General features: G+C 44.3%; 43 protein-coding genes and 3 pseudogenes (1 of these 46 running past the window's edge). 16 read left to right on the top strand and 30 right to left on the bottom strand.

Annotated features, from left to right (window positions below):
- Positions 1-809: the 3' portion of a type II toxin-antitoxin system HipA family toxin gene (locus BFN00_RS05420; protein ID WP_071850691.1), read on the top strand. 496 nt of this gene lie to the left of the window's left edge; 809 of the gene's 1,305 nt are visible here — the last part of the coding sequence; its start codon lies beyond the left edge, outside the window; the stop codon is at positions 807-809.
- Positions 802-1,083 carry a helix-turn-helix domain-containing protein gene (locus tag BFN00_RS05415; RefSeq protein WP_004280265.1) on the top strand — a complete coding sequence of 94 codons (282 nt, stop codon included), beginning with the start codon at positions 802-804 and terminating at the stop codon, positions 1,081-1,083. The genes BFN00_RS05420 and BFN00_RS05415 overlap by 8 nt, the downstream gene beginning before the upstream one ends.
- A gap of 203 nt (positions 1,084-1,286) precedes the next feature.
- Here the strand turns inward: BFN00_RS05415 and BFN00_RS05410 are convergent, their stop codons facing one another.
- The 3 genes from BFN00_RS05410 to BFN00_RS05400 all read right to left on the bottom strand — a co-directional run bounded on the left by BFN00_RS05410 (position 1,287) and on the right by BFN00_RS05400 (position 5,633).
- A complete protein-coding gene (locus tag BFN00_RS05410) occupies positions 1,287-2,735 on the bottom strand; it encodes an NAD-dependent succinate-semialdehyde dehydrogenase (RefSeq protein ID WP_071850716.1) in 1,449 nt (482 codons plus the stop codon).
- Positions 2,736-2,751: 16 nt separating this feature from the next.
- On the bottom strand, positions 2,752-4,014 hold the full coding sequence (gabT, locus tag BFN00_RS05405; protein ID WP_071850690.1) for a 4-aminobutyrate--2-oxoglutarate transaminase: 1,263 nt from the start codon (positions 4,012-4,014) through the stop codon (positions 2,752-2,754).
- Positions 4,015-4,361: 347 nt separating this feature from the next.
- Positions 4,362-5,633: a Glu/Leu/Phe/Val family dehydrogenase gene (locus BFN00_RS05400; protein WP_071850715.1), complete on the bottom strand. Its 1,272-nt coding sequence runs from the start codon at positions 5,631-5,633 to the stop codon at positions 4,362-4,364.
- Positions 5,634-5,961: 328 nt separating this feature from the next.
- On the opposite strand from BFN00_RS05400, the gene pdxR reads away from it, so the two are divergent.
- From pdxR to BFN00_RS15920, 4 genes are all read left to right on the top strand, one after another.
- On the top strand, positions 5,962-7,464 hold the full coding sequence (gene pdxR, locus BFN00_RS05395; protein WP_071850689.1) for a MocR-like pyridoxine biosynthesis transcription factor PdxR: 1,503 nt from the start codon (positions 5,962-5,964) through the stop codon (positions 7,462-7,464).
- Positions 7,465-7,881: 417 nt separating this feature from the next.
- Positions 7,882-9,336 carry an amino acid permease gene (locus BFN00_RS05390; protein WP_071850688.1) on the top strand — a complete coding sequence of 485 codons (1,455 nt, stop codon included), beginning with the start codon at positions 7,882-7,884 and terminating at the stop codon, positions 9,334-9,336.
- A gap of 371 nt (positions 9,337-9,707) precedes the next feature.
- Positions 9,708-10,577 (top strand): SDR family oxidoreductase, encoded by an 870-nt coding sequence (locus BFN00_RS05385; protein ID WP_005246373.1) that lies wholly within the window; start codon positions 9,708-9,710, stop codon positions 10,575-10,577.
- Positions 10,578-10,749: 172 nt separating this feature from the next.
- Positions 10,750-10,920 (top strand): hypothetical protein, encoded by a 171-nt coding sequence (locus tag BFN00_RS15920; protein WP_004280276.1) that lies wholly within the window; start codon positions 10,750-10,752, stop codon positions 10,918-10,920.
- Between the two features lie 82 nt (positions 10,921-11,002).
- On the opposite strand, the gene BFN00_RS05380 is transcribed toward BFN00_RS15920, so the two are convergent.
- The 6 genes from BFN00_RS05380 to BFN00_RS05355 form a co-directional block, all read right to left on the bottom strand.
- Positions 11,003-12,064, bottom strand: a complete 1,062-nt coding sequence (locus tag BFN00_RS05380; protein ID WP_071850687.1) for an enoyl-CoA hydratase/isomerase family protein — start codon at positions 12,062-12,064, stop codon at positions 11,003-11,005.
- A gap of 25 nt (positions 12,065-12,089) precedes the next feature.
- Positions 12,090-12,863 carry an enoyl-CoA hydratase gene (locus BFN00_RS05375; RefSeq protein WP_071850686.1) on the bottom strand — a complete coding sequence of 258 codons (774 nt, stop codon included), beginning with the start codon at positions 12,861-12,863 and terminating at the stop codon, positions 12,090-12,092.
- Positions 12,864-12,882: 19 nt separating this feature from the next.
- Entirely contained in the window at positions 12,883-14,010 is a 1,128-nt protein-coding gene (locus BFN00_RS05370; protein WP_071850685.1) for an acyl-CoA dehydrogenase family protein, read from the bottom strand.
- A gap of 59 nt (positions 14,011-14,069) precedes the next feature.
- Complete coding sequence (locus BFN00_RS05365; RefSeq protein ID WP_071850684.1) at positions 14,070-15,719, bottom strand: AMP-binding protein; 1,650 nt, start codon at positions 15,717-15,719, stop codon at positions 14,070-14,072.
- An 86-nt stretch (positions 15,720-15,805) separates the two neighbouring features.
- Positions 15,806-16,696 (bottom strand): 3-hydroxyisobutyrate dehydrogenase, encoded by an 891-nt coding sequence (mmsB, locus tag BFN00_RS05360; RefSeq protein WP_071850683.1) that lies wholly within the window; start codon positions 16,694-16,696, stop codon positions 15,806-15,808.
- 11 nt (positions 16,697-16,707) lie between these two features.
- Positions 16,708-18,237 carry a CoA-acylating methylmalonate-semialdehyde dehydrogenase gene (locus tag BFN00_RS05355; RefSeq protein WP_071850682.1) on the bottom strand — a complete coding sequence of 510 codons (1,530 nt, stop codon included), beginning with the start codon at positions 18,235-18,237 and terminating at the stop codon, positions 16,708-16,710.
- Between the two features lie 177 nt (positions 18,238-18,414).
- Between BFN00_RS05355 and BFN00_RS05350 the strand changes: the two genes are divergently transcribed.
- Positions 18,415-19,299: a LysR family transcriptional regulator gene (locus tag BFN00_RS05350; protein WP_004280289.1), complete on the top strand. Its 885-nt coding sequence runs from the start codon at positions 18,415-18,417 to the stop codon at positions 19,297-19,299.
- Positions 19,300-19,467: 168 nt separating this feature from the next.
- Positions 19,468-20,145: a type 1 glutamine amidotransferase domain-containing protein gene (locus tag BFN00_RS05345; RefSeq protein ID WP_071850681.1), complete on the top strand. Its 678-nt coding sequence runs from the start codon at positions 19,468-19,470 to the stop codon at positions 20,143-20,145.
- Between the two features lie 110 nt (positions 20,146-20,255).
- Here the strand turns inward: BFN00_RS05345 and BFN00_RS05340 are convergent.
- Positions 20,256-21,107 (bottom strand): annotated as a pseudogene (locus BFN00_RS05340) (AMP-binding protein); the annotation flags it as partial.
- A gap of 2 nt (positions 21,108-21,109) precedes the next feature.
- Here BFN00_RS05340 and BFN00_RS15795 point away from each other — a divergent pair.
- Positions 21,110-21,271, top strand: a pseudogene (locus BFN00_RS15795) (MarR family transcriptional regulator); the annotation flags it as partial.
- Positions 21,272-21,345: 74 nt separating this feature from the next.
- Here the strand turns inward: BFN00_RS15795 and BFN00_RS05330 are convergent.
- Positions 21,346-22,621, bottom strand: a pseudogene (locus BFN00_RS05330) (MFS transporter).
- A gap of 358 nt (positions 22,622-22,979) precedes the next feature.
- Here BFN00_RS05330 and BFN00_RS05325 point away from each other — a divergent pair.
- Positions 22,980-24,203: a CaiB/BaiF CoA transferase family protein gene (locus BFN00_RS05325; protein ID WP_071850680.1), complete on the top strand. Its 1,224-nt coding sequence runs from the start codon at positions 22,980-22,982 to the stop codon at positions 24,201-24,203.
- A 70-nt stretch (positions 24,204-24,273) separates the two neighbouring features.
- Here BFN00_RS05325 and BFN00_RS05320 read toward each other — a convergent pair whose 3' ends face one another.
- From BFN00_RS05320 to BFN00_RS05285, 8 genes are all read right to left on the bottom strand, one after another.
- Complete coding sequence (locus BFN00_RS05320) at positions 24,274-25,956, bottom strand: AMP-binding protein (protein WP_071850679.1); 1,683 nt, start codon at positions 25,954-25,956, stop codon at positions 24,274-24,276.
- A 76-nt stretch (positions 25,957-26,032) separates the two neighbouring features.
- Positions 26,033-27,529, bottom strand: a complete 1,497-nt coding sequence (locus BFN00_RS05315) for a flavin-containing monooxygenase (RefSeq protein WP_071850678.1) — start codon at positions 27,527-27,529, stop codon at positions 26,033-26,035.
- A 12-nt stretch (positions 27,530-27,541) separates the two neighbouring features.
- On the bottom strand, positions 27,542-28,381 hold the full coding sequence (locus tag BFN00_RS05310; protein WP_071850677.1) for an alpha/beta fold hydrolase: 840 nt from the start codon (positions 28,379-28,381) through the stop codon (positions 27,542-27,544).
- A gap of 129 nt (positions 28,382-28,510) precedes the next feature.
- A complete protein-coding gene (locus BFN00_RS05305) occupies positions 28,511-30,313 on the bottom strand; it encodes an acyl-CoA dehydrogenase C-terminal domain-containing protein (RefSeq protein WP_071850676.1) in 1,803 nt (600 codons plus the stop codon).
- A gap of 210 nt (positions 30,314-30,523) precedes the next feature.
- Positions 30,524-31,504 carry an NAD(P)H-dependent flavin oxidoreductase gene (locus BFN00_RS05300; RefSeq protein WP_071850675.1) on the bottom strand — a complete coding sequence of 327 codons (981 nt, stop codon included), beginning with the start codon at positions 31,502-31,504 and terminating at the stop codon, positions 30,524-30,526.
- Between the two features lie 11 nt (positions 31,505-31,515).
- Positions 31,516-32,304: an enoyl-CoA hydratase-related protein gene (locus BFN00_RS05295; protein WP_082180553.1), complete on the bottom strand. Its 789-nt coding sequence runs from the start codon at positions 32,302-32,304 to the stop codon at positions 31,516-31,518.
- Positions 32,305-32,341: 37 nt separating this feature from the next.
- Positions 32,342-33,265 carry a 2-hydroxyacid dehydrogenase gene (locus BFN00_RS05290; protein ID WP_071850673.1) on the bottom strand — a complete coding sequence of 308 codons (924 nt, stop codon included), beginning with the start codon at positions 33,263-33,265 and terminating at the stop codon, positions 32,342-32,344.
- On the bottom strand, positions 33,262-34,017 hold the full coding sequence (locus tag BFN00_RS05285; protein ID WP_071850672.1) for a class II aldolase/adducin family protein: 756 nt from the start codon (positions 34,015-34,017) through the stop codon (positions 33,262-33,264). Before BFN00_RS05285 ends, BFN00_RS05290 begins: the two co-directional genes overlap by 4 nt.
- 110 nt (positions 34,018-34,127) lie before the next feature.
- Here BFN00_RS05285 and BFN00_RS05280 point away from each other — a divergent pair, with 110 nt between their 5' ends.
- Entirely contained in the window at positions 34,128-34,565 is a 438-nt protein-coding gene (locus BFN00_RS05280; RefSeq protein ID WP_071850671.1) for a PaaI family thioesterase, read from the top strand.
- Positions 34,566-34,684: 119 nt separating this feature from the next.
- Here the strand turns inward: BFN00_RS05280 and BFN00_RS05275 are convergent, their stop codons facing one another.
- Genes BFN00_RS05275 through BFN00_RS05265 form a run of 3 tightly spaced genes read right to left on the bottom strand, consistent with a single transcriptional unit; the run spans position 34,685 to position 38,218 of the window.
- The gene (locus BFN00_RS05275) at positions 34,685-35,896 is read right to left on the bottom strand and encodes a 3-oxoadipyl-CoA thiolase (RefSeq protein ID WP_071850670.1); all 1,212 of its coding nucleotides are present in this window, start codon (positions 35,894-35,896) and stop codon (positions 34,685-34,687) included.
- A 25-nt stretch (positions 35,897-35,921) separates the two neighbouring features.
- A complete protein-coding gene (locus BFN00_RS05270) occupies positions 35,922-37,442 on the bottom strand; it encodes a 3-hydroxyacyl-CoA dehydrogenase (protein ID WP_071850669.1) in 1,521 nt (506 codons plus the stop codon).
- Positions 37,443-37,444: 2 nt separating this feature from the next.
- Entirely contained in the window at positions 37,445-38,218 is a 774-nt protein-coding gene (locus BFN00_RS05265) for an enoyl-CoA hydratase (RefSeq protein WP_005266393.1), read from the bottom strand.
- Positions 38,219-38,672: 454 nt separating this feature from the next.
- On the opposite strand from BFN00_RS05265, the gene BFN00_RS05260 reads away from it, so the two are divergent.
- The 3 genes from BFN00_RS05260 to BFN00_RS05250 all read left to right on the top strand — a co-directional run bounded on the left by BFN00_RS05260 (position 38,673) and on the right by BFN00_RS05250 (position 42,571).
- Positions 38,673-39,971, top strand: a complete 1,299-nt coding sequence (locus BFN00_RS05260) for an MFS transporter (protein WP_004280309.1) — start codon at positions 38,673-38,675, stop codon at positions 39,969-39,971.
- A 117-nt stretch (positions 39,972-40,088) separates the two neighbouring features.
- A complete protein-coding gene (locus tag BFN00_RS05255) occupies positions 40,089-41,354 on the top strand; it encodes a DcaP family trimeric outer membrane transporter (protein WP_004646966.1) in 1,266 nt (421 codons plus the stop codon).
- Between the two features lie 17 nt (positions 41,355-41,371).
- Positions 41,372-42,571, top strand: coding sequence for an MFS transporter (locus BFN00_RS05250; protein WP_004646967.1), 1,200 nt, complete (start codon positions 41,372-41,374; stop codon positions 42,569-42,571).
- Between the two features lie 173 nt (positions 42,572-42,744).
- Here BFN00_RS05250 and BFN00_RS05245 read toward each other — a convergent pair whose 3' ends face one another.
- The 6 genes from BFN00_RS05245 to BFN00_RS05220 form a co-directional block, all read right to left on the bottom strand.
- On the bottom strand, positions 42,745-45,324 hold the full coding sequence (locus tag BFN00_RS05245) for a bifunctional diguanylate cyclase/phosphodiesterase (protein WP_071850668.1): 2,580 nt from the start codon (positions 45,322-45,324) through the stop codon (positions 42,745-42,747).
- A gap of 206 nt (positions 45,325-45,530) precedes the next feature.
- Positions 45,531-46,190: a 3-oxoacid CoA-transferase subunit B gene (locus BFN00_RS05240; protein ID WP_071850667.1), complete on the bottom strand. Its 660-nt coding sequence runs from the start codon at positions 46,188-46,190 to the stop codon at positions 45,531-45,533.
- Entirely contained in the window at positions 46,190-46,861 is a 672-nt protein-coding gene (locus BFN00_RS05235) for a 3-oxoacid CoA-transferase subunit A (protein ID WP_071850666.1), read from the bottom strand. Before BFN00_RS05235 ends, BFN00_RS05240 begins: the two co-directional genes overlap by 1 nt.
- Before the next feature lie 40 nt (positions 46,862-46,901).
- Positions 46,902-48,182 (bottom strand): MFS transporter, encoded by a 1,281-nt coding sequence (locus tag BFN00_RS05230; RefSeq protein WP_071850665.1) that lies wholly within the window; start codon positions 48,180-48,182, stop codon positions 46,902-46,904.
- A 254-nt stretch (positions 48,183-48,436) separates the two neighbouring features.
- A complete protein-coding gene (locus BFN00_RS05225) occupies positions 48,437-49,636 on the bottom strand; it encodes an acyl-CoA dehydrogenase (RefSeq protein WP_005096909.1) in 1,200 nt (399 codons plus the stop codon).
- Positions 49,637-49,667: 31 nt separating this feature from the next.
- Positions 49,668-50,822, bottom strand: coding sequence for an acyl-CoA dehydrogenase family protein (locus BFN00_RS05220; RefSeq protein WP_071850714.1), 1,155 nt, complete (start codon positions 50,820-50,822; stop codon positions 49,668-49,670).
- 502 nt (positions 50,823-51,324) lie between these two features.
- Between BFN00_RS05220 and BFN00_RS05215 the strand changes: the two genes are divergently transcribed.
- On the top strand, positions 51,325-52,161 hold the full coding sequence (locus tag BFN00_RS05215; protein WP_004280319.1) for an IclR family transcriptional regulator: 837 nt from the start codon (positions 51,325-51,327) through the stop codon (positions 52,159-52,161).
- 223 nt (positions 52,162-52,384) lie between these two features.
- On the top strand, positions 52,385-54,097 hold the full coding sequence (locus tag BFN00_RS05210) for an electron transfer flavoprotein-ubiquinone oxidoreductase (protein ID WP_071850664.1): 1,713 nt from the start codon (positions 52,385-52,387) through the stop codon (positions 54,095-54,097).
- Positions 54,098-54,355: 258 nt separating this feature from the next.
- Here the strand turns inward: BFN00_RS05210 and BFN00_RS05205 are convergent, their stop codons facing one another.
- Complete coding sequence (locus BFN00_RS05205) at positions 54,356-56,557, bottom strand: OsmC domain/YcaO domain-containing protein (RefSeq protein WP_071850663.1); 2,202 nt, start codon at positions 56,555-56,557, stop codon at positions 54,356-54,358.
- Positions 56,558-56,891: 334 nt separating this feature from the next.
- Positions 56,892-57,641 (bottom strand): TorF family putative porin, encoded by a 750-nt coding sequence (locus BFN00_RS05200; RefSeq protein WP_071850662.1) that lies wholly within the window; start codon positions 57,639-57,641, stop codon positions 56,892-56,894.
- Between the last annotated feature and the right edge of the window lie 30 nt (positions 57,642-57,671).

Here is a 57,671-nt window from a genome sequence, read left to right as displayed (position 1 = left end):
CTTCTGGAATTCAGGGCGAGTGGCCAAAATTACTGCTGACTCAAGGTCACGATGACCTGTTCTATCTGGATCACACGCTGACAGATCATCAGGTCAAACAGCATTGGCTGGTGAAATTCAGCCGTGGCAACGATCAGAATTTAGATAAAATTTTGATGCACGAAGCCTTATATATGAAAATTGCCCAGTATCTGGGACTTCATGTTCATCAGGAACTGGAGCTGCATGGCAAGACTTTATTCATTCCCCGATTCGACCGTAAGGTCATCGATGGGAAGGTCGAAAGAATTGCTCAGGAAAGTATTGCCTCTCTGGGGGGAAAAGCCGGTTTTGGGGTAAGAATGACCCATAACCAGATCTGTAGCCTGCTGATGCAATGCTGTACTGAACCAAAACAGGAAATCTTTGAATATTTGAAGCGTGATCTTGCCAATGTCGCTTTAGGCAATAAGGACAATCATACCCGTAATACAGCGCTTCAACGTTTCAATAACGGAATCATTCAACTAACTCCATTATTTGATTTTGCACCGATGTGGCTCCATCCAGATGGTATTGCCCGAACTACGCGTTGGGAGCGAGATGATCATGGTGGTATGCCAATTTGGCATTCAGTCATTGAACAGATCGCCGAAAGTACGCTCATTGATTCAGAAGAAATCAGAGCGGTGCTAATCGAGCAATTACCACTTTATCAGGGATTACTCGAGCACATGCAGTATCTGCAATTGGCACCTGAAATTCTGGAAAATAGTCAGTATCGAATTGATAATATTTGCCAACAATTGGAGGAGCTGAATCATGGATAAACGTTTTAAGCCTCTGACCCCGATTCAACAGATGCAAAAGAGATTGTCTGTACTTGAAACAGTCAGTAACAATCCTGACTGGCCTTTTCATCAGGTTGCTCGCTTCATTCGTACCGAGTTGCACCTCACACTCAACGACATGGCTAAAATTACCAAGATTGCTCCCCAGACTCTACAGAAAATGGAACAACCTGAAGGCAATCCAACACTCAAGTCTATGCAGAAATTACTGGATGCTTTTGGTTTAAAGCTAGAAATTAGAGTTAAATCCTGATGATAATCCGATGCTTTAATTGATATTCAGGGGGATTTTAGAGAACAAGAATGGCTTAACAACTGAAAATATGCCCTCCTTCAATCTATTTATTAAGTCCTTGCTCCATTGCAGGAATCCCGGTTTAAATTAAACACGGGATTCACTGGAGGCTGACATTGTCTCATGAGTTTTTAATGAATACGTTTACTTGCGAAACGTCATTATGAAGAAATATCAACACAGAGATATTTCATTTCAAGGTATTCATCCATACCGAATTTAGACCCTTCACGGCCTAACCCTGATTGCTTGACTCCACCAAATGGCGCAACCTCATTAGAAATAGCTCCGGTATTAATTCCCACCATACCGTATTCTAAGGCTTCACCTACACGCCACTGACGTGCTGTACTTTGGGTAAATACATAGGTGGCCAGACCGAATTCCGTATCGTTCGCCATCTGAATCGCTTGTTCTTCTGTCTTGAAGCGGAATAACGGTGCCAATGGTCCAAAAGTTTCTTCTTTTGCCACACGCATCTGCTGAGTAACTTCAGTCAGAAGCGTTGGTTCGAAGAATGTACCGCCCAGATTTGAACGCTGTCCACCGATTTTCACTTGTGCACCTTTGCTCACTGCATCTGTAATATGTGACTGCACTTTTTCAATCGCAGCCTCATCAATTAATGGACCTTGGGTAGAGGCTTCATCCCGGCCATCCCCGACTTTCAGCTTGGCAACGGCAGCCACCAGTTTTTCTACCAGCGCATCATAAATGCCATCTTGTAAATAAATCCGGTTCGCACAAACACAAGTCTGTCCACTATTACGGAATTTACTGGCCATGATGCCCTGTACCGCCTGTTCAAGATTGGCGTCATCAAAGACCAGAACTGGTGCATTGCCACCAAGTTCTAAGGACAGTTTTTTGATGGTCGGCGCACACTGCTGCATCAGGATACGGCCGACTTGAGTTGAGCCGGTAAAGCTTAACTTTTTCACGGTTTCGCTTTCACATAAGACCTGACCCACTTCAACTGCATCACCACTGACATGCAGCAATACATCTTGTGGCAAACCTGCGCGCAAGGCCAAAATTTCAAGCGCATAGGCGGTTAAAGGCGTTTGTTCAGCCGGTTTAACCAGCATGGAACAGCCAGCAGCCAGAGCTGGCGCGGCTTTACGGGTAATCATCGCCGCCGGAAAATTCCATGGTGTGATGGCCGCTGTTACCCCAATTGCCTGTTTGATAACCAATAAACGTTGATGGGCAAGCGTTGGCGTCAACACGTCCCCATCAATCCGGCGCGCTTGCTCGGCAAACCAGCGGATAAAGGAAGCGGCATAACCAATTTCACCACGCGCCTCAGCCAGTGGCTTGCCCTGTTCAGCAGTTAGGATCTGAGCCAAAGATTCTTTATGTTCCTGCATCAGATTGAACCAGGCCCAAAGCACATCCGCACGTTCAAGTGCTGTCTTGGCTTTCCATGTTTTCTGTGCTTGCTGAGAACGAGCAATTAGCTGTTCTACAGATGTCCGGTCATGGGATTTCACCCAGGCCAAAGTGGCTTGGGTTGCTGCATCGTTGACTTCAATATATTCACCCGTGGCAGGCTGATCGAAGCTGATATCAGGATGCTGTAATAAATCTCTATATTGCGCTTGAAGCATGATCATTACTCTTTTATTAGGCTGCGACAGACAGTGCAAACCCTTGTTTCAAGATAGCCAATCCCGCACGGAACTGTTCTGCCGGAATCGTGAGCGGGTATAGGAAACGGATTACATTACCATAACGACCGCAGGTCAGGATTAACAGACCATTTTGCATGGCATGGTTTTGTACAGCTTTTGCCTGTTCCGCGGTTTCAAGCTCAACTGCCACCATTGAGCCCAGTGCACGAATATCTTTGACCATGCTAGATGACATTTTCAGTTCATGTAAAACATCAACCAGTTCTGCTCCTAAGTCATTGGCACGCTCACAAAGACCTTCTTCTTCAATGATATCCAGTACCGCATGGGCAGCCGCAACAGCAACCGGGTTACCTGCATAAGTACCGCCCAGTCCACCTGGATTTGGTGCATCCATGACTTCAGCACGACCCACAACGCCTGAGATCGGGAAACCGCCGCCCAGACTCTTGGCCATCGTAATCAGGTCTGGCTTGGTATCATAATAATCCATCGCAAACAGTTTACCTGTACGCGCAAAACCAGACTGTACTTCATCAGCAATCAGTAAAATGCCGTTTTGATCGCATATTACACGCAAGCGTTTCAGGAAATCTGCTGGCACCACATTAAATCCGCCTTCGCCTTGTACAGGCTCAAGCACAATCGCTGCTACGTCATGCGCAGCAATATCTTCTGCGAAAATATCTTCAATGCTTTGAATTGCATCATCAACGCTAATGCCTTTGGATTCCACCGGGTAACGGGCATGGAAAACGCCACCAGGCATCACACCAAAGTCGCGTTTATAAGGTGCAGTTTTACCGGTCATGGCCATCGTCATGAATGAACGGCCGTGAAAACCATTACCAAAAGTCACAATGCCATGACGGCCAGTATGGGCACGGGCAATTTTAACTGCATTTTCGACAGCTTCAGCACCAGTCGAAAAGAATGAGGTTTTTGCAGCACCTTGGATGGGAGCGCGTGCATTGATACGTTCTGCCAGAGCAACGTAGCTCTCGTATGGTACAACCTGATAAGCCGTATGGGTAAATTTGGTTAATTGTTCAGTGACCGCAGCAATAATTTTAGGGTGGCGATGACCAGTATTCAGTACGGCGATCCCGCCCGCAAAGTCGATATATTGATTGCCTTCTGCATCCCAGATGGTCGAGTTTTCTGCTTTCTCTGCGTACCATTGACACATGACCCCAACACCACGTGGTGTTGCCTGCTGTTTACGTGCATTCAGTGCTGAGTGTTTACTGTCCATTTTGTATCCTCATTCTTGATTCATACGTTGTAAATTTTGCTATCCGGATCTTGGGATAGAAATTTGCCAAAGACTGGCTGATATGGTTCATTTTGCGCTTTTATACGTATGAGACGAGAGCCACTTTGCAGCAGATCGAAGGAGCCAATTGGTCTAGTTGAAATTAGTAAAAGAGTCAAAATATAAAATTATTTTATTTATAAACAAGTATTTATGTTTTTAATAAAAATTGGCTCCTTTTTAAATAAAGAAGCCAATTTAAAAATCCATTGCAAAAATTTAGGATAGGTCATCATGGATTAAATCCATTCATTTTTATGGATTAATCCATCTTGCAAAAACTTCGCTTAACCCGGATAGATGCCGCGTTCCTGACGCGCCATTAAAATCCGCTCACAGGCCAGAATATAAGCGGCTGTACGCAAGGAACATCCGGCCTGGACTGATTTTTGCCATACATCCTGTACCGCATTTTTCATGCTGGCATCCATACGCTGATTAATCTCTTCCTCGGTCCAGAAATAACTGGCCAAATCCTGAACCCATTCAAAATAGCTGACCGTCACGCCACCCGCATTGCAGATTACGTCTGGCACCACGGTAATATGACGTTCACTCAGAATTTCATCGGCCTCAGTCAATGTTGGACCATTGGCACCTTCTAGAATCATTTTGGTCTGAATATTTTGCGCGACCTGAGTATTAATCACACCTTCCAGCGCTGCCGGAATAAAGACTTCGGCAGGAATGGTCCAGAAAGCTGATGCAGAAATTTCATCGCTGGCAGAAAATCCCTGAATTTTATGGTGGGTATTTGAGTATTCAAGCAGCTTTCTAATATCAATCCCCTGTTCCTGATACAGGGTGGCAGAATGGTCCTGAACACAGATCACTTTGCTGCCATTTTCCTGGAAAAGCAGCGCAGCTTCACTGCCGACATTACCGAAACCCTGTACACAGACCCGGGCATCTTTTAAATCCATACCAATTTGCTGGGCAACTTCACGACCGCTAATAAACACACCACGGCCTGTGGCTTTACTGCGGCCTAAAGACCCCCCTAAATGAACCGGCTTTCCGGTCACTACACCAGTAATCGTAGAACCCGCATTCATGGAAAACGTATCCATCATCCAGGCCATGATTTGCGGATTGGTTCCAACATCCGGCGCCGGAATATCTTTTTGCGGTCCAATAATTAAATTGATTTCTGCCGTATAACGTCGGGTCAAGCGTTCCAGTTCGCGCTTGGAAAGCTGGCTCGGATCAACTCGCACACCGCCTTTGGCACCGCCAAAAGGTAAATTTAGAGCAGCACATTTGATCGTCATCCAGGCCGACAGAGCCATCACCTCATCTAAATTGACATCTGGATGAAAACGCACGCCGCCTTTGCCTGGACCGCGAGTTAAATTGTGCTGAACACGATAGCCTTCAAAATGCTGAACCGTACCATCATCCATGATGACCGGAACATCGACAATCAAACTGCGCTTTGGGCGTCGCAGCATGTCCAGTCGTTCACTCAGCTCACCCAGATAAGGCGCTACTTTATCCAGTTGCTTAAGATAATTGTTCCAGGCCGTTGTACCTTGCTCGGTATAGGTCAATCCTTTCATCATCATGTTCATTCTATGATCCTTTTGTTATATGCAGTCGTATGTCCTGGCGGCTGCAACACATCTCTATTCGGCTGTTATGGCAATCATTGCTTGATTCAGGTCTTAGTTCAGCGAGCTCCAAACAAAATCAGTGTCTAGATTTTCCGCTTTAGTTTTAATCGGTATCTGTGTATATTGCCTGCCCGCCTGTATGCTCGCATTCAAGCCGCAGATAGATGATCAAAACGCATACAAGACACTTTACAATGACTGCCTGATCAGACTATTTTGCACCTAGCAATACCGCTCTCACGAGAGCCATTTCAAATTTGTAGGAGAGAGCCAATTGCGTAGCTTGCTTGGAGATTATTTACTGCAGCGATTGCAGCAAGATGTCACAGGAACATTACAGATGCGCCTGTTCCGCTGCTTGCGTAACGCGATTATTGATAGCGTACTGGCTCCCAAAACCCGCTTGCCTGCATCGCGTGATCTGGCCAAAGAAATTCAGGTATCGCGTAATACGGTTTTAAATGCCTATGAACAATTACAGGCACAGGGCTATGTGGATGCCCGTACCGGTCAAGGCACCTGGGTAGTAGAGAAATTACCCGAATCCTTTTTAGTGAAGGCAGAACAGAATTCTCCTACTATTCCGGAAAAAAAAGCGCAGCAAAATTACAATCTGTCGCAACGCGGTTCCTACTTGCTCGGTTATTCCGCAGCTTCGCCTTATCAATGGGGAGCCTTTGTACCGGGTGCACCCGATGTAACCGAATTTCCGCATCATATTTTCAGCAAAATCCAAACGCGTTTGAGCCGTGAACCTCAAGTCAACAACCTGATTTACAGCAATGCCGGTGGCTCCCTGGAACTGCGTCAGGAGCTAGCGGAATATCTGAAAATTGCCCGTTCAGTGCAGTGCGATGCTGATCAGATCATTATTACCGAAGGCACCCATCAGGCAATTGACTTAGTCTCGCGTACTTTAAGCGACATAGGCGATGAAGTCTGGATCGAAGATCCGGCCTATTGGGGCGCGCGTAATATTTTACGAATTAATGGCGTCAATCTACGTTCCTTACCGGTGGATCAGGAAGGGATTATTCCCGATCTGCATCCCAAGAAACCACCTAAACTGATTTTTGTGACGCCGTCGCATCAGTATCCTTTGGGCTCACATTTAAGTTTAGAACGGCGCAAACAGTTAATTGCACTGGCACGCCAGCACAATAGCTGGATTGTTGAAGATGATTATGACAGCGAGTTCAGGTTCTCGGGCCAGCCCTATCCTTCTTTACAAGGTTTAGAGCCGGATTCTCCGGTGATTTATATGGGGACGTTCAGTAAGACGATTTATCCGGCCCTGCGTATTGGCTATTTAGTGGTACCAAAACAGCTCTTTTCTTCATTGCGAATTGTGGCCTCGGAACTTTATCGTGGTGGTCACTTAATCGATCAGCAAACACTGGCTGAATTTATCCGTGAAGGACATTATGAAGCGCATATCCGACGGATGCGTTTATTGTATGGCAAACGCCACGCTTTTTTAATTGACCTGATTCGCCGACATTTAGGTGAAGATTTTCTGCATGAATACAATACCGCCGCCGGTTTGCATCTGATTTTAAAATTGCCCAGCAGCAGTGATGATGTCTTGATTGCATCCAAAGCGCTTGAACTGGGAATCAAGGTCAGAGCCTTATCGCAATACTATACCAAACATTATTCCACCCGGCAGAAAGGATTATTACTGGGCTTTGCCTGTGTGAGTGAACAGGAAATTCTGGTGGCTTTCGGGATATTGTTAAAGTGCTTGCGCGAGCATGGGATCCGCACTTTAACTTAGTAAAAACTCAGGGATCAATACAATTATATTTTTAAAATCAAAAAGCTTTTAATTTATTTTTAAAGGGAACGTAAACCTGCTTTTAGCCTGATATTTTAGGTAGGCTTTATTTTTCTGTAAATATTGCCTGCTTATATTTTTTATCTCTTAAGCCAATTGGCTCCTTTGAATTGCTCAAAAATGGCTCTCGTCACTTTACAACAAAAAAGAGAAATTAACCGCATACATGAACAGCATGTAACCGTACTTTAATCAAAGTGTGATCCTGTCTATAGGGCTACAAGGATTCATTTTATTAAGATTAACTTAATATTGGTCAAGCACTGATGAATTCGGTTACAGTTTCAAAGGATAAGATAGCGTAAGCCAAATAAGGAATTTTATTGCCGCTATGCTATTGATATTAAGGGAAATTATATGGCAAAACATCAACATTTCTCCAATTCCGAATCATCAAACGGCTTAAAAAACGGACTTAAATCACGCCATCTCACCATGATTTCAATTGCCGGTGTCATTGGTGGAGCACTCTTTGTCGGCTCCGGTAATGTCATCTATTCTGCAGGACCGGCTGCACTCATTGCCTATACTCTAGGTGGAATATTAGTTTTACTCATCATGCGTATGCTGGGAGAAATGGCGGTACTGAATCCCGACAGTGGTTCATTTTCAACCTATGCAGATCGTGGAATCGGGCGCTGGGCTGGATTTTCTATCGGCTGGTTATACTGGTCTTTCTGGACGTTGCTCATGGGCTGGGAAGCCTTTGTTGCCGGGAAAATCCTAAATAGCTGGTTTCCATTTATCCCGATCTGGGGCTATATGCTTCTGGTCACTGTAGCACTGGTCTGGATTAATCTCCGTGACGTAAAAAACTTTGGTGAATTCGAGTTCTGGTTTGCCCTGATCAAAGTTATTGCCATTGTACTGTTTCTGGTGTTTGGTAGTTTGGCCGTGATGCACCTGTGGCCTTGGGGCGATGCCTCTATGCTCGGTGGTACAACTCATCTAACCGCTCAAGGCTTTATGCCTAATGGGTTTTCATCGGTGATCACGGCCTTATTGGGTGTAATGTTTGCTTATATGGGAGCAGAGATTGTCACCGTAGCAGCAGCTGAAACCAAAGATCCAGCCAAGGAAATTCGTAAGGCCGCTAATTCAATTGTATGGCGTATCATTTTATTCTATGTCGGTTCAATGTTGATTACGGTTTGCCTGATTCCACACAATAATCCTTTATTGAAAGATCCGACCTGGGGTACGTATAGCGTAGCGCTTACTGCACTCGGTATTCCCGAAGCACGCCATATTGTTAATTTTGTCGTGCTCACCTCGGTATGTAGCTGCTTTAACTCCGCACTTTATACCTGTTCACGCATGGTCTATTCCCTCTCGAAACGTGGAGATGCACCAAAGAGTTTCGGTTTAACCAACCGCAATAACAGCCCATGGGTAGGTGTCATCTTTTCAAGCCTGTTTTCTTTCGTGGCGATTTATCTGACTGCCACCGAAAGTATGAATATTTATGATGTCTTGATGTTAGCGACTGGTACCGTATCTTTATATGTCTATCTTGCTATTGCCATTTCTCAGCTTAAGTTACGTAAAAAACTGGAAGCTGAAGGACAAAATATTCCATTCAAGATGTGGTTATTCCCATGGCTCACTTATCTGGTCATTATCTTTATTGTCGGCGCTTTAATTACCATGATTATTGAAGGAACCTATTTTAAAGAAGTGGTTTATACCAGTGTGCTTGCATTATTTATTGTGGGCTTAGGCATCTGTGCACAAAAGTTTAACTGGGGTAAAGCCTCAGCCAAAAAGGAAAAGGCAGCACAGGCCAGAATTAATTTAAGTGATAATCTTTAATTTATTTCTATAGAAATTTTTTAAACACATCAGAATGAATAAATAAATGGAGAGTTAAAAAACTCTCCATTTATTTTATATACAAGCCCAGTAAAAAAGGCCTATGTATGTCTAGATTTTAAATCTCCGTTGATACCTCACCTTTCCTAATCAAATTTCACCTTTCAAGACCACCTCAGCTATCAAAGTGTAGCCAGAAGCTGTTTCATCAGCTTTTTCTGTTCTGGTTGCTCAACCTAATCCGTTTCAACGAATAATTGATAAATCTCGAATACATTCTGTTATGAAATGTTGAGTCCAGCCTCATTTTGCCTAAAAGCTTCTAATATATTTTTTCTTATATGGCCACAATCATTGGAATTGGAAAAGATATGAATCATTATCCTGAAACCCCAGCTTCAACTGAAACACAAGACCATCAACCGGGTGTGCAAACCAAAATGGACCCTGCACCGGAAATTATTAAACCGCATTATAAAGGCAGTGAAAAATTAAAAGGCAAAGTTGCCTTGATTACTGGTGGTGATAGCGGAATTGGCCGTTCTGTATCGGTCTTATTTGCTCGCGAAGGTGCCGATATTGCCATTTGCTATCTGGATGAAGATCAGGATGCACGGGACACCAAAAAAATGGTGGAAGATGAAGGCCGCCGTTGTCTGCTGATTCAATGTGATTTACAAGATCAAGATGAAATCAAGAAAATGGTGGAGCAGACCCTTCAGGAATTTAAAACGATTAATATTCTGGTCAATAATGCCGGGGTTCAATACCCGAAAGAAAGTATTACCGATATCTCGCCCGAGCAATTACTTAAAACATTTAATGTTAATATTCTGTCGATGTTCCACCTGACTCAGGCGGTGATTCCGCATATGCAAGCAGGTGACAGCATTATCAATACCACCAGTATTACCAGTTATCACGGACATGATCAGCTGATTGACTATGCCAGCACGAAAGGTGCCATCACTACATTTACCCGAAGCCTTTCCACCAATTTATTGAAAAATAAAACCGGCATTCGTGTCAATGGTGTCGCGCCAGGGCCAATCTGGACACCATTAATTCCGAGCAGTTTTGATGAAGAACAGCTTAAAGATTTTGGTAAAAGTACCCCAATGGGCCGCATGGGCCAGCCAAGTGAAGTAGCACCGGCGTATTTATTTCTGGCCAGTGAAGAAGCCAGCTATATTTCAGGTCAGGTGATTCATGTGAATGGCGGCAGTATTATTAACGGCTAATCTGGCACAGAAGATAGCGGTTCTAGCTGACCGTTATCTTCATCTATTTAATCTTTAGATTTTCATATTTTAAAAAATTAGGTTTTTATAAAATGATTCCAACAAATACTTACCCTTGTAAAAATAAGCTCTTGTTATAGTAATTTCAGCCAAACCTGATGAGGATATTAAGATGCCTAGAGGTGACAAATCAGCCTATACCGATAAGCAGAAACGGCAGGCCGAACATATTGAAGAAAGCGAAAAAGAACGTGGTCATTCTGAAGAAGAAGCCGAACGTATTGCCTGGTCAACGGTCAATAAACAAGATGGGGGCGGCAAGAAAAAGAAAACGTCTCATTAAGCAAAATTCATATTCATGACGCTATAGGACACCTATAAAGACCCTTTATAATTTACTTATAGAGGGTCTTTTACCATCAAGTTTAAGTGATATTTTCGATACGCTGCTGAGTCCAAACTGGCCAGATCTTTTGCAAGGTCTTTTCAAATTTTGCATTCTCAGTTCGCCATTTTGGATTTTTGTCCTTATCAATAATCAGCGCACGAACGCCTTCAATAAAGTCGCCCTGCTCTAACCAGACATCTTGCAAGTCGCGTTCTAACTGCATGCATTTTTCTAGCGACAAATTCTGTCCAGCTTGCTGTAACTTCAAGCTGGTTTGCTTGGCCATGACCGGACGTTGCTGCAAAATTGCCAGCATTTTATTGGCCCAGTCCTGATCAGTTGAATTACTTGTATGAGCAAGGCTCTGTTCAATCTCCTCGAGGTTTGGATAGCCGAAATGCTGATTAATCAGATCTGCACGTTTTTGCAGCTCGCTTTCTACCGGATGCGTAATATAGGAACTAATGATCTTTTGAATCTCAAGCGAGTTTAATACCGGCGCTGCAATCAATGCCGCTTCCAGTTCAGCAAAACGCTCACTCGGCACATGATAATCCACCAGATCCAGATATAGCGCATCACTGCTGCTGATCTGTTCCCCGGTCAAAGCCATATAGACACCGACTTCATCTAGTCGGGACAAAAAATGTGTTGCACCGACATCGGGGAAAAAACCAATCGCAGTTTCTGGCATGGCAAAACGTGATTTTTCACTCGTAACTTTGATATGACAGGCTTGAGCCAATCCAAAGCCTCCGCCCAGTACATAGCCATCCATCATCACGATCACGGCCTTTGGAAAATTACGCAAGGTGCTCAGCATCTTATATTCAGTGGCAAAAAAATCCTGATATTGGGTATTGCCGGCCTGATAGCTGTCATACAGATAGCGGATATCTCCTCCGGCACAGAACGCCTTGGGACTGTTGGAATTGATCAGAACCGCTTGTACCTGTGGTTCATGCAGCCACTGATCGAGTTGCGCCTGAATGCCCTGAATCATCGCCAGGGTTAAGGCATTTAAATGACTGGTGCGGTCCAGGCTGATAATGCCCAGCCCCCCTGCGACCCGAATCGCTAAATTATTTTCATCACTCATTCTTTTTGTTCCTATTATGAATTTCTTATTGATGGGTAAATTTGGCTGGGCGTTTTTCCACAAAGGCCTGCATGCCTTCCTTTTGATCGGAACCTGCAAAAATGGAATGGAATACCCGGCGTTCAAAGCGCAGGCCTTCAGCCAGGCTCACTTCAAAGGCCCGATTAATTGATTCTTTAATCATCATCACGGCAGTAAGCGATTTTTCAGCAATTTTCTCGGCAGCTTGCAGGGTTTGTTCCAGCAATTCTTCCTTGGCAAAAACCCGAGCGACCAAACCACTTTGTTCCGCTTCCTGCGCCCCCATCTGCCGTGCAGTCAGGCACATTTCCATGGCTTTGGCCTTACCAAGCGCCAAGGTTAAACGCTGGGTCCCGCCAATGCCGGGCAACACGCCTAAGGTAACTTCAGGCAAACCAAATTTTGCATTATCAGCGCAGTAAATAAAGTCGCACATCAATGCCAGCTCGCAACCACCACCCAAGGCATAGCCGCTCACTGCGGCAATTAAAGGTTTACGGCGCTGCGCAATCCGGTCGGCCAGACTAAAAAAATCGTCCAGATAAATTTGCGGAAAATTCAGATCTGCCATTTCTTTAATATCGGCACCAGCGGCAAAGGCTTTTTCCGAACCGGCAATCATAATACAGCCAATTGCCGGATCTTTTTCTAGTTGATCCAGTGCCTGATTCATTTCAATAATCAGCTGGTTATTCAGTGCATTTAATGCTTGCGGACGGTTTAAAGTAATCAGCCCCACGCCGTTACGTTGTTCTAATAAAATTGTTTGCCACTGCATGAAATAAGTCCTTTTAAAATTAGAGGCTGCGTGCAATCACCAGGCGCTGAATATCGCTGGTGCCTTCATAAATCTGACAAATCCGCGCATCGCGATAAATCCGCTCAATCGGAAAATCTTTAAGATAACCGTAGCCGCCAAAAATCTGCAGCGCTTTGGAACAGACCCGTTCTGCCATTTCTGAAGCAAATAGCTTGGCCATGGAGGCTTCGGTTAAACAGGCTTCACCGGCTTCTTTTTTGCGTGCTGCAAAATGCACCAGTTGCCGTGCCGCTTCAATTTCAGTCGCCATACTGGCCAGCCTGAACGAAATCGCCTGCTGTTCAAAAATCGGTTTGCCAAAAGCCACGCGGTCGTGCGCGTAAGCAGTGGCTTCTTCTAAAGCGGCACGCGCCAAACCAACCGCCTGTGCCGCAATACCGATCCGTCCGCCTTCCAGATTGGCCAAGGCGATTTTTAAACCTTCGCCTTCTGCACCGAGTCTTAAACTTTCATGAATGCGGACATCAGTTAGGGCAATCTGACAAGTATCCGAAGCATGCAGGCCGAGTTTTTCTTCGACCCGTATGACTTCATAGCCAGGTGTGTCTCGCGGCACTAAAAATGCACTCATGCCTTTTTTGCCCGCGTCTGGATCAGTCACGGCAAAGACAATAATCATCCCGGCATTGTGGCCTGAGGTAATGAACTGTTTGGCGCCATTTAGAATGTAATGATCGCCGTCCTTGACCGCTCGGGTTTTAATCGCAGCCGCATCCGATCCGGTATGCGGTTCGGTTAAGGCAAAGGCGCCTATCATTTGACCTTGAGCCAAAGGGATTAAAAATTGCTGTTTTTGCTGTTCAGTGCCGAACTTGAAAATCGGCACACACCCTACAGAGTTATGTACGCTCATAATCGCAGATGTTGCACCATCGGCCGCAGCGACTTCTTCTAAGGCCAGAACATAAGCCAGCGTACCTGTGCCCGAGCCGCCCCATTCTTCCGGAATCAGCATGCCTAAAAAACCCAGCTCTCCCATTTGGGCTAAGGCCTGTTTAGGAAAGATGCCTTTTTGATCCCACTCGCCGGCAAAGGGTTTAATCTGTTCCTGGGCGAAGCTTTTTGCCATATCCTGAATCAGGTGTTGTTCTTCCGTTAATTGCATCGATGCTTCCTTCAATCTCTTTATTTAATCTTCTTATTCAATCTGTTGGCTTTATGAGCTTATGCAGTTTTAGATTGCTGCTTGTTGATTTCCTGATTGCGCAGTAAAAAGCGTTGAATTTTACCGCTTGGGGTTTTCGGCAATTCGGTCACAAATTCAATCAGACGCGGATAGGCATGCGCAGATAAACGCTTTTTCACAAATTGACCCAGCTCTTCCTGCAGCTCGGCAGTTGCAGGAGAATGACCAGCCAGAATCACAAAGGCTTTAATGATTTCGGTCCGCTCGGGATCCGGTACGCCAATCACCGCCGCTTCAATCACGGCATCGTGTTCCAGCAAGGCACTTTCCACATCAAACGGCCCCACCCGATAGCCCGAGGTAGTAATGACATCATCACTACGTCCCACAAAACTCATACTGCCATCGGCATGAATTTCCGCGGTATCTCCGGTTAAATAGTAATGGCCGACAAAAGGCGATTTGCGGCTTTCTTCATAGCCCGAAAACCACATCATTGGGGATTGGCTGATATCCACCGCCAGAATGCCCGGAACGTCCGCAGGGAGCTCATGACCCTGTTCATCGACAACGGCAATCCGGTAACCCGGGCTGGCAAAACCTGCTGAACCTGAACGCACCGGATGCTCCAGCGCATGATGGTTACACACCACCATACCGACTTCGGTCTGGCCATAATGGTCATAAATCGGCACATCTAGCACCTCTTTAAACCAGCGGATCACTTCCGGATTTAACGGTTCTCCCGCACTGCTGACAACACGTAACTTACCGCGTAGTTTTGCCATTTGAGCAGGATCGGCCGCCATCATCATGCGATAAGCAGTCGGTGCACCGGCCAGATTGGTAATGCCATATTCCTTAACAATTTCGCAGACACTTTCTGCATTAAAACCGCCTTCATAAAATAAGGTCGAGTGTCCAAGCATTAAAGGACCAGTAATCGCGTAATACAAACCGTAGGCCCAGCCGGGATCAGCAATATTCCAGAAAGCATCTTCAGGAGTTAGACCAATGGCATTTTGCATATAGCTTGCAAAAGCAATCAGCGCTTTTAAAGGGACTTTAAGAGGTTTCGCTGGTCCAGTAGTACCGGAGGTAAACATCAATAAAAATGGATCATCAACATTCAGGATCTCCAGCTCACAAGCTTCAGCCTGACGGTTTAATACCGTCCAGAAGCTAAGATCGTACGGATAACGTTCCGCTTCGCTTTCGGCATGTACGGTGACGATCGTGGGACAATCGGCAAGATCGGATAATTTCTCTCGATTCGCCAGGTCTGTGATCACCAGCTTGCTTTGCGCCAGCTGAATACGATGCTCGATGGCTTTGGGACCAAAGGCAGTAAATAACGGTTGATAGACCGCACCAATCCGCCAAGTTGCCAAAATGGTAATGATCAGCTCCGGGGTACGCGGTAATAATCCGGAAACGCGGTCGCCTTTGCCAATGCCTTGAGACTTAAGAAAATTGGCAAACTGGCTGGAATATTTTTTGAGCTCGGCAAAGCTATATTGTTCTTTTCTGCCATCTTTACCATGCCAGTATAGGGCAATGGCATCGGAATCGGCATGACGGTCACAGCATTCATAACAGGCATTTACTGCCTGCATTGAACCGGAGAGATACTGACTTGTAACCGTATTTAAATCAAAGTTTTGAACCGTTGTTTGATAATCTAACATGTTAAACCTCAGCCTGAATTTATCGTTATTACTGACAAGGTGTAATTATTGAAGCGAATCCTTGCTCCATCTGAATCTTTTAAGTTTTAAGCAGGTGGCGTAGTGTATTGATGCATGATGCTGGAAAAGTCCAGATGGGCATCGCCTTCCTGACACAGTTGTTGATAGAGTTTTTGTACCATGCTGCCCAGAACCACCGGCTGATCCACCTGTTGCGCAGCATCCACGGCCAAGCCCAAATCTTTGAGCATCAGTTGTGCGGCAAAACCGTCGGTATAACCCCGCGATGACGGCGCATTGACACAAATATCGGGCCACGGATTATAAATTTCCGAACTCCAGCAGCGTCCGGTGGAACTGTTAATCACGCCAGCCAAGGCCTGTGGATCAATGCCCAGTTTAGCCCCGAGTGCCATCCCTTCTGCAACCGCAGTCATGGAAATCCCCAGAATCAGGTTATTACAGATTTTTGCAACCTGTCCTGTTCCCACCGCACCACAATGCACCAGATTTTTACCCATACAGCCAAGAACCGGTTTGACGGCCTCAAAGGTGGCATCATCTGCACCGACCATGAAGGTTAAAGTGCCATCTTTTGCACCTAAAGTACCACCGGATACTGGTGCATCACAGACGCGAATCTGCTTGGCTTGCGCTGCTGCAGCAACCTCCTGAATGGTTTGTGGATCAATGGTGCTGCTGTCGATACATAAGCTGCCTGCTTGAAGCACCTCCAGAATACCGTGTTCACCTAAATAGACTTCACGCACATGCTTGGCGGCGGGCAACATGCTGACCACGATCTCCGCCTGCTTCGCGGCAGCTTGTGGACTGTCGCAGACGATACCGCCCACTTCTGCAAAATGCTGTAAAGCCACTGCACTTAAGTCATAACCAAAAACTTGATGACCCGACTTGAGCAGGTTTTGCGCCATGGAACCGCCCATGTTGCCTAAACCAATAAATGCAATCTTCATGCTGATGCTCCTTAACGCAGACTGATTGTGGTATTGACACCAGTGGTTTCCTGGTCATCTTCAAACCAGCGGCTGGTAATGGTTTTGGTCTGGGTATAGAACTGCACCGCCTGTTTGCCATAAGGACCGAGATCACCCAGTTTTGAACCGCGTGAACCGGTAAAACTGAAGAAAGGCACAGGTACAGGAATTGGAATGTTAATGCCGACCTGACCGATATCAATCTGGTTCTGGAAGGTACGTGCCGTATTGCCATTCTGGGTAAACAGTCCCACACCATTGCCAAATGGATTGGCATTAATCAGCTCAATGGCTTGCTCTAAAGTATCGACATGCATGATCGCCAGTACCGGGCCAAACACTTCTTCTTTATAAATACGCATATCGGTCGTGACCTGATTAAAAATCGTGGGACCGACAAAATTACCTTGTTTATAACCTGGAACCTGTACATCACGCCCATCCAGCAGCATTTCAGCGCCTTGTTCAACGCCACTGTTAATTAAATCGATCACACGCGCTTTGGCACGGGTTGAAATTACCGGTCCCACATCGGTATTCGGTTCATGTCCGGCATTCACCTTTAAGGTTTTGGTTTTATTGACCAGTTCATCGACCCAGTGCTTGGTCTCACCGACCATTATGGCCACGGAAAGTGCCATACAACGCTGACCCGCTGCGCCAAAAGCTGCACCGACCAACGCATTTAAAGTCTGTTCTTTATTTGCATCTGGCATCACCACCACATGGTTTTTGGCGCCCATCATCGACTGCACACGTTTGCCGTGCTTGCCTGCCAGATTGTAGACATGCGTACCGACTGCGGTTGAACCGACAAAAGAGATGGCTTTGATGTCACGATGGGTACACAGCAGATCGACTACCTCTTTACCACCATGCACGACATTCAGCACGCCTGCCGGTACACCGGCTTGAATCGCTAACTCAACCAGCATCATGGTCGACAATGGATCCTGTTCCGAAGGCTTCAGGACAAAGGTATTCCCACAAACAATCGCCATCGGGAACATCCACAGTGGAATCATCGCCGGGAAGTTAAACGGTGTAATCCCGGCACAAACACCCAGTGGTTGCTGCAAGGTATAGGTATCGACACCACGTGCCACACCTTCAATATACTCGCCCATTTGTAGGGAACCGATCGAACAGGCATGCTCCACCACTTCTAAACCACGCTGGATATCACCTTCGGCATCGGCCAGGGTTTTGCCCTGTTCCGCCGTTAAGACTCGGGCGATACTTTTTAGGTTTGTACGAATCAGATCCTGCAGTTTCAGCATGATTCGCATACGTGCCTGGATCGGGGTCTGGCGCCAGTTGGAAAAGGCATTTTGTGCAGCAGCAATGGCGGCATTAACTTCTTCTGCGGTAGCAAAAGGCACTTGGCCCAAAACTTCCTGAGTGGCAGGATTAACAATATCTTGCCAATGGCTGGTTTTTGATTCGACAAATTCACCATTAATGAGAAGTTTTGCGGTGGTGAATCCGGTACTTTGCTGTGGATGAGAAATGGCGTTCATGGTCGCTCCGTGCTGGTTTGTTATTGTCGTTGTATCTGCCTTTACTGGCTTTTATTTAACGTATAATTTTTACGCTGTTTCAGCAGACTAACAAAGAACACTTTGACCACCAATAGAAAATGATGCACGATGATTGTGCAAATTTGCACAGGGATTTAACAGGATGTTAAATAGAAGATGAAAGTGGATTGGGATCATTTACGTTTCTTTTTAGTTTTGGCACGTGCTAAAACGCTTACCAATGCAGCACGCTTGATTGGGGTTGAACACAGTACCGTGGCACGGCGGATTCAGGCCCTGGAAAATACCCTCGGTACTCAACTGTTTAAGCGCGAAGCCACCGGTTATGAACTGACCTCGGAAGGTCTGGCACTGGTACCGCGTGTGGAACAGATGGAGCAGTCCTTTATCCAGATTGACAAGCGCCACGACCCTTTGCAAGGTCGGGTCCGGATTGGTGCGCCAGAAGGTTTTGGTACGGCATTTTTAGCCCGTCTTTTGGCAGAATTTTCCCAGCATTATCCTTTGCTGACCATTGACCTGATTCCGGTACCGAAAGCGATCAAACTTTCACATCGAGAAGCCGATATTGTGATCGCGATTGACCGGCCCAAATCTGGCCCCTATATCATTACTCGTTTGTCTAACTACTGCCTGAAACTGTATGGCAGCCAGCATTATTTACAGCAAAATCCGGAAATTAAAAAACTGGAAGACCTCCAGCAGCACCGTTTTGTCGATTATATTGATGATCTCGTCTATAGCACTGCACTGTATTCGCTGGAGCGTCTTCCCTTGCAGGTCAGTGCCTGTTTTCGCAGTAATAGTATTCTGGCGCAGGAAATTGCGGTTCGTGCAGGTGCTGGACTGGCCATTTTGCCGAAATTTCTGGTCAATGATAAAAGTGAACTGAAAGAGGTGCTGGGTCAGCAGCTCAGTTTTACCCACACTTTCTGGATGCTGACGCTGGTCGATCTGCAACATGAACCAAAAATAAAACTGGTCTGGGATTTCTTGCGTAAACAAGCTGATCTTCAGCAAGACCTGTTAATGGGCAGATGAGTATTGAACATACTGTTCACTTTGCAAGGCTACATAGTTTAGTTAAATCAACTGAAACAACAACGTATCGATACAGCAAATGAACGTATCACAACACTCCTGACCTCTGTGACTTGTTAAATTAACAGTCGATTATTCAGGATGTTTAACGAGATACAGGAAAATAATATGAAAATCTTGATGGTGCTGACTTCACATGACCAGCTGGGTGATACTGGCAAAAAAACCGGCTTCTGGCTGGAAGAACTGGCTGCACCCTATTACACTTTTGTCGATGCAGGCGCAGAGGTAGTTTTGGCTTCTCCTGCTGGTGGTCAGCCACCACTAGATCCAAAAAGTAATGAGCCGGATGCGCAAACCGAAACTACCAAGCGCTTTGAAGCAGATGCATCGGCCATGCGGACACTTGCCAACACACATAAACTGAGTGAAGTCTTAAATCAGGATTTTGATGCCGTGTTCTATCCGGGCGGTCACGGACCATTATGGGATCTGGCCAAAGACCAGAATTCCATTTCTTTAATTGAGCAAACCTTGCAGGCAGATAAACCTGTTGCGCTGGTCTGTCATGCACCGGGTGTACTTCGTGAAGTCAAAGATGCCGAAGGTCATTCGATTGTAGAAGGCAAGACAGTCACCGGTTTTACTAATACCGAAGAAGACGGCGTAGGCCTAACCGATGTTGTCCCATTTCTAGTGGAAGACATGCTGAAAGAAAAAGGTGGGAAATATTCCAAAACTGAGGACTGGCAGGTATACGTGCAACAAGATGGTCTGCTCATTACTGGACAAAACCCCGCCTCTTCTGCTGCAACGGCTGAAGCTTTATTAAAATTATTAAAGTAGAAGTTAATCTAAAATTCGTATTAACCTTTTAGATCGCTTCTTTTTGAATAAGAAAAACCCTGAATAAAGCAATATTATTCAGGGTTTAATTTATCTATTTATTCCCAGATTTAGTTCGCTTCAACTGCCGTTGAGGCAATATGCTGAGCCAGTAATTCTCTGAGTTTAAATTTCTGGATTTTCCCGGATGGCGTCATCGGAATTTCAGCCCAGATCTCCAAACGTTCTGGAAGATATTGCATAGTCAGATTATGGGTTTTCAGGAACTCTACCAGTTCATTGAAGCTCAAAGGTTGAGCCGGATCTTTCAGCTTGATGATTGCACAGGCACGCTCGCCCATTCGCTCATCTGCATAAGCCACTAAAGCCACTGTTGCAATATTCGGATGTTTATACAGCAATGATTCAATTTCTGCGACCGGAATATTTTCCCCGCCCCGAATAATCACATCTTTCTTACGTCCACAAATCCGGATATAGCCCTGCTCGTCCTGATAGGCAATATCGCCAGTATCGAACCAACCTTCGGCATCTGTATCATTTAAATGGGGGCGTTTTAGATATCCGCCAAAATTTGAACAGGTACGGATCATCAAACGACCGGATTCATTCAGGGCTTTGCTCTGACCTTTTTTATCCACGATCTTGATTTCTACACCTGGTAAAGCGATGCCATCAGTATTGAAAGAGCGCTCATCTTCATCTTCAGGTCGGGTCAGCGTCACTGCACCACATTCGGTCATACCCCAAGCGGATATGACTTTAACGCCCAGAATTTCCCGGGCTTTTTGTACCAATGGCCCCGGAATGGGTGCACCAGCACACAGGAAAATTTTTAGTGAATCAACCTTGTCATGCTGTTCCGCCACGGTATTGGACAGGTCATTCAGGAATGGGGTCGAGGCCATGGTGAAATTCACCTGATGCTGATGAATTAGATCCACTGCTTTGGCTACATCCCAGCTTGGAAACATGGGACAACTTGCAAGCTGATTTCTTTGATTTTTATGGTCAGGCCTTAAATAAGCTGGCTTTTGATGATGTGGTTACCCTAATTCATCTGCTCAATAAAGTAAATGATGGTTTAAAAAGTATTCATCTGCATAAAGAAACGGATCAGGAATAAACAAATAGAAATATAGCTTTAATTGAAGAATATAAAAAAGAGCCTGAATTCAGGCTCTTTTTTATAAATTGAAATTATGCCTTTTGTGGATCGTATTGACGGTCTTTAATGAATATCCCGGACACTGCGCCACACAAGAAATAGGCACCCCCCATAATCAGGAAGCCTAAGCCAATTGAACCACCGCTGGCTGCCGCGCCAATAATTGCAGGGGCAAACATGGCGCCGATACGACCTGCATTATAAGCACCGCCTACCGCAGTACCACGAATCGAGGTGGCGAAGCTTTCTGTCATATAAGTGGCATTAATCGCATATGGAATGCCGTATAGGAATCCAAAGAATATCAGCAGATAGGCAATGTTATCTGGCGTATTGAATAGCACAATCACGGGCAGGAAAATCGCCGTTCCAATTGCTCCAAACGAAAAGACAGCGCGTCTACCCAGACGATCTGCGGCAAAGCCCGCCAGAATTTTTCCGAAAATTATCGCCACATAAGTACCAATCATATAGCCGGCCATAGATTTAAAATTCATGTGCAATTCAGATTCCAGATATGCCGGCATCCAGTTGTTTACGCCATAGTAGCCAAATTGCAGAAAACCGGCCGTAAAGATCCACAAAATAAACATTCTGCGATTCGCAGGATCCGCAAAAATCTCTTTGACTGTGCTTTTTTTGGCGGGTTGCTGTACTGTGATTTCAGCTGGGGCATATAAATAAACGCTGCAAACGTGCACGCTGCCAGGATTCTGGCTCAGGAACCAGTTTCTGGATAAAAATCGCCATAACCGAGGGAATAATGGCAATAAAAAACAGGGTTCGCCAGCCATATTCCGGAATGATCCAGCCTGCCAGTACAGTGGCCACAATATAACCAACGGTCCATCCTGCCTGTAAGGTACCTAAAACCGTGGTGCGATATTCAGTTGGAACATATTCAGCCATGAGCGTATTGGCTGCAATATATAAAGAGCCAATACCAAAGGCAGAAAGAAAGCGTAAAACAGCAAATTGTTCAAAGTTTTGTGCAAAGCCTAAGGCTGCGGTCAATATAGAAAATACCAGAATCGAAATGACCACGGTACGTACACGACCTAGACGGTCACAGGCCCAGCCACCTATAAAGCCACCAATCGCCATACCTGCTAAGGTAAAACTGCCTAGTGTACCAGCCTGCAGATTACTGAGACCAAACTCTGCTTTCAGGCTATTTAAACTGAATGACAGCAGCAACATGTCCGCGCCATCTACCAGTAAAGCCAGAAAGGCGAAAATAAAAGCAATTTGCTGGGTTCGTTTGGTCGTCGGTTTAATCTTTTCTAATTCTCTCGCTAAATCCGTCATATTTAAATCTCTGTTTTCCTATCCTTAGGTTTTCATGATCTTTTTATATTTAAAGCTATTCCGCTAATGAATATGCTTTAAGGCTAATCCGTTTTTAATTCACCTGATTAACTCCTTTTTTAATCCTGTCCGGGAGATCGTTTTTTCCTTTTTATCAGTTAGCTCTTGTTCCTCATTCATGCTTATATTTGCATCAGGCTAAAGAAAATAAGATGAATATTCAATCATTTTGGATATTTTATTTTGTTATGCGAAATTTATTATCATAAAGTTGATTGTTCTTTCATTTTCATATAGCTTTAAAAAGAGGGATTAGAACGATATGTCATTTGAATAGGATCGAACAGGGAGCGTAATAATGGGTGCCTTAACAGGATTTCGTGTACTGGATTTAAGCCGGATTTTGGCTGGGCCCTGGTGTAGCCAGATTCTGGCTGATCTGGGTGCAGAAGTGATCAAGATTGAAAAACCGGATCGTGGGGATGATACCCGTATCTGGGGACCACCTTGGCTTAAAAACAATCAGCAGCAAGATACCCATGAATCGGCTTATTACCTGTCAGCCAACCGTGGCAAGCACTCGGTTGCAATCGATTTATCTACACCTGAAGGTCAACGTATTATCAAAAAACTTGCTGAACAGAGTGATGTAGTCATTGAAAACTATAAAGCCGGTTCGTTGAAACGATATGGGCTGGATTATGAAAGTCTAAGTCAACTAAATCCGCGACTGGTATATTGTTCTATTACCGGTTTTGGCCAGAACGGTCCGCGTGCTCAAGAGCCGGGTTATGATTTTATCGTTCAGGGAATGGGCGGCATGATGAGTGTCACGGGTGAACGTGATGATCTGCCCGGTGGTGGCCCGCAAAAAGCAGGTCTGGCCTTTGCCGATTTGACCACCGGCTTATATGCCGCAATTGCCATTCAGGCGGCTTTGTTGTCCCGTGAGAAAACCGGTGAAGGTCAGTATATTGATATGGCGCTGCTAGATACCCAGGTTGCTTCCCTATCCGTTCTGGCCATGAATTATCTCACCTCAGGCAAAGTCCCCGGTCGCTTTGGAAATGCACATGCCAATATTGTGCCCTATCAGGTGTTCAAAGCCCAGGAAGGTGAATTTATTATTGCCTGTGGTAATGATCTGCAATTTCAAGCTTTGTGTCAGGCCGTTGGTTTGGCTAATGTGGCAGAAGATCCTCGCTTCTTGAAAAATTCTGGACGTGTTACACATCGTGAAGAACTGACCACAGTTCTACAGGCTCATTTCTATACTCGACCGGCAAAAACCTGGGTGGATTTAATCCATGCGGTTAAAGTGCCGGTAGGAATGATCAATGACCTGAAACAGACTTTGCAAGAAGAACAGGTATTAGCGCGTGATATGGTGATTAAAATGCCGCATACCTTACGTGAAGATTACACCTCAATCGGTTCACCGATTAAACTCTCCAAGACACCGGTAGAATATAAAAAGGCCCCACCTTGTCTGGGTGAAGATACTGATGCCATTTTGAGTCAATATTTAAGTTCTGCTGAAATGGAAGAACTGAAAAGCAAAAAAGTTATCCAGCAGCGATAAGCCTGCAAGCAGTAAAAAAGGAATCTTGCGATTCCTTTTTTATTTTAAAGATAATGGATTAGATCATTCCTTAACAGGCCTTAGCGCTGGGCTGAACAGTACGAGGCAGTTCACGACGCAGAATTTTGCCTACTGCAGACTTTGGTAGTTCGGACACAAATTCAATGTATTTCGGCAATTTATAACTGGTCAGTTGCTGCTTCAGATAAGTCATGATTTCATCTTGGGTTAGAGTTTCATCCTGTTTCACAATAAATGCCTTGGGTACCTGTCCAGATTTTTCATCATCAATACCAATCACTGCACATTCCAGTATCTTAGGGTGTTTGGACAGTACGCCTTCCAGCTCATTGGGATAAACATTAAATCCGGACACCAGAATCATGTCTTTTTTTCGGTCCAGAATGGTGATATAGCCCTGCTCGTCCATACAACCGATATCACCTGTCAGGAAGAATCCATCTTTGGTAAATACCTGTGCTGTTGCTTCGGCTTGCTGCCAGTATCCTTTCATCACCTGTGGACCACGTATGGCTATTTCTCCAGCCTGATTAAGCTCTACAGGTTTTCCTTCATCATTCAGAATCAGAATTTCAGTCCCTGCCAATGGCAAGCCAATCGTGCCACTAAATCGCCGGCTTAAAGGCGGGTTAAAAGTTGCAGTTGGTGAGGTTTCAGAAAGTCCGTAGCCTTCATAAATCTGGCAGCCTGTGACCTCATACCATAAATTTGCCGTATTTTTTAAAATCGATGCTCCCCCGCCAGTTGTAGTTTTCAGGTTTGAATGATCCAGTTCACGAAAACGTGGATGATGTCCCAGTGCATTAAACATGGTATTCACCCCAGGGAAAACAGTGGGTGGATGTTTCTGGTATTGATCCGCCAAAGCATCCAGATCTCTCGGATTTGGAATCAGAACATTGGCGAAACCACGGCTTAAACCATAACTGAACAGGCAGATGGTAAATCCATAAATGTGATACAGCGGCAAGGCACAGAATACATATTCATTTTCAGTGGCATAGCGGTCACCAAAATGGCTGATAAATACGGTACTGTTCTGGGCGATATTAAATAAAATATTGCGATGGCTCAGTTCTGCACCTTTAGAAACACCTGTGGTACCTCCCGTGTATTGCAGAATGACCGTATCTTCCTGATGCTGTACAGGTGTTTTGAAATCAATAATTTCTACCTGATTTATTGCCTGCCTAAAGTCAAAGAACTGTTTATCCGGATATTGTGTTGCCTGACTATAAATAGCACTTTGCTGCTCTTGAATAAAATCCGGCGAATGCGTCGAAATAACATATTTGAGTTGAGGACATTCCTCTAATGCTGTTAATTGCTCCAAAGTCTGTCCAAGGATAATCAAGGCTTCTGCACCTGAATCCTGTAGCTGATGATAGAGCTCGCGCTGGGTGTACATGGGGTTGACATTGACCAGCACATAACCGGCCCGAATAATGGCAAAGGTAGCGATTGGATATTGAATAATATTCGGTAACATCACCGCAATACGGCTGCCAGCAGTCAGCCCAAGACTCTGTAAATAGCTAGCCAGTTTCTGGCTATACACATCGATATCGTGATAGCTGAATTTGCGATCTAGATAGATAAATGCGGTTTTATCCTGAAATTTTACCAAATTTTCAGCAATTATCGTGCTCAGGGTTTTCTCAGGATCTGGCCAGGTAAACTCCGGATTGATATTCCACTTTTTATATTCTTCCATCCATGGCTGAATGCTCATGACTATACTCCTGTCCTGGATTTACATTTATTTTGTATTATTTAAACTATAAGATTTTGATTTTAATTACATATTTTTAAACCACTTTCTGCTGTCTCGATTCAACATACTGATAGTGATAACCGCTACGAATAAAATGCTGATTTTTATCCCTAAATGAATGAGCATAATCCGGCCAGACCAGAGTCAGCTTGCGACTGACCGGGTCCAGATACCAGCTTTTACAGCTTTCCGATAACCAGACACTACCTTGGGAAAGTTGCTGTAGCTCCTGCATATAGCTATTTTCAGCGCTCTGATCCGCTTCGAAAACCTGAATCTGTTCCTGCTCAAAAAACTGTAAGGCATCTAGGATTAGATCAAATTGGGTTTCCAGGAAATAAAGTGCTGAATTATGCCCACTTCCGGTGTTGGGACCATTCAGGATAAACAAGTTTGGAAAGTTGTGTACGGTCGTTGACTGATAACCCTGCATACCGCTGGACCATTGCTGTTCTAGGCTTAAGCCATGTTTACCAACGACCTTTGCGGCATAAGGTGGACGTGCCGCTTCAAATCCGGTGGCAAATACGATGATATCTGCTGAAAATTCATGTCCTGCCTGACTCATCACGCCATCTTTGGTTACTTGTGCTAATGCTGAGTCTTCAAGCATGACATGTGGCTTTAAAAAAGTCGGATAATAATCGTTGGACAGCAATAAACGCTTACAGCCCGGCTCATAATTCGGTGTCAATTTACGCTGTAATTCAGGTTCTGCAATCTGATGTTTTAAAAATTGTAGACAGTTTTTCTTGACCCGTTCAATCTGACTTTTCAGATTACGACGTTGGGCAAAATTGTATTCATTGCCCCAGAACAACGAGTGTCTGAGTGCTGACATACTGTCCGGATCTTTACGGAAAAGCTGCTTTTCTGTTTCGCTATAAGGTCGATCTGGTCGCGGCAAAATATAAGGCGCACTGCGTTGCAATACGGTCAGGCTTTTTGCTGTTTTGGCAATTTCCGGTACAAGCTGGATGGCAGAAGCACCAGAACCGACCACAACGATATGCTGATTTTCCAGATTCAGCTCGTGGTTCCAGCGCGCAGAATGCATCACTTGGCCTTCAAATTCTTCCAGCCCCGGAATTTGCGGGAGATGCTCATCTGCCAGATGCCCGGTTGCTGTAATTAGAAATTCCGCTTCATAAAGATCTTTAGAGGTCTGAATTTCCCAAATACGTTCTTCGGCATTCCAACTGGCTTTTTCCAGTTGCGTATGAAAATCAATATGGGGCCGGATATTTTCCTGATCACAGCATTGAATTAAATAGCGCTGAATTTCTGCCCCTTGCGGAAAGACCCGAGACCAGTCCGGATTTTTAATAAAAGAGAAAGAATATAAATGGGACGGTACATCACAGGCGACCCCGGGATAGGTATTGTCACGCCATGTTCCACCCACTTCTGCTGCCCGTTCTATGATTTTAAAATCGTGAATACCCTGCTGTTTAAGGCGGATTGCCATGCCCAAACCGCCAAAACCGCTGCCTACAATTAGAATCTTGCTGCGCTGTCCTTGAGCTTGCATTATTTATCTCCTTTAAGGCATATAAGGCTGGATTTTTTGATTCACCGGATATTGTTCTGGATGCTGGCTAAACTGGTTTACCAGTTGCAGCACTTCTGCAGGCGCTTCGATATACAGTGCGTGTCCCGACGCAATTTCGATATAACGACTGTCCTGTATTGAGGCAAACAGCAGCTTTGCTTGAGCCAGAGGTATCATGCGGTCTTCATGGCAAGCGACGATTAAGGTCTCCGCACAAATGTCCGGCAAGATCGAGGTAATATCAATGTGATAATTCAGTTCACGTTGTTTGGCTGCATCTTGGGAAGGTTTAACAAAGCGTGCCAGATCAAGCACCTGTTGTTCGCTACGGGCACATAGATAATCATCGCTATACAGGCAATAATTGACAAAATGCGGCAAGGCAGCGGATTGTTCATTAAATAACTGTTGCCAGATGCTTGTCCGCAGTTGCTGCACCGAGCTGGTCTTTGCCCAACCGGCTAACAGAATCAAGCGCGCTACGCGCTGTTTGAGACTCGCGGCGACTTGTGCAGCAATCACGGCACCGAGTGAATAGCCTACCACTGTAATGGTTTCATCTTCTGCAACTGCATGCTGAATTAGTGCTTCAACCTGTTGGCTAAAATCGGTCACCGCCAGATCGGCTTTATCTGGGGTATGTAAATCAATGGATAAAACCCGTTGATGAATACCCAGCATCGGAAAAATATAGCTGAAATGCTTGTCGGTATTTCCACCGGTGCCATGAATCAGAATAATGGTGGGAAATGCAGAACGCTGTCCGACTTCATGAAAAGTAAGCTGCAGATCAGCATAAGGACACTGTTGAGTAATCATGTCTAAATCCATATAGACTCCTGATCTTGTTATTTTATGGTTTATTCAATACCGAAGAATAACTCTCAATATTTGAATGAGGTTAGGATGCAAAAATTATTAAAAAAAGACCCACGACACGAGTATCGTGGGTCAAAAGGTTTAATCGAATTTGAACTCTTCAGGTTCAAGTAAAAACAGGCTTTCACCACCTGCCTGAATATTGGCAAAGTGGGTTGAAGTTCTTGGCAAAATACGTGCAAAGAAGAATTGTGCAGTTTTGATCTTGGCTGCATAGAACGGATCAGTATTACCTTCTTCAATTTTCTGCTGCGCAGTAATTGCCATTTTCAGCCACAGATAAGCGGACACGACATAACCAGAGAAATATAGGTAGTCAACTGATGCTGCCCCAATTTCATTGGCAGACTGTTGAGCCTGTTCCTGAATGGTTCTGGTTAATTCCAGCCATTGTTCAGTCAACTGGCTGACTTGTGCAACTTGCTGGCTAAACTGGGCATGTTGTTGATGTTCTTTTACAAAGCCTTGAATTTCCTCGGTTAATGCGGTCAACAGACCCAATTTTGAACCTAGAACTTTACGCGCCAGCAAGTCAATGGACTGAATTTCAGTGGTTCCTTCATAGAGGCTGGCAATACGTGCATCACGGGCAATCTGTTCCATGCCATGTTCAGCAATATAACCGTGACCACCGAAAACCTGCATACCATGTTTAGCCGCTTCTATGCCAGTTTCAGTCATTAATGCTTTGGCAATTGGGGTTAATAATGCCAGACGGTCTTCAGCTGCTTTCTTTTCTTCCGGGCTGTCAGTGGCTTCAGCGATATCGGCATAGGTCGCCAGATAATATGCAAGTGCACGTGAACCTTCTGCAAACACCTTTTGAGTCAGCAGCATGTTACGTACTGCCGGATGCACGATAATCGGATCTGCAGGTTGGCCTGGCGCTTTCGCACCTTCAAGAGAACGCATCGCCAGACGGTCTTTGGCATAAGCCAATGCCCCCTGATAAGAAGATTCTGCTGCTGCCAAGCCTTGAATAGCTGTACCGATACGTGCCGAGTTCATAAAGGTAAACATGCAGTTCAGACCGCGATTTTCAGGCCCAATCAGGAAACCTTTGGCATTATCAAAATTCAGCACACAGGTCGCATTGCCGTGAATGCCCATCTTGTGTTCAATGGCGCTACACACCACACCATTACGGGAAGCCACATTACCTGCTTCATCCAGATTGTATTTCGGCACAATAAACAGCGAAATACCTTTGGTTCCCGCAGGTGCATCTGGCAAACGTGCCAATACGATATGCACGATATTTTCAGCCAGATCATGTTCACCGGCTGAGATAAAGATTTTCTCGCCACTGATGCTATAGCTGCCGTCTTCATTTGGCACTGCTTTGGTACGGATTAAACCTAGGTCAGAACCGGCATGAGATTCAGTCAAGCACATGGTTCCAGTCCAGCGGCCTGCAATTAAAGGTACCAGAAACTTCTGTTTCTGTTCATCGCTACCGTGGTGCTCTAAAGTACGCATGGCACCATGGGACAGGCCTGGGTACATGCCCCAAGACCAGTTCGTTGCGGTAATAATTTCAGAAATGGCAATACGGTATAAGGTCGGGAAGCCCTGACCGCCATATGCTTCGTCACCAGTTAATGAGGTAAAGCCGAGTTCTACATATTTGTCATAAGCTGCTTTAAACCCATCCGGGGTGGTTACGACGCCATCCTGCAAACGGCAACCCTGCTGGTCGCCTGTCGCATTAATCGGTAGAAGTTCGTTTTGGCAAAAGTCCGCAGCGACTTCCAGATATTGCTCCATAATATCCATAGAAACCTTGTCTGCGAATTTTGCATAGCCCTGATATTTCTGTTCAACGTTTAACAGGTCTTTCAGGACAAACTTCATGTCTTTTAATGGCGCAATATAATTTCTCATCGTAATTCCCTTGTATGAGTTCTAATTTGTATATTTATGACAATTAATTTCATAATACGAAATTATGTTTTAAATCCACTATAATATAATTTAAAGAATAAAATCTAGTCATTCGCTGAAATTTCCCATTTAAAAATAAAAAATATACAGGATGAAAAAAGCCATTCATGGTGGAATGGCTTTTCTATTCAGCGACTTCACTAAAGTTGATTAACGTGGAAAAAATTGAGCTAAACGTTGCTGAACAATCTGCTCTGCCTCCTGCATGATATTTTCGATCAGCGCCTGACAAGTCGGAATGTCATGAATCAATCCCATCACTTGACCTGCAGTCAGTACACCAGCATCAATATCGCCATTTTCTAAAGCGAGCTTGCCTTTTAAACCGCTGACATAGGGACGAATCTGTTCAAATTGCAGGTTTGGATCTTCACTCATTTTCACCACAAGATCAGATACCGCATTTTTGGCAACACGGGCGGTATTTCGGAACTGTCGATACAAAAGATGTGTCGCCCTTTCATCATTATCGACATAGAACTGTTTGATGTTTGGATGGATCGGGGCTTCCTGAGTGGCACAAAAGCGTGTACCCATATTGATGCCTTCGGCACCCAAAGCCAAAGCTGCGACCAGACCACGACCATCAGCAAAACCGCCACTGGCCACAATCGGCACAGTGAGCTGATCTGCTGCCGCAGGAATTAAAATCATGCCAGGAATATCGTCTTCACCCGGATGGCCCGCACATTCAAAACCATCAATCGAAATAACATCTGCGCCAATTCTTTGTGCTGAAAGCGCATGACGGACGGAAGTACATTTATGAATGACAATAATGCCGTGTTGCTTAAACGCCTCAATATGTTCATGTGGCTTGTTGCCTGCTGTTTCTACGATTTTGATACCGCTTTCAATGATCGCCTGTCGGTATTCTGCATATGGCGGCGGATTCACAGCGGGCAATAAAGTCAGATTGACCGCAAAAGGCTGATCGGTCATTTCTCGGCAGCGTGCAATTTCCTTGACCAAGGCTTCAGGCGTCGGTTGAGTCAATGCCGTTAATGTTCCCAAGCCACCTGCATTAGATACGGCACTGGCCATTTCTGCGGTACCGACCCACATCATGCCGCCCTGAATAATTGGATAGCGAATGCCTAAAAGCTCGGTAATACGGGTCTGAATTTTCATAAATGCTCTCCTTAGCATCCGGTAAATTGTGCAGGGCGTTTTTCGGCAAAAGCCTGGACACCTTCTTTATAGTCCTGACTGCTCAGAGCCAGATATTGCAGGTTTTGTTCCAGCTCCAGTTGCTGGTCCATGTTATTTTCAGCACTGCGTTGCAAGGCCTGTTTGGTTAAAGCCAGTGCATAGGTCGGCTGTTGAGCTAATCGCTGTGCAATGTTGTCGATATAAGCATCAAATTCTGTATCTGGAAGCATTTTCCAGATCATGCCCATTTCAGCGGCCTCTTTGGCATGCACCGGCTCGCCCAGAAAAGTGAGTGCCATGGCACGTGCATAACCGATTAAACGTGGCAACATCCAGGTGCCACCGGCATCAGGAATCAAGCCAATTTTAGAAAAAGCCTGAATAAATCGGGCACTTTCCTTGGCAATGACCAGATCACAGGCCAGCGCGATATTGGCACCTGCACCGGCAGCCACACCATTCACTGCTGCGATCACCGGTTTGGGACTCTGGCGGATCAGGTTAATCAAGGGATTATAGTATTTGGCCAGCGAGCCTTGCGGTGGCAAAGGCACATTGCCGAGCTGTCCAGCACGTTCTTTTAAATCCTGTCCCGCTGAAAACGCCCGGCCTTTGCCGCGAATCACAATCACTCGAATATCCGGATCTGTATTCCAGTTTTTCAGCACCTGCTGCACTTCCTCATGCATTTGCCGGTTAAAACTGTTGAGTGAATCCGGACGGTTAAAGCTTAAGGTTGCGACGCCTTGCTGAACCTGAGTTTGAATCGTTTCCCACATCATCAATTTCCTTATTTTTTTGCCTGTATCCCTACAATTAATAGCCTTTATTGACATCTACCTGATGGCACAAATCCAGCCCGAGATTTAAGCGTCGGTCATTTTCCAGAATCTGTTCCACTACCACAGACATGGGTGCATGTGAGGCGACATGTGGCGTAACTACGATCTTTTCATGCTGCCAGAATGGATGATCCTGAGTTAAAGGCTCTTCTTCAAATACATCAAGGATTGCACCACGTAAGTGGCCGGAATCCAGTGCATTGAGTAGATCCTGCTCGATTAAATGCTGGCCTCGCCCGACATGAATTAATGCCGCCTGTTCAGGTAACTGCTGAAATAATTCAGCAGAAAGAATGCCGGTATTCTCTTCAGTAAGTGGTAGCAGATTAATCAGGATCTGGCTGTGGGCCAAAAACTCGGAAAGTTGTTCTGATCCCACATAGCTTTTGACCTGAGCAATCTCTTTTGGGGAATTGGACCACCCAGACACCTGATAGCCCATGTCGGCAAAACGTTTTGCCACATAACCACCCATATGGCCAAGGCCCATAATCCCAATCTGGATATGATGGCTATAATTTTGACGATACTGTTTCCATAGCTGCTGCTTTTGCTGCTGGATCATGCGGTCAAAATAACGCTGGAAATACAGCACGCCCCAGAGCAGATAATCAAACATGCCCTTTTGATGATGTGGATCCAGTACCCGGCAGACTGACTGGTCAGATCTAATCTCGTTTAAATTTAAGTGTTCGACCCCCGCAGCAATCGAATGAATCAGGCCAAGTTCTGGAAGTTTTTGGAGTTTTTCCAGATCTGGAAACCACGAAGCTGCTGTGGTCGCCAGTTCTGCTTCCGGGCTGTCCAATATACAAAAACTGCCCTCAGGAGCATATTTCTGAAAAGACTTCACCAGAATCGCTTCAATATTCGGCACAGTACTGGATATCACAATCATGATGCATACTCCGTATATTGATGCTCAATCAGGGATAACGCAGCCTGCCAGGCACGCTGTAAAATCGGTTCAACTAAAGGACTGGCGAACTGCTTGGCAGTTTTAATTCGGACTTCTTCTGTTGGATAATGCAGTTCGGCACCCCCACTTAAAGCTTTGATCTGCGCCTGACAGGCACGCTCCAGAAAATAGATTTCATGAAAGGCCCGTGCAATCGTTTCGCCAGCCGTTAAAAGTCCGTGATTGCGCAAAATCATGGCGCGATGGCTACCCAGGTCCTGAATCAGGCGCTCCTGTTCATCTGTTGACAGTGCCACGCCTTCATATTCGTGATAGGCCACCTGCTGATAAAATTTCAGCGCATGCTGGGAAATTGGCAGAAGTCCGTGTTTCTGTGCAGAAACTGCTATGCCATCCGCGGTATGCGTATGAATGACGCAGTTCAGATGAGCATGTGCTTCATGAATTGCAGAGTGGATGACGAAGCCCGCCATATTCACCGGCTTGTCCTGTTCATAGCTTTCTACCACATGCCCTTCATGATTAATCTTGACCAGCGTTGAGGCACACATTTTTTCAAAAGCGACACCATACTGATTAATCAGAAAACAGTCAGGCTGATCGGGAACTCTTAAACTGATGTGAGTATCAATCAGGTCCGTCATCCGGTAATGCGCAATAATGCGATAAAGCGCTGCGAGTTCACAACGTGCCTGCCATTCAGCATCTGTGACGAGATTTTTTATTGTCATCGTTCCATCCTGGAAAAATATAGCATTTCGATCACTATCTGTTATATCATAATTCTATAAAAACAGAATATTATTTCATAAGACGAAATAAACCATTACAAGGAGTTGATATGCCCACATCACAATTAAATGGACTTGAATATCTCACCGCAATTAAAAATGGGGAAATTTCCAGTTCAGCCATGAGTGAAATTATTCCCATGCGTTTGACCTTAGTACGCGAAAACTATGTGGAATATGAAGTGCGTCCTGATCATCGCCATTACAATTTACAAGGCGGAATTCATGGCGGCTTTTGTGCAACGGTTCTAGATAGTGCGACTGGCGCTGCCGTGCATACGACAGTAGATGCAGGTGTCAGTTTCTCAACAATTGACCTGAATGTAAAAATGCTGAAAGCAATGAAAAGCGGCGAAACCTATACAGCTATTGGTGAAATTATCCGGATCGGACGCAATGTACTGACCTCAGAAGGCCGAATTATCGATAAAGAAGGTAAAGTTTATGCCTTTGGGTCGGCAACATTATTAGTCACTGGTCGTAAGTAATCATTACACTGACGTAGTCAATCCCTGCTCAGGCAGGGATTTTTATTTTAAAAGAAAAATCTCAATAAAAAATGCCATGCATATCATAGATACATGGCATTAAGACTATGACTAAACTGTTATGCAGCTTCAGGGTTTTCAATCACCATCGCCAAGCCTTGACCCAGACCGATACACAGACTAATCACGGCATATTTTTTACCGGTACGCTGTAACTGACGTGCAACGGTTAAAGCCAAACGCGCACCCGAACAGCCCAGTGGATGACCAATGGCAATCGCACCACCATTTGGATTGACACGCGGATCATCCAAAGCGACATCCAGACCTTTCAGGCAAGATAATACCTGACTGGCAAAGGCTTCATTAATCTCGATGATATCCATATCGTCTAGCGTCAAACCCGCACGCTGTACTGCCTTTTTAATCGCTTCAATTGGGCCTGCTCCCATGATGCGTGGCTCAATGCCAGCGGCTGCAGAAGACAGAATACGAGCTAAAGGTTTTAAGCCATACTGTTCCTGCACTTTTTCACTGCCGATAATCAGTGCTGCAGCGCCGTCATTGATACCTGATGCATTACCCGCTGTTACTATACCACCTTCGAAAATCGGTTTTAACTTGGATAAAGCTTCAAATGTTGAAGATGCACGTGGATGCTCATCCTCAGTAATTTGTTTAGGCGGCAATTTGCGTCCTTGAGAAACTTCAATCGGGGTAATTTCACTTTCAAAGAAACCTGCCTCTTTCGCTGCCTGATATTTTGCCTGTGATGCAGCGGCAAAGGTATCAGCCTGTTCACGGCTAATACCGAATTCTTCAGCCACGTTATCACCTGTTTCAGGCATACTGTGCGCGCCAAACTGATCCGTAAATTTACGGTTCGGGAAACGGGTACCAATCGTGGTGTCATAAATTTTGGCATCACGTGAATAAGCACTTTCTGCTTTGCCCATCACAAAAGGTGCGCGGGTCATGCTTTCTACGCCACCGGCAATGTACAACTCGCCTTCGCCTGCAGTAATGGCACGTGCCGAATCAATCACAGCACCGAGACCTGATGCACATAAGCGGTTTACCGTCTGACCTGGAACTGTTACCGGCATACCTGCTAACAATGCTGCAAAACGTGCCACATTACGGCTGTCTTCACCGGCCTGATTGGTGCTACCAAAGATTACATCTTCTACATCTGCTGCCGGGATACCGGTTTTTTCCAGCAGGTTTTTAATGACTGTTGCTGCCAGATCATCTGGACGTACGCTTGCCAGACTGCCTGCATGGCGACTGATTGGCGAACGTAAACCATCATAAATATATGCATTTAACATGAGTGTTATTCCTTTAACTTTCTAATTAATGTGTTGTATGAACAAGTGGTAGACCAAGCTGAACGCGGCGACGCAACCAAGGACTTGGACGGTAACGCTGGTCACGGGTAATCGCAGTCATGCGATCCAGAATTTTTAGAATTTTTTCAGTTCCCAGCACATCCCCCCATTCAATTGGACCATATGGATAGCCAAGGCCTAATTTCACCGCGATGTTGATATCTTCCACCGTTGCAACGCCTTGCTGGGCAATATCACAGCCGAGATTCACAATCATTGCCAAAGCACGTTGAGCCACAAAGCCGACGCTTTCCTGAATTACGCTGGCGGCCACACCATCCAGATTGAAAATCGATTGGGCTGCTTTTACCAGCTCAGGTTGGGTGACAAAAGTTGGCATCAAGGTACGGTGTTTATGCAGACCATATAGCAGATCGATACATACTACTTGCTGAGGTGCCAGCTGATAACGGACAGCGGCTGATGTTGCATCTTCACCATAAGTGGCAATCAGGATTAAAGCCTCCGCTGAAGGTGTCTCAGTTTGCTCAATCTGAATGTTGAACTGCTGCAGATATTGCTCAAGTGCCTGACGGTCTTCATCATATTCGGTGCCTAGCCAGACTGATGGATATTGACTTAACTTTTCAACCAATGCTGGAGCCACATCACCTTCTTTGCTACCCGAAGTGTAATCATAGAAACCTTTACCGGTTTTACGACCTAATTGCTTGGCAATAAAGCGCTGACGGGTAATCACACTTGGACGGTAACGTGCTTCTTCATAATACTGGTGATAAATCGATTCACTCACCGGATGCGATACATCCATACCGGTCAGATCACCTAATTCAAACGGCCCCATTTTGAAACCGATTCCGTCACGGTAGATCCTGTCAATATCATAAAATGGTGTGACATTTTCATTCAAAATGGCATAGGCTTCGCTACCAAAGGCACGGCCGGCATGGTTAATGATGAATCCTGGGGTATCTTTGGCTTTGACCGGACGATGTCCCATTTTAGTAGATAACTGGGTCAAGGCATCAACAATATCGGCACGGGTTTTAAAGCCTTCAATCACCTCGACCACTTTCATGAGTGGGACCGGATTAAAGAAGTGATAACCGGCAACACGTTCTGGCTGCTCACAGTTGGCAGCGATTGCACTGATAGATAGTGAAGATGTATTGGATGCCAGAATTGCTTCTGGTTTTACGATACCTTCCAGTTGCTGCATCAGTTTTTGTTTGATTTCCAGATTTTCAATAATCGCTTCAACGATTAAATCGCAATCTTTCAGGTCTTCGATTTGCTGAGCAATGGATAAATGAGCAAGATCTTCAGCAGCTTTCTCATGGCTGAATTTACCTTTATCAGCCAGGGTATTTAATGTTTTAGCCAGCTTTTCCTGTGCCTGTTCTGCAGCACCCGCTTTGGCATCAAACAGTACCACATCATGACCAGACTGAATCGCGATCTGGGCAATGCCCGCACCCATCGTACCTACGCCAATAATACCGATTTTCTGAATTTGAATGCTCATGCTTATCGTCCCTGATAATTTGGTTTACGTTTTTCAATAAAGGCTTGCATACCTTCTTTTTGATCTTCTGAAGAAAACAGCATCTGGAAAGATTTACGTTCCAGCATTAATCCGGCATTTAATGGCACATCTTCAGCCAGTAAAGCCACTTCCTTGATTTGTTCAAGCGCAATTGGCGGCATTTTTGCCAGACCTTCAGCCATCTTGATTGCTGTTGCAAGGGTTTCGCTGTCTTCAGTCACCTGGGACACCAGACCAATTTGATAGGCTTCCGGTGCAGGTACCAGACAACCGGTCATGATCATGCGCATGGCATGAAATTTGCCAACTGCACGGAATAAACGCTGTGTACCACCAGCACCCGGCATTACCCCTACTTTGACTTCAGGTTGACCGAACTGGGCACTTTTTCCGGCAATGATAATGTCTGCATGCATCGCCAGTTCACAACCGCCGCCCAATGCATAACCGTTTACAGCTGCAATCACTGGTTTGGAACACTGTGCAATCGCCTGCCAGTAACGTTCAGTCCGACGCTGCATCATTTGAATGGTTTCTGCATTGGCCAGTTCTTTAAGATCGGCTCCTGCTGCAAAATCTGTTTCACCACCGGTAAGAATAATGGCACGAACATTTTCATCGTCATTCAGTTGCAAAAAAGCCGCCGCAAGTTTCTGGCGAACTTCTGTATTCAGGGCATTTTTCGCTTCTGGTCGATGAATTTTAACCATCGCTACATGTGCTGAAACTTGTTCTACTTGAACTACCTGTTCCATTAAAATCTCCATTTATTTTGTATAGCGAAATTTTATTTTATATAAAACTAAGGTTTCTCAAGCTATAAATCAAGGATTTTTAACTCCAGAATGCAAAAAAGTTATTTTTTACTAAAAATAGAGTAAAAACTCTTGTTCATCTGGTTGTTTTATGATTAATTGATTTCGCAATACGGAATTAAGTATTTTAAACGCAATCTGATTATTCATTTAAATGAATAATCGCCATAAGGCTGAACTTAAAGTTAATTTACGAAATTAAATTTTCCAGCAATGAGATGATTTTGATTTAGCGTAAAGCATGAAAAATCGAATGTAGCCTGATAATAAATACAGCGGCTGTTGTGTGCAGAGCGAGTCTGTTAAATCAGGAAAACTATGTTTCCGTGAGGAAGAAAAATGGATTTAGCGGTAGCAGAGGAAATGCTACTTTGAATATATAGAGGATATAAGAATGACAAGCGATACCATCGTAACAGGAGACAATAAAACCGATGTCTCCTCCACGGATACCATTAAACAGGCACCAAAACGTCTTTGGATGACGGCTTTTATCTTTGCTTTTCTGATTTTGCTCTGTGACGGTGCAGATATCGGGATTCTGGCTTTTAGTCTGACCAGTCTGAAAGCTGAATGGGGCCTGACTTCTGTACAGGCGGGTGCCTTGGGAAGTTATTCTCTTTTAGGTATGGGGATCGGAGGCTTTATTGGTGGATGGGCATGCGACAAATTTGGACGTGTCCGCGTCATTGTACTGGCCACCATCGCCTTCTCGATCTTGTCAGCCTACTCAGGTTTTGCTCAGTCTTATACTGAATTTGCAATTTTACGTACTCTTTCTTGCTTGGGTTTAGGCTGTTTATATATTGCCTGTAATACTCTGATGTCAGAATACGTACCGACCAAATACCGTACTACTGTACTGGCAACATTGATGACTGGTTTCACTTTAGGTTCATTGGTGATTACCATGATTTCAGGCTGGATTATTCCTGAGTTCGGCTGGCGTATGCTGTACTGGATCACAATTGCTCCATTAGCTTTGGGTATCCTGATGCACTTTATGGTGCCAGAGCCAGAATCATGGAAACGTGTCCGTGAAATGAAAAGAACTGGTCAGATTGTGGATAACGATACCAAAAAAGGTAATCCATACATCACCATTCTTAAAGATAAAACTCATGGCAAGATGTTCATCTTGTGGTCTTTCAGCTCCGGTTTCCTGTTATTTGGTTACTTCGGTGTAAGTAACTGGTTGCCAAGTTATCTTGAAGCTGAATTAGGCATTAAGTTTAAAGAAATGGCACTGTATATGGTGGGTACATTCATCACCATGATTTTTGCCAAAATCATTGCAGGTTATGTTGCTGATAAAATTGGTCGCCGTATTGTGTTTGCTTTCGGCACCATGGGAACAGCGCTATTTATCCCTGTCGTGGTGTATATGCATAATGCCGATAACATTGGCGTACTGATGCTAATCTTCGGCTTCCTGTACGGTATTCCATATGCCATCAATGCAACCTATCTAACCGAAAGTTTCCCGACTGGTGTTCGTGGTACAGCGGTGGGCGGTGCATTCAATATTGGTCGTATCGGTGCAATCTTTGCGCCAATTACGATTGGTTATCTGGCGATGCATGGTTCGATCGGTACAGGTCTGTTGGTAATGGGTGCAGCATATTTCCTATGCGGTTTGATTCCTGCCCTGTTTATTAAAGACCGTTTATACGATCCGCAAAAAGCAGAATAAACCCTACTTCGGAAGGCAGGTCAAATCGCTGCCTTCCTCACTTCAAATATTTACAACACGTCAGTATAGAAAGGTCTCCTTTCATTCAGGATTAAAAATTTCTTTAGGGATTAAGAAATGAAAAAATTAGTTTTAGCGACATTATGTGGTATTGCTTCAGCACAGGCATTTTCAGCAGAAGCTTCTGAAGACCGTATGCAATTTCTTGAGTCACAGTTAAAGCAAATCCAGGCAGAACTAGAACAACAAAAAGCCGCGCAACTTGCATTAAAGAACCAGCAGGAACAAGCCAAAGCGCAAGACTCTAAAACGCTGAGTTCAATGGTAGATAATGTCGATGTTTATGGCTTGATCCGCTTTGATGGTGCAGTCGATTTCAAAAGTACTACTGAAGCCCGTGGCCGTACCATTAACCAGATTAATAAAGTACCTTTTACTGAACCGGATTCTGTACGTTCCGATTTTACTGCGGCTGCCAGCCGGATTGGTTTCCTGGCCAAAGATCTAGGAGGCAATCCGAATGTTTCTGCTCGTTTAGAAGCCGACTTCTGGACCAACAATGGTAAAGGCGATGGTGGATTACGTATCCGTCATGCACACTTAAAATACTATAACTGGACGTTTGGTCAGGCCTGGTCATTGATGTCAACACCAGAGATTAGCACTGAAGCTGTCGACTACAGCTTGTTCCTGGGTGGATCAGTCTTACGTACACCTCAGGTGAGCTATGCTTTCAAACTTGATCCGGAAAATACCTGGAATGTCGGTCTGGAGTACATGGCCGGTGGCGATCGTTCTTCTGCCTTACCTGCCTTAAGCACTAAATATGTTCATCAATCAGGCCCTCTTCATTTATTAGCTCAAGGCTTTGTCAATCAAAAGCAAGCGCAAACAGATACAGGTGATATTGAAAAAGTTGGCTGGGGTGTGGGCGTTGGTGGACGTTACCGTTTAGATGATCAAAACTCAATTCAGGGGAACTATTTCCATATGGTCGGTGATCAGCGTATTGCAGCTTTCTTGACTCAAGGTTCAACAACCGATGGTGCTGCCTGGGGTGGCGATTATTCAGTCGATCCAATCAATAATGAACTTTTATTGAATGAGTTCAATAGTATAAATATTGGCTTCACGCATAAATTTACGCCGAAACTACGTAGTAGTATTAATGCCAGCGTGGTTGATTTTGATGATTCTAGCGATTATGCCAAAGCCAATCCGGAAACCAATAAGCGCTTAACCGACTATGTGGCTAACGTGATCTATTCTCCTGTTCCAAAGATTAATTTGGGTGCAGAATATCATCATGGCAAGCGTGAAACCTTTGACAATAAGGAAGCAGATATTTCGCGTATCAACCTCTCTGCCAACTATAGTTTTTAAAGCCTCAGGAGACAAGGATGTCAGCCCAAGGGCAAATTTCACGCCGTTTCATGTTCATGATGGCAATGACCTGCGCACTCTGCGCAGGTTGTAACTATTTTAACCAGCCCTTGATTTATTCTATTGCAGAGGATCTGCAGATCAGTGTGGCTCAGTCTGGCTGGACTGTAGTACTGACCCAGATTGGCTATGCCACCGGATTATTTTTGTTTGTCCCTTTGGGTGACTTGTTCGAAAAACGGTTGTATATCTGCAGTTTGATGTTCTGTACCGGATTGGCGCTTATTGGGCTTTCAGCCAGTACCAATCTGCATATGTTGTATGGCTTTACCCTGCTCGCCTCTTTTTGTTCGATCACCACCCAGATTCTGATTCCTTTTGCCGCCAGCCTGTCGCAGCGTGATAAAAGTGCCGAAGTCGTTGGCCTACTCATGAGTGGTGTTCTGGTGGGTATTCTGTTTGCCCGTACCGTGGCCGGACTGATTTCTACTTTATGGTCCTGGCATGCGGTGTACTTGTTTAGTGGTTGTGCAATTCTTCTGCTGAGTCTGGCCATGTGGTTCCAGTTACCAAGCGCTAAGAGCCAGTTGCAGATGAATATATTGCAAATTTATCGCTCACTATTTACCTTTGCACGCACAGAACCCATGCTGATCCGGCGTAGTATGATCGGAGGTTTGGGTTTTGGCATGCTGAGTATTATCTTTACTACCATGACTTTTATTCTGGCTGAAGCACCTTATCATTTTAATGATTTCCAGATTGGCCTCATGGGCATTGTGGGGGTGGTCGGCATCTGGTCCTCTCAGTGGACCGGTAAAATGATTGGCAGGCATCGGGAAAAATGGATTGCGCATCTGGCTACGTGCGGACTGATTCTGGCCTGGATTCCTTTATTCTTTGCCCAGAATTATTTATGGATTTATATCTTGGGCTTAATTCTGGCTTATTTTGGAATTTCCTGTTTGCATGTCTTGAACCAGAATCTGGTCTATCGAATTTCAATGCAGGCTCGCTCGCGGATTAATGCCATCTATATGACCTGTTATTTTTCAGGTGCCGGTCTGGGTGCATTTTTATCGCTGCATTTATGGAAAAGCTATGGCTGGTCTGCCTGCGTCATTTTAGGTTTTATTTTTGCCGTGTTGATCTTTTTGATTAACTATTATGATTTAAACCAAGAAAGAAATTTAGCCAATATTCAGCCTGAGCCTTAGATACTGTTAAAAACCTTTGGGGTTAAAAGCTTATTTTTTTATCCCGCTTTCTGTACCGAGCATAAATTATAGAACTGATACGCTCATAAAATAGGAAAATTCTTGAGGTCTGTTTATCATTGTCTTTCTATCTGAAGAGCGGTTGAAAATATTGATATTTTAACTTTTTAGAGTTAATTCAATTTACTATTTTCCATTGCGAGATAAATAGGTTTCAATTCAGTTAAAGGTGCAGGTTTTGCATAAAAGAAGCCTTGTAGCAGATCACAGCCCTGTTGATAGAGCAAACTAGCCTGACTTAAGGTTTCGACCCCTTCCGCGACAACTTCCAAATCCAGCTGATGTGCCAAGTGAATAATCGATTGCACAATTGCAGCATCCTGACCATCGAGGGTCAGCTCTTCAATAAAACTACGGTCCAACTTGATTTGATTGATCGGCAAGCGACGTAGATAACTGAGACTCGAATAACCTGTGCCAAAGTCATCAATGGCAACCTGTACACCTAAAGTACGCACCGCTTTCAAAATTTCTATGGTTCGATCTGCGCCATTAATGATGACACCTTCCGTAATTTCAATTTTAAGTAATTCCGGCGGTAATTGACTGAGTTCAAGCGCATGTTCAAGTACCTGCAAAAAGCCTGCTCTACGGAATTGCAAAGGAGAAATATTCACCGATACTGTAATCTGGCTATTGTGCGTCTTGTTCCACTCCGCAATATCTAGACAGGCCTTTTCCAATACCCATTGACCTACGCTAATAATTTGCCCGGTTCTTTCTGCAAGTGGAATAAAAATCGCTGGGGAAATATAACCCTGCTGTGGATGGCACCAACGGATTAAAGCTTCTACACCTGTTACCAGTCCAGTTTCAGGATGAATCAACGGCTGATAGAACAGGTCAAAATTTTCCTGATTGATCGCTTCCATGAGTTCCAGACGCAGATTGGTATAGTCTATTTCTGCGACAGGCTGCATTCTGGTTTTTTCATACCACTGCCACATATTACGACCTTGTCTTTTGGCTTCCTGCATCGCCAAAACAGACTGATAAATCAATTCAGAAGAATGATGAATTGAACTGTCATCTGCCACGATACCAATACTGGCACTTAAATGTATTTTGTACTGATCGACAATAAACAGCATGGAAAGAAGATCAAGAATTTCTCCGGCGATCGCCTCGACTTCAGTGTGCTCATCTGTCCCTGAGAGCAGTAAAATAAATTCATCTTCAGCAAAGCGGCATAGCACATTATTGCCTTGAACAAATTTTTGCAGCCGCTCGCCCACACTTTTGAGAATCTGGTCACCCACCAGATGACCTAAGCTGTCGTTGATATTTTTAAAGTCGTCCAGATCTATATACAGCAAGACTAAAGGTTGTGAGTTCTCGTGCTGTACTTCAAAAATATCTTCCAGAATCTGTTTGAATGCATGCTGGTTCGGTAAACCGGTTAAATGATCATGAGTATGCTGATGCTGAATATATTCTTCGTGAATACGTTGCTGGGTAATATCTTCCTGAATCCCCAAAAAATGGGTGCAGGTTCCTGTCTGGTCAAAAATAGGACCTATGGTTAAACGATTCCAGAACCAGCTGCCATCTTTACAGTAACTTTTTATAGTCACCTGAATTTCTTTTTGTTCTTTGACCGCTTGCTTGAGTAATGCAATCTGATCCGGATCAGTATCTGGACCCTGTAAGAAAAAACAGCTTTGTCCTAATACTTCTGCTGCTGTATAACCGGTGAGCTTTAGAAAAGCCGGATTTACATACACCATTAGCCTTTCTTCAGAGACATCGGTAATAAAAAGACTATTCGGACTGGCCTCTACCCCCCGTTTTAATAATCGTAGAGACTCCTTGTTTTCACGCGATACAGTAATATCTCGGGCAATGCCAATAATACCGGTGACTTTCTGATTTTGAATAATCGGTAAATTGGTCAGATCCAGCCATAAGATATCGCCTGCAACATTATAAATTGGAAGTTCATAATGTTGAGATTTACCTTGCGCCGCTTCTGAAAATGAAACGTTAGCAAGTTCATGGAATTCGGGCGGTATGAAGGCACAATAGTGCTGACCATGGATTTGCGCTTTAGAAAAACCTGTAATTTCTTCGCAAGCAATATTGGTATTAAGCACATGTCCCTGTAGGTCAAGTTCAAAAATAATATCTGGATGATAGGTATAAAATGAGCTGTATTTTTCATTAAGCTCATGTCTTTTTTGACGTTCCTGATCAAGCTCAATTGCGAGAGCAACTAATTTTGCCGCTTGCTGTAAAAGCTGAATATGATGTTCAGTCGGTATTTTCGGTGTTCGATAATAAGTGGCAAACGTTCCGTACAAAATATCTGAAGCATTAATAATCGGCATAGACCAGCAGCTAGACAATTTTTCTGCATTTACCAAAGCACGGTAAGACTGCCAGTTTGGGTCTTTCATTAAATTCGGACTAATGACCAACTGACGTAAGAAAGCAGCTACGCCACACGATCCTTGATTTGGCCCAATTTTCAAATCTTGAATAGCATTACAGTACTCTTTTGAAAAGTGCTGTTTGCCACTTATAACATTTAAAGTTTGGGTGTCATCCTGATAGAGCATAATGGTGACAAGCGCATCTGGAATGCGCGATTCAAGCCACTGGCTAATGACATCGAGGATAGGCTTAAGTTCAGTATGGCGACCAATCAGATTAAAAATATGAAAAATTTCTTGATCATCACAATTATTATTCATTCAGACTATCACCTTCCTTAGCTTGTTAACATTTTAGACTTATTATTAAAATAATCATTAGCAAAAGTTTGTATTTATATCTTTAAAATACGGAAATATGGTCAATATTACGTGTATTTGATAATAATTCTAAAATTTAAAAATCACAGCCGAAGCTGTGATCTAAAACTATACTTTTACTCAATCAGAATATTACGGACTTATTTTTAGGCTGCTTGTTGACGACAGTCCACTAATTTACAGCCAGTCTGCCGTTGCAATTCTTCAAAACTTAAGCCATCCACTATTTCAATAACCTGAGCCTGGTTGTCTTTTAATTCAATCACACAGAGATCGGTATAAATACGGTTGACACAATGTTTACCTGTTAGAGGATAAGTCAGTTCTTCAACAATTTTTGCCTCACCGTTTTTGGTCACATGTTCCATGCAAACATAGACACAGCGAGCACCCACTGCCAGATCCATCGCACCGCCTACAGCAGGTACAGCATCAGCATTACCGGTATGCCAGTTCGCCAGATCACCATTAATAGCGACCTGAAAAGCCCCCATGATACAGATATCCAGATGCCCGCCTCGCATGATATCGAAAGAGTCCGCAGAATTCATAAAACTGCCACCTTGCAACATGCTTACGAGTTCTTTGCCGGCGTTAATCAGATCATCATCCGCCTGGTCAGGATCGCTCAATGCAGCAAAACCTAAAACGCCATTTTCCGAGTGCAGAATTACCTCCTGCTCAGGTTTTAAATAACCTGCTACGCGTGTCGGTAAACCAATACCCAAATTTACAAAAGAGCCGGTTGGAATGTCTTGTGCAACTTTAGCTACAATCTGTTCACGTGTACGTTTTTGAATATTCATTATTTAATATCTCCAACTTTGACCACATGCTGTACAAAAATCCCTGGCGTTACGATGATCTCTGGATCAAGCTCTCCCAGTTCCACAATCTGATGAACTTGAGCAATGGTAGTTTTTGCGGCTTTGGCCATGATCGGACCAAAATTCCGTGCTGCCTTACGGTAGGTCAAGTTGCCCCACTGATCTGCCTGATTGGCATACACAAAGGCATAATCAGCATGAATCGGATATTCCAGCACATAATCTTTTCCATTGATATTTCGGGTTTCTTTACCTTCAGCAATTTTGGTACCAAAACCGGTTGGAGTAAAAACAGCTCCTAAGCCTGCACCGGCTGCCTGAATACGGCAGGCTAGATTGCCTTGTGGCACCAGTTCCAGCTCAACTTTTCCTGCCTTGTACATATCTTCAAAGACGGTTGAGTTATTGGCCCGTGGGAATGAACAGATCATTTTTTTAACCAGTCCAGACAACAGCAGATTGGTTAGACCACGATCTCCAGAAGCTGCATTGTTGTTAATAATGGTTAAGTCTCTAGGACCAAGATCAATTAATGCTTCGATTAATTCTACCGGCTGACCTGCCAGGCCAAAACCACTGGTCATAATGTGTGCACCATCAGGAATTTGCTTGAGTACTGTCTCGATATCCTGCGTGATTTTATTCATCATATTGCTTCCTAGCATGTTCTATCTATATTACGAGTGCAGATTAATCTGCCTTTTGCGGATCAAATAAGCGGTCTTTAATAAAGAAAGCGGGTATCAGGCCGCAAAGAAAATAGGCAATCCCCATAATCAGTAAGCCCGTACCAATTGAACCTCCTTGAGCAAAATAGCCAATGGTAAGAGGTGCAAACACCGCACCCAGTCGGCCCACGTTATAGGCACCGCCCACGGCCGTTCCACGCACTTTGGTGGAGAAGCTTTCTGTCATGTAAGTCGCATTAATACCGTATGGAATACCATAGAGAAAACCGAAAAATAACATCAGCCAGAGAATGTTATCTGGCGTATTACCAAAGACAATCACAGGGATAAAAATTGCAGTGCCCATGGTGCCAAAAGCAAATACCGCACGACGGCCAATCCGGTCAGCGATAAAACCGGCAATGACTTTGGTACACATCATGATCAGGAAAGTTCCGATCATATACATGGTCATTTCTTTAAACTTGATTCCCAGATCAGTCTCTAAATAGGCCGGTAGCCAGTTGCTGACTCCATAATAGCCAAACTGTAAAAATGCGGTACTGAAGGACCAGAGGATAAACATGCGGCGGCTAAGTGCATCTTCAAAAATCATTTTGAAAGTGTTCTTGGGCTTTTCCTGAATAATACCACTGGCTTTTGCATCCAGGCGGGCCTGACGTGCTTCTAACCAGGCTTTCGGTTCAGGCACCAAGAAGTACATCGCGAAGGCCAGTACAATTGGAATAATGGCAATATAATAGAGGTATCGCCAGCCAAATTCAGGCAACAGCCATCCAGCCAGAACAGTTGCGACCACCGAGCCTAAAGTCCAGCCAGTCATGAGCGTTGCCAATACTGTAGAGCGATATTTGGTGGGTACATACTCTGCCATGAGTGTGTTACAGGCAATATATAGAGCACCTAGTCCAATTGCAGACGTAAAGCGCAGCCATTTGAACTGATCGTAACTTTCCACGAATCCTAACCAGAAAGTTAATGAAGAAAACAATGCGATGGCGATGACGATCACACGAACCCGGCCAAAACGGTCACAAGCCCAGCCACCAAAAAAACCGCCGATAGCCATCCCTGCAAGCGTCCAGCTTCCCAAGGCACCGGCCTGCATATTACTTAATGAAAATTCTTGTTTCAGACTGGTCAGACTGTAGGCTAATAATGCAATGTCAGCACCATCAACCAGTAATGCCAAAAATGAGAAAATAAAGGCCAGAATCCAGACTCTTTGCTTGGGTTCGTTTCCACCTTCCACTGGGTGTTGTTGTGAACTGATCGTATCCATAATGCTCTTTCTACTTTTCGGCACTCCTGTGCCTTTTAAAAATCAATATTTCACTTAATTATTTAATTGAAATATATAATATTTATTGATCATTATCACGCTTTAACAAAGTGATATAAAAATGCTTTTCAAGTTTTTTAAAAGTTGAATACGGTGAAATCACATAGCAATACATTGAAAGATATGATTAAGCACAATTCTTAAACCCGTAAAACAATCTAGCCAGCAATGCTGGCTAGAGGGAGATCTCAGGTTTAGTTGCAAAAGGCTGCAATTCCGGTTTGTGCACGACCTAAAATCAAGGCATGTACATCATGGGTACCTTCATAGGTATTTACCACTTCCAGATTAACCAGATGACGGGCCACACCGAATTCATCAGAAATCCCGTTACCGCCCATCATGTCACGGGCCAAACGGGCAATATCCAGTGCCTTGCCACAGTTATTACGCTTAATTAAAGACGTACCTTCAACTGAAGCAATGCCCTCATCTTTCATACGGCCAAAACGTAAAGCCACCTGCAAACCGAGTGCAATTTCAGTTTGCATATCTGCCAGTTTTTTCTGGATCAGCTGATTCGCAGCGAGTGGTCGGCCAAACTGTTTACGATCCATGGTGTATTGATGTGCGGTATGCCAGCAGAATTCTGCTGCACCCATGGCCCCCCAGGCAATCCCGTAACGTGCACTGTTCAAGCAGGTAAAAGGCCCTTTTAAACCACGAACTTCCGGAAATGCATTTTCTTCCGGAACAAAGACGTTATCCATTACAATTTCACCGGTGATTGAGGCACGTAGACCCACTTTACCGTGAATCGCTGGAGCAGAAAGCCCTTCCCAGCCTTTTTCTAGAATAAAGCCGCGAATGTCACCGACATTGCCTTCAGCAGATACCTCTTTGGCCCAAACTACAAATACATCGGCAATCGGGCTGTTGGTAATCCACATTTTTGCGCCTGTTAAACGGTAACCACCCTCGACTTTTTTAGCACGGGTAATCATGCTGCCAGGATCTGATCCATGATCTGGCTCAGTCAAGCCGAAGCAACCAATATACTCACCAGTTGCCAATTTTGGTAAATACTTCTGCTTTTGCTCTTCAGAACCAAATTCATTAATGGGTACCATCACCAGAGAGCTTTGTACGCTGGCCATTGAGCGGTAACCTGAATCGACACGTTCAACTTCACGGGCAATCAGACCATAACTGACATAATTTAAACCTGCACCACCGTATTGTTCTGGAATGGTTGGGCCTAGCAGACCAAGTTCACCCATCTCACGGAAAATAGCCGGATCGGTTTTTTCATGACGAAACTGTTCCAGTACACGCGGCATCAGTTTGTCTTGACAGTACGCTGCCGCTGCATCGCGGATCATGCGTTCTTCTGACGTCAGTTGCTGTTCGATTAAAAACGGGTCTTGCCAATCAAATCTAATTTTTGTCGTCATTTTAATATTTCCTTATTTTAAAATTATGAGATTAGGCGGTTGCCTGTTTAATCATTTCACGCGCAATAATAATTTGCTGGATTTGTGTGGTTCCTTCATATAAACGGAACAGACGCACATCACGGTAGAAACGTTCAATTGAATATTCACTGATATAACCCGCTCCGCCATGAATCTGCAAACAGCGATCAGCAACTCGACCACACATTTCGGTTGCAAACATTTTGGCACAAGAGGCTTCAGTCGTAACATTTCGACCCACATCACGCAGACGCGCAGCATCCAGCACCATACATTTGGCTGCATAAATCTCGGCCTTAGAGTCTGCCAACATCCCCTGGATCAGCTGGAAATTCGCAATGGGCTGACCAAACTGTTTGCGTTCCACTGCATAGTTAAGTGCGTCTTCCAGCATGCGCTCTGCCATGCCAACGCTATAACCGGCAATGTGCAGACGACCCTTATCCAGCACACGCATTGCTGTTTTAAAGCCGATCCCTTCTACACCGCCAATCAGTTGATCTTTATGCACTTTACAGTTATCAAAAATTACATCACAGGTATAGGAACCATGTTGGCCCATTTTCTTGTCAATTTTACCTAGGCTTAAACCAGGTGTACCTGCTTCGACTAGAAATGCTGAAATACCGCTCGCACCTTTAATCTCTTGATTGGTACGTGCCATCACGGTAAATGTCGTGGCGCGTGGCGCATTGGTGATGAAGCGTTTAGTTCCGTTTAAAATATAATAATCGCCGTCTTTGACTGCACTGGTTTTTAAAGCAGCAGCGTCTGAGCCGGAATCTGGTTCAGTCAAACAGAATGAACCAATAATTTCGCCCGTTGCATAACGCGGTAAATATTTCTGTTTTTGCTCTTCTGTACCGTCGATAATGATGCCGCTTGAGCCAATGCCGTTGTTAGTACCAATTAAAGAGCGAAAGGCAGCCGATGTATGGCCCAATTCCATCGCGACCAGAATTTCTTCTTCCATGGTAATGCCTAAACCACCATATTCTTCAGGAATCGTCAGGCCAAACAAGCCCAGCTCTTTCATCTGTTCCACAATATGTTCAGGAATGGCATTGTTCTCTTCTACTTCATGCTCAAGAGGCACCAGTTCATTTTTTACAAAATCGCGAATCGTTGACAGAAGTTGGTCGAGCATTTCCGGATCACGAATCATATGAATCTCCATGGATATAATTTAGGTAAATTCCTTTACCCTTATTTTTGTTTCGTATTACGAAATAAATAATCATATAAAATCATTTTGAGCAAGTGAAATTATTAAAAATTTTATATTTTAACTAAAAAATGAAATTTTTCTGGTATTCCAGTTGATTTGTGTTTAATATTTAATTTCACGATACGAAATATTTTGATGAGTGATTATTCTATTTATCAGTTTTTTTGAATAGATAATTAAACCTTTTTTCTTGCTGTAATATTTATCGATCACTGACTCTTTCGGAGAAATCGAAACTTTTTAAATATATTGGCTACGTGTTAAACCTAAAAAACTAGATGATTTTATATTGTCTTCAAAGTTGGGTAACAAAATTCTTTCCGACCACAAATAATTTCGACACTTTTCCTATATTTTATCTTTTGTAGAAGTGTTTTATTTTGTATCGTGAAATTATGTTGCTATCATATTCATTAATTTAACTTTAATTGCCCTGACCATGACAAAAAATAAAACTGGTGAAATTCCCAACTTTGATGAAATCCGTTTAGATCCGATTTCACATATTCATAGAGAAAATAATCCTCAATTTATTGCATCTATTGCGCGTGGATTAGAAATTTTGCGTTGCTTTTCAGCGACCAATCAATTGCTTGGCAATCAGGAAATTGCACAATTAACCAACTTACCCAAGCCAACTGTGGCCCGTATTACCAGCACCCTGGTTTCTTTAGGTTATTTAAAACAACTACCGAATACCACGAAATATCTGTTGGATGTTGGCGTATTGGCTTTGGGTTATGCAGCTTTGAGTAATATTTCTGCGCGGACTCAGGCTTATCCGTTTATGGAAGAAATGTCCCGTTATTCCCAAGCCCCTGTGGCAATGGCTACCCGTGACCGTTTGAGCATGATTTATCTGGAAGTGGTACATACAGAATCGACGCTAACCATGCGCCGCCCTGTCGGTTCGACTTTACCGATTCATAGCAGTGCCATGGGACGGGCCTGTCTGGCAGCGATGGATGTGAAGGAACGCGAATATTTATTTGATGCCATCAAGAAAAGAAACGAAGATCAGTGGCCAACCATCAAGCGTAATCTGGAACGTGCAATCCGTGATTATCAGGATTATGGCTACTGTCTGTCTTTAGGTGACTGGGCTAAGGATGTGAATTCCGTGGCAGTTCCGTTGGTTCACCCCAAACATGGGATATTAACGTTTAACTGTGGTGCCCCAAGTTATCTGTTAAATCAGGAAAAACTGGAAAATGAAATTGGACCGCGTCTGATTCACATGGTGAATAATATTGCAATGAATCTCAATAACATATAAAAAATTAATTATCAGAGCGACATTAAGTCGCTCTTTTATTGAATACCCAATCTACACATCTTCTTCCTTTATCCAGAATTCTCAGCAAACCTTTTTAATGCTGCGAAATAGATAAGATTTAAAAAAGATAAATTCCTATTCCAAATAAAAAGATCAAAAATAAGCTTCATAACCGATTTAGATAATGCTATAAATATCGTATAGCGAAATTGGATTTTATATTATGGAAGATATAACAAGAGAATCGATGGAGTTTGACGTCGTCATCATAGGCGCAGGCCCTGCGGGTCTTTCTGCTGCGATCAAAATCCGTCAACTTGCAATTGAAAACAACTTAAACGATTTGTCCGTTTGTGTCGTAGAAAAAGGCTCCGAAGTCGGTGCGCATATTCTGTCTGGTGCTGTGCTTGAACCACGTGCCATGAACGAGCTGTTCCCGGACTGGAAAGAACAGGGTGCCCCGCTGAATGTCCCGGTGACTGAAGATAAAACCTTCTTCCTGCTTTCAGATGAAAAATCACAGGAAGCACCGCACTGGATGGTGCCTAAAACCATGCATAACGATGGCAACTATGTCATTTCACTGGGCAATGTGGTGCGCTGGTTAGGCCAGAAAGCGGAAGAACTGGAAGTGTCGATCTTTCCGGGCTTTGCCGCGTCTGAAATTCTGTATCATGCCGATGGTACAGTCAAAGGCATCCAAACCGGTGATATGGGTATTGGTAAAGATGGCGAACCAATGCATAACTTTACCCCGGGTTATGAACTGCATGCCAAATACACAATTTTCGCTGAAGGCTGTCGTGGTCACTTAGGTAAACGTCTGATCCAGAAGTTCAACCTGGACAAGGACGCTGATCCGCAACACTACGGTATCGGCATTAAAGAGCTTTGGGAAATCGATCCTGCCAAGCATAAACCGGGTCTGGTGATGCACGGTGCCGGCTGGCCACTAAATGAAACTGGTTCTTCAGGTGGCTGGTGGTTATACCATGCTGAGAATAACCAGGTGACTCTGGGCATGATCGTAGATCTGTCTTACACCAACCCGCATATGTATCCCTTCATGGAAATGCAGCGCTGGAAAACCCATCCATTGATCAAGCAGTATCTGGAAGGTGGTAAGCGTATTTCTTATGGTGCGCGTGCTGTGACCAAAGGTGGTTTTAACTCATTACCAAAATTCACCTTCCCGGGTGGTTCTTTGATTGGTGATGATGCCGGCTTCCTGAACTTTGCCAAGATCAAGGGTTCACATACTGCGATGAAATCCGGCATGCTCTGCTGTGAAGCGGTGTTTGAAGCGATTGCTGCTGGTGTAGAAAAAGGCGGTGATCTGGCGGTGGCGCGTGTAGTGGAAGGCGAAGATTTCTTTGTCAAAGAACTGACTGCTTATACCGACAAGTTTAACAACAGCTGGCTGAAAGAAGAGCTGTATAACTCGCGTAACTTTGGCCCGGCAATGCACAAGTTCGGTCAATGGATCGGGGGTGCCTTTAACTTTATCGACCAGAACGTGTTTAAAGTGCCATTTACCCTGCACGATCTGGTTCAAGACCATGCTGCACTAAAAACCCAGGCAGCTGAAAGCTTCAAGCCAAACTATCCAAAACCGGATGGCAAGCTGACCTTTGACCGTCTGTCTTCAGTGTTTGTATCGAATACCGTGCATGAAGAGAACCAGCCAGCACATTTGAAACTCACCGATGCTTCAATTCCGCTGGAAGTCAACCTGCCGACATGGGATGAGCCTGCACAGCGTTACTGCCCGGCGGGGGTCTATGAGATTATGGAAAATAATGACGGTTCGAAACGTTTCCAGATCAATGCAGCCAACTGTGTACACTGCAAGACCTGTGACATCAAGGATCCGTCCCAGAACATCACCTGGGTGACACCGGAAGGTGGTGGTGGTCCGAATTACCCGAATATGTAAGGTAATTCCTGTGAATGAGAAAAATACATCTATTTCTCACATTCATATACCCACTCTTGAAGCAGTTAGTATTAACACTTCACTTTAATTTTTTAGGTAATCCCAGCTCCCTCGGGAGCTGGAATTAATAAGTTAGAATAGAAATAATAGAAAAGATTTTATAGCGTACTGGATATAAAAATGGCTTAACCAAAATGAGCTAAGCCATCTTTAAGATTTAAAACAAATGACGAAAAATTTTAGTCATTCTTCTATGGATTATTGCTGAGCCACAAACTTGGCACGCGCTGCATGCAATTTCTTATAGCTGTCAATTAAACGTAGATGACGATCCAGCCCTTCAAGCTGCATATTGGTTTCGGTCAAACCATAGAAACGGACTGTTCCTTCAATTGAACCTAAAACGGCATCCATACGGGCATCACCAAACATACGACGGAAGTTGTATTCATAATCTTCCAGTTCCATTTCATCATCCAGAATGACTTCCAGAACGACATTCATGCACTGGTAGAACAAGCCACGTTCGACGGTATTGGTATTGAACTGCAGGAACTGCTCAACCAGATCTTTGGCTTCTTCAAATTGCTGCAAAGCCACATAAATTAGAAGTTTCAGTTCCAGAATCGTCAGTTGACCCCATTCGGTATTTTCATCGAACTCAATACCGATTAAGGTTTTGATCTCAGTATAGTCATCCTCATCTGCTTCTTCCAGACGCTCAACCAATGCTTCCAGTTGTTCATCATCCAGACGGTGCAGATTCAGGATATCTTCACGATATAACAAAGCCTTGTTGGTATTGTCCCAAACCAGATCTTCTACCAGATAAATTTCCGAATAGCCCGGTACCAGAATACGGCAAGCTGTTGCACCTAGATGCTGATACACCGCCATATAAACTTCATGGCCCATGTCTTCCAGAATCGTGAATAATTCCTGAGCTTCGTCCGCATTCGAATTTTGACCGTTATTAGTGAAATCCCACTCGACAAAATCATAATCTGATTTCGCGCTGAAGAAACGCCAAGACACTACACCGCTCGAGTCGATGAAATGCTCGACGAAGTTATTTGGTTCAGTCACGGCATTACTGCTAAAGGTTGGTTTTGGCAGATCATTCAGACCTTCAAAACTACGGCCTTGCAATAACTCAGTCAGACTGCGTTCTAATGCCACTTCAAAGTTAGGATGGGCACCGAATGAGGCAAATACACCGCCAGTACGCGGGTTCATCAGGGTGACACACATGACCGGGAACTGACCGCCTAAAGATGCATCTTTGACCAGAACCGGGAAGCCCTGTTCTTCTAGGCCTTTAATGCCTTCAACAATTTTTGGATATTTTGCCAGAACATGTTCAGGCACATCCGGTAGTGCCAGTTCACCTTCCAGAATTTCGCGTTTAACAGCACGCTCGAAAATTTCAGACAGACATTGTACTTGCGCTTCAGCCAAGGTATTGCCGGCACTCATCCCATTGCTCAGGTATAAGTTTTCAATCAGATTGGACGGGAAATAAACGGTTTCACCATCAGATTGACGTACAAATGGCAATGAGCAGATGCCACGAGCCTTGTTCCCAGAGTTGGTGTCATATAAATGTGTACCCAATAATTCATCTTCAGGATCATAAATTTCACGGGTATGTTCATCTAAAACTTCTATAGGTAGTTCGCCATTCGGACCTGGCTGGAACCATTTTTCATCTGGATAATGCACAAATTCGGCATTGGCAATATCCTCACCCCAGAACTGGTCGTTATAGAAGAAGTTGCAGTTTAGACGCTCAATAAATTCACCCAAGGCAGATGCCAGCGCACTTTCTTTGGTCGAGCCCTTACCATTGGTAAAACACATTGGCGACTGCGCATCACGAATATGCAATGACCAGACATTCGGCACAATATTACGCCAAGACGCAATTTCAATCTTCATGCCAAGGCCTGCCAGAATTGCAGACATATTGGCAATGGTTTCTTCCAGCGGAAGGTCTTTACCCGGAATGAAAGTCGTATGATCAGAAGCCAGACTTGGCATTAACAAGGCTTGAGCATCTGCATCGATACTTTCCACTTCTTCAATGACAAATTCAGGACCGGTTTGAATTACTTTCTTGACGGTACAACGGTCGATCGAACGTAAAATTCCTTGGCGATCTTTTTCAGAAATATCAGCCGGCAGTTCCACCTGAATTTTAAAAATCTGTTTATAGCGGTTTTCAGGATCAACAATATTATTTTGCGAAAGGCGGATATTATCAGTCGGAATATCACGTGCTGCACAATATACTTTGACAAAATAAGCCGCACAAAGTGCCGACGACGCCAGAAAATAATCGAATGGGCCAGGTGCCGAACCATCGCCTTTATAGCGGATCGGCTGATCGGCAATCACCGTGAAGTCATCGAACTTGGCTTCCTGGCGTAGATTATCGAGATAATTGACCTTAATTTCCATGTGGATACCTAAATATTCTTATGTGCCGTCACGGACAGATAAGATGCTGAATCTGAATATACAAGCCGGTTCACGGAGGAGAACTTGAATGAAAAATAGAAAATGGTCAGGTTATGCCATTTGACTAAGTGTCTGGATAACGCTGCCGAGAATGGCCGCTATTATAGAATTATTTTATGAAATTGATAATGTTTGTCTGAAATTCTGGCAGATTAAACTAGGCCCTCAGTCTTTCCTGAGCTACAGGAGCATGAATCTACTTCAAGTCATGAATTATATGATCAATCAAGGTTGCGGATGAGGCAGATTTTCACCTGCCTAGTCTGAGATAATCTTAGAAATCATAACTCAGGGCAAATACTGCAAGATTACGCTGCTTGTCAGCATAGCGGTCATAACCGCCAAAGATATATTCACCCGACACACTCAACTGCGGTAAAAGCGCATAACTGAGTCCGGCAGAAGCATAACGAAAGGTAAACTGCTTTTCGGTATCGCCCAGTTCACCGCCCTCATATTTGCCTTCATCGTTAAAATAGCTCCCTGCTGCCGTAACGCTGGCATTCAGGCGATCATTCAATTGATGGCTCAGGTTAAGTGTATAAAAAGTATCGCCCTGATTGGCATAAGCCACATCATAGAGATAGGTTGATACGCTGGCACCGATACTGGTCTGATCATTCAACGTACGACTTACATTTAAACCCAGCTCATTTCCGGTAGTATGCTTGCCGCCCGGATAATAATAGGTTGCGTTCCATAGATCCCAGTCATAATTTTCGCTGCTATGGGTATAACCCACCAGAAAATCATGCTCGAATTTGTCTGAACGATGTCCCTGACGCCCCTGCACTTCTGCATAAGAATATCCAAGCGTAGATCCCCAATATCCGACATAAAAATTGCCGTAAGCTAGATTCAGCCCTGCCTGTACAGCAACGTCGTCATTTTCAGGTGCATTGGTCAAACCGCGGGAGACGTATTTGGAGACCACACTCAAGTTTCCGCTTGCTTCTATTTGTTTTACTTCCGCATCATCGGCATAACAGTAAAAACTTGAAACAGCAGCACAGCCAAACAGCACTGTTTGATTAGATCTCTTGCGAAAGTAAAA

It is taken from the genome of Acinetobacter sp. AR2-3 (assembly GCF_001878775.1).
GTDB lineage: Bacteria > Pseudomonadota > Gammaproteobacteria > Pseudomonadales > Moraxellaceae > Acinetobacter > Acinetobacter lwoffii_D.
This window is presented reverse-complemented; position numbering and strand designations above follow the sequence as displayed.

What these genes read in the sequence shown, in the direction of transcription:
- BFN00_RS05275 (WP_071850670.1), bottom strand. Translation starts at nt 35,896, where the DNA reads ATGTTAAATGCATATATTTATGATGGTTTACGTTCGCCAATCAGTCGC.
- BFN00_RS05315 (WP_071850678.1), bottom strand. Translation starts at nt 27,529, where the DNA reads ATGCAAGCTCAAGGACAGCGCAGCAAGATTCTAATTGTAGGCAGCGGT.
- BFN00_RS05235 (WP_071850666.1), bottom strand. Translation starts at nt 46,861, where the DNA reads ATGATGAATAAAATCACGCAGGATATCGAGACAGTACTCAAGCAAATT.
- BFN00_RS05245 (WP_071850668.1), bottom strand. Translation starts at nt 45,324, where the DNA reads ATGAATAATAATTGTGATGATCAAGAAATTTTTCATATTTTTAATCTG.
- BFN00_RS05320 (WP_071850679.1), bottom strand. Translation starts at nt 25,956, where the DNA reads ATGAGCATTCAGCCATGGATGGAAGAATATAAAAAGTGGAATATCAAT.
- BFN00_RS05250 (WP_004646967.1), top strand. Translation starts at nt 41,372, where the DNA reads ATGTCAGCCCAAGGGCAAATTTCACGCCGTTTCATGTTCATGATGGCA.
- BFN00_RS05280 (WP_071850671.1), top strand. Translation starts at nt 34,128, where the DNA reads ATGCCCACATCACAATTAAATGGACTTGAATATCTCACCGCAATTAAA.
- BFN00_RS05310 (WP_071850677.1), bottom strand. Translation starts at nt 28,381, where the DNA reads ATGGATTTAGACATGATTACTCAACAGTGTCCTTATGCTGATCTGCAG.
- gabT (WP_071850690.1), bottom strand. Translation starts at nt 4,014, where the DNA reads ATGGACAGTAAACACTCAGCACTGAATGCACGTAAACAGCAGGCAACA.
- BFN00_RS05390 (WP_071850688.1), top strand. Translation starts at nt 7,882, where the DNA reads ATGGCAAAACATCAACATTTCTCCAATTCCGAATCATCAAACGGCTTA.
- BFN00_RS05400 (WP_071850715.1), bottom strand. Translation starts at nt 5,633, where the DNA reads ATGAAAGGATTGACCTATACCGAGCAAGGTACAACGGCCTGGAACAAT.
- BFN00_RS05270 (WP_071850669.1), bottom strand. Translation starts at nt 37,442, where the DNA reads ATGAGCATTCAAATTCAGAAAATCGGTATTATTGGCGTAGGTACGATG.
- BFN00_RS05415 (WP_004280265.1), top strand. Translation starts at nt 802, where the DNA reads ATGGATAAACGTTTTAAGCCTCTGACCCCGATTCAACAGATGCAAAAG.
- mmsB (WP_071850683.1), bottom strand. Translation starts at nt 16,696, where the DNA reads ATGAAGATTGCATTTATTGGTTTAGGCAACATGGGCGGTTCCATGGCG.
- BFN00_RS05375 (WP_071850686.1), bottom strand. Translation starts at nt 12,863, where the DNA reads ATGCAGTGGCAAACAATTTTATTAGAACAACGTAACGGCGTGGGGCTG.
- BFN00_RS05225 (WP_005096909.1), bottom strand. Translation starts at nt 49,636, where the DNA reads ATGACGACAAAAATTAGATTTGATTGGCAAGACCCGTTTTTAATCGAA.
- BFN00_RS05305 (WP_071850676.1), bottom strand. Translation starts at nt 30,313, where the DNA reads ATGAGAAATTATATTGCGCCATTAAAAGACATGAAGTTTGTCCTGAAA.
- BFN00_RS05240 (WP_071850667.1), bottom strand. Translation starts at nt 46,190, where the DNA reads ATGAATATTCAAAAACGTACACGTGAACAGATTGTAGCTAAAGTTGCA.
- BFN00_RS05385 (WP_005246373.1), top strand. Translation starts at nt 9,708, where the DNA reads ATGAATCATTATCCTGAAACCCCAGCTTCAACTGAAACACAAGACCAT.
- BFN00_RS05325 (WP_071850680.1), top strand. Translation starts at nt 22,980, where the DNA reads ATGGGTGCCTTAACAGGATTTCGTGTACTGGATTTAAGCCGGATTTTG.
- BFN00_RS05290 (WP_071850673.1), bottom strand. Translation starts at nt 33,265, where the DNA reads ATGATTGTGATATCCAGTACTGTGCCGAATATTGAAGCGATTCTGGTG.
- BFN00_RS05370 (WP_071850685.1), bottom strand. Translation starts at nt 14,010, where the DNA reads ATGCAATTAACGGAAGAACAACACCTGATTCAGGATATGGCAAAAAGC.
- BFN00_RS15920 (WP_004280276.1), top strand. Translation starts at nt 10,750, where the DNA reads ATGCCTAGAGGTGACAAATCAGCCTATACCGATAAGCAGAAACGGCAG.
- BFN00_RS05210 (WP_071850664.1), top strand. Translation starts at nt 52,385, where the DNA reads ATGGAAGATATAACAAGAGAATCGATGGAGTTTGACGTCGTCATCATA.
- BFN00_RS05410 (WP_071850716.1), bottom strand. Translation starts at nt 2,735, where the DNA reads ATGCTTCAAGCGCAATATAGAGATTTATTACAGCATCCTGATATCAGC.
- BFN00_RS05345 (WP_071850681.1), top strand. Translation starts at nt 19,468, where the DNA reads ATGAAAATCTTGATGGTGCTGACTTCACATGACCAGCTGGGTGATACT.
- BFN00_RS05295 (WP_082180553.1), bottom strand. Translation starts at nt 32,304, where the DNA reads ATGTGGGAAACGATTCAAACTCAGGTTCAGCAAGGCGTCGCAACCTTA.
- BFN00_RS05215 (WP_004280319.1), top strand. Translation starts at nt 51,325, where the DNA reads ATGACAAAAAATAAAACTGGTGAAATTCCCAACTTTGATGAAATCCGT.
- BFN00_RS05230 (WP_071850665.1), bottom strand. Translation starts at nt 48,182, where the DNA reads ATGGATACGATCAGTTCACAACAACACCCAGTGGAAGGTGGAAACGAA.
- BFN00_RS05255 (WP_004646966.1), top strand. Translation starts at nt 40,089, where the DNA reads ATGAAAAAATTAGTTTTAGCGACATTATGTGGTATTGCTTCAGCACAG.
- BFN00_RS05365 (WP_071850684.1), bottom strand. Translation starts at nt 15,719, where the DNA reads ATGTTAGATTATCAAACAACGGTTCAAAACTTTGATTTAAATACGGTT.
- BFN00_RS05355 (WP_071850682.1), bottom strand. Translation starts at nt 18,237, where the DNA reads ATGAACGCCATTTCTCATCCACAGCAAAGTACCGGATTCACCACCGCA.
- BFN00_RS05220 (WP_071850714.1), bottom strand. Translation starts at nt 50,822, where the DNA reads ATGATTCGTGATCCGGAAATGCTCGACCAACTTCTGTCAACGATTCGC.
- BFN00_RS05265 (WP_005266393.1), bottom strand. Translation starts at nt 38,218, where the DNA reads ATGGAACAGGTAGTTCAAGTAGAACAAGTTTCAGCACATGTAGCGATG.
- BFN00_RS05285 (WP_071850672.1), bottom strand. Translation starts at nt 34,017, where the DNA reads ATGACAATAAAAAATCTCGTCACAGATGCTGAATGGCAGGCACGTTGT.
- BFN00_RS05380 (WP_071850687.1), bottom strand. Translation starts at nt 12,064, where the DNA reads ATGAGTGATGAAAATAATTTAGCGATTCGGGTCGCAGGGGGGCTGGGC.
- BFN00_RS05300 (WP_071850675.1), bottom strand. Translation starts at nt 31,504, where the DNA reads ATGAAAATTCAGACCCGTATTACCGAGCTTTTAGGCATTCGCTATCCA.
- BFN00_RS05350 (WP_004280289.1), top strand. Translation starts at nt 18,415, where the DNA reads ATGAAAGTGGATTGGGATCATTTACGTTTCTTTTTAGTTTTGGCACGT.
- BFN00_RS05205 (WP_071850663.1), bottom strand. Translation starts at nt 56,557, where the DNA reads ATGGAAATTAAGGTCAATTATCTCGATAATCTACGCCAGGAAGCCAAG.
- BFN00_RS05260 (WP_004280309.1), top strand. Translation starts at nt 38,673, where the DNA reads ATGACAAGCGATACCATCGTAACAGGAGACAATAAAACCGATGTCTCC.